The following is a 57,671-nucleotide window of genomic DNA, read 5'->3' as shown; positions in this document are numbered from 1 at the left end:
TGACTCGGGGCTTTTTTTTACAGCCGACAATCTTCACCGACGTGCCCCTCGACAGTGCGTTGTGGTGCGAAGAGATTTTCGGGCCGGTGCTGTGCGTACGCCGTTTCAGCTCCCAAGCGGAGGCGATCGCCCTGGCCAACGACAGCCGTTTCGGCTTGGTGGCCAGTGTGATCAGCCGTGATACGACGGCTGCCGAAGAGGTGGCCAACGCCTTGCAGGCAGGGCTGGTGTGGATCAACGCGCCCCAGGTGATTTTCCCCCAGGCAGCGTGGGGTGGTTACAAGCAGAGCAGCCTGGGCCGGGAGCTGGGGCCCTGGGGGCTGGCGGCGTTCCAGGAAATCAAGCATGTGGTACGGGCCGTCTGACGGCACGTTATCAGGTCACGCATGCCTCGAAAAAAGGCATGCGCCAGGGACATGGCTTCAATGAGTTTTTTTCGATAGTCAGGGATTTTGCACAACCTCAGGATGGCCGCAGGCGGCGGCGAAGCCCTTGCGATACGGGGCTTTGACCGGCGTCGAACGGTGCGGGCGCAGCGGTTCTTACCCACCTCATACTTAAAAGAACAAAGGGAGTCCTCCATGGGCGAGCATGATCTGAACAGACGTCAATTCATCAAGACCGCCAGTGTGGTTTCGGTCGCGGCGGCCGCCATGAGCGTGCCTTTCATCAGCGCCCGGGCCAGCGACACGCGGTTCGTCGGCAAGACCCTGCGCCTGCTGACCTGGTCCGATGACACCGGGTTGGCGGCGCTGCGCAATATCGCGGCGACGTTCGAGGCCAAGACGGGGGCCAAGGTCATCGCTGACCGCACCGGCAGCACATCGGAAATGGTTGCCAAGCTCAAGGCGGGTGGTGACCGGCCGCAGTACGACATCATCACCCTGGCCGGCGTCGGCGCCGAGGGCCTGGCCGCTGCCGGGCTGCTGGAAAAGCCCGACCTCAACCGCATTCCCAACCTGGTCGATGTGCCCGCTCAATACCGCACGGGGGCTGGCGGCCATGGCATTGGTTACCTGTTGTGGTGCAACAGCCTGGTCTACAGCACCCGTACCCTGAAACAGGCACCGGACAGCTACGCTGCGCTGTGGGATGCGGAGCTGGCACCGAACATCTTCCTGCCGCCGCCGAACTGGACCGAGGCCATGGACCTGATCATCATCGCCGCCAAGCTGGCCGGCGGTGACGAACACAACATCGAGCCCGGGTTCAAGAAACTCGCCGAGCTCAAGGATCGGGTGATGACCCTGGGGGAAAACCCCAATCAGATCGCCGAACTGTTCCGCACCGGTTCCCTGGACATGGGCGGGTTGTATGCGCCGGCGTTCTTCCCCAAGCAGATCCGCGACCCGGCCTACGGCCTGGGAGCGACGTTCGGCATGAAGGAAGGTTTCTACACCGACCTGATGCTCTCGGTCATGCCGAAAAACCGCCCCGGCGACACCGACCTGGCCTACGCCTTCATCGACCACTCCCTCGACCCGCTGGTGCAGGGCAAGATGGCCGAAGACATCTTCAACGGCCCGGTCAACGCCAAGGCCATCATTTCTAGCGAGGCGCGCAAGAGCCCCTACATCCTCACCCCGGAGCAAATTGCCGACAAGGCGATCATGCATGACAACGCCTTCCTGGCGACGGTGCATGACCAGTGGATTCGCCGGTACACGGAAATCTTTTCTTCCTGAACCTTCCCGAAGATGGAGATGTTGGCTGTGCTGCCGTCATCGCGAGCAGGCTCGCTCCCACAGGGAACTGGGTATCTGAAGATTTGTTTGTTCTGTCGTTTTCCACTGACGAGACCTTGCCATGGAACACCAAGCGTTAACCCACCCGCAAAGCGTTGCGCCAATGCGCTCACGGCGGAGTCTTTCGCCTACTGCTCGCGCGTGGTTTTTTCTCTCGCCGTCGATGCTGTTTCTCGGCGTGCTGATCGCCGCCAGCCTGTTGGTGCTGCGCATGAGCGTCGGCACCAAGGGCGCTGAGTGGAGTGGCTTCAGCCTCGCCAGCTATGGGCAGCTACTGGAACCGTATTACCTCAAGTCGTTGTTGCTGACCTTGCGTCTCGCATTGATCAGCGCGGTGATCGCCGTGCTGCTGGCAATCCCCGTGGCTTACACGATGTCGCGCCTGGCCTCGCCGTTGTTGCGGCGGGTGTTCCTGGCGGCGGTGCTGTTGCCGTTGTTGGTCAACCTGCTGCTGCAAAGTTATGGCTGGTTGGTGATCCTCGGTCCTGCCGGCATGCTCAATCAGGCGCTCATCGGCCTGGGCTTGATCAAGCGGCCGATCATGTTGCTGTACAACCAGAACGGCGTGTTGATGGGCCTGGTCCAGACGGCATTCCCACTGGCCGTGCTGCCCATCGCCAGTGCCATGCGTGGCGTGGCCCGCAGTTATGAAGAGGCCGCCGCCACCCTCGGCGCCAGCCGCTTCCAGGTGTTTCGCCAAGTGGTGCTGCCCATGAGCCTGCCAGGGATCATCACCGGCGCGACGCTGGTGTTTGCCTACAACGCCAGCAGCTTTGTCGTGCCGCTGCTGTTGGGTGGTCGACGAGTGCCGATGCTGGCGGTGATGGTCCACGACCAGATCGCTCCGCTGATGAACTGGCCGGCTGCGTCCGCCGCCGGGGTGGTGCTGATCGTCACCACGCTGCTGATCATGACCCTTTCCGAGTATTTCACCGGTCGTCGGCGGCGGATGCTGGAGGCCTCTCAATGAGCGTATCGAGTAATAAACGCCAGGCGTTGCTGCCCGGTGAAACCGGCCGTGTGGCAGGTCTGCTTTCAGCGTTCATCCTGCTGCTGGCGGTGCTGCCGATCCTGACCATGATCGTCATGTCCTTCAGCGGCGCGGCGAACCTGGACTTTCCACCGAGCAGCTACAGCCTGCAATGGTATCGGGCGGCCTGGCACACCTTTGTCTCGCCGGACGCCAGCGATGTGCTGAGCCTGGGCCAGGCAATGGGGACCAGCCTGTTGGTGGCCTGCCTGACAATGATCTTCGCCACGCTGATCGCGGTGCCGGCGGCCTACGCGCTGACCCGTTGCGAATTCCGTGGCAAGGCCGTGGCGCTGCAACTGATGTCGTTGCCACTGGTGTTTCCCATGGTGGTGCTGGGGTTGGCGCTGCTGCTGGTGTTCGACAGCTTGCCGTTCCAGATGACCACCTCGCGGCTGGTCATTGCCCACGTGATCCTCGCCTTGCCCTTCGTTGTGAAGAACTGCACCGCCGCCATGCTCGGCATCGGCAGTGAAGTCGAAGAGGCCGCGCGCATGCTCGGCGCGACGCCACGGCGAGCCATTGTCGATGTGGTGGTGCCGTTGATGAAGTCAGGGATTCTCGCCGGGATGCTGCTGGCGTTCATCGTCTCGTTCAACGAATTCACCGTGACCTATTTCCTCTACACCATCGATGTCATGACCGTGCCGATCTGGATGTACAGCCGCACCGTGTCATCGCTGGACCCCACCGTTTTTTCGTTTGCCGTGCTCATCGTGCTGATCGACTTCGTGCTGATCTGGGCGTTGGAGAAACTGGTGGGCGAGGGCGGCGTTTCCTTTTGATTTCGAGGTGAAGACATGACTGGACTGATACTGGAAAACGTCGAGAAACATTACGGTACGGCCTGCGCGGTCAGGGATGTGAACCTGCATCTGCCCGAGGGCAAACTGGTGTGTTTCCTTGGACCTTCGGGCTGTGGCAAAACCACGCTGCTGCGCATGATCGCCGGGCTGGAAAGCCTCAGCGGCGGCGAAATTCGCCTGGATGGTGAGGACATCGGCCACACCCCGGCGCACCTGCGCAACTTCGGCATGGTGTTTCAATCCCTGGCGTTGTTCCCCCACATGACCGTCGGCGAGAACATTGCCTACCCGTTGAAGCTGCGGGGCGTGGGCAAGGCCGAGCAACAGGCGCGAGTGGTGGAGTTGCTGGAACTGATCCAGCTCCAGGCGATGATCGACCGGCCCGTGGCAAAGCTGTCCGGCGGCCAGCGCCAGCGCGTGGCGATTGCGCGGGCGATTGCCGCCCGGCCGAAAATCCTCCTGTTGGACGAACCGTTGTCGGCCCTGGACGCGAAGCTGCGCGAGTCGATGCAAGTGGAAATCCGCCAACTGCAACAGCGGCTGAACATCACCACCATTCTGGTGACCCACGACCAGCGCGAAGCCATGACCATGGCCGACATTGTCGTGGTGCTGGGTGAGCATCGGGTGCAACAGGTCGGCACACCGATCGAGATCTACCGGCACCCGGCCAATGAATTCGTCGCCGACTTCATCGGTTCAGGCAACATTTTCCCGGCGACCACCCTGGGCAACGGGCGGGTCGGGCTGCCGGGCGGGGACACGCTGGAGGTGCCGGCCAGCCATAGCGTCATCGTGGGCGAGAAGATCAAGTTGCTGGTGCGTCCCGAAGACCTGCAACTGTCCTCGCCCCAGGCCACGGCGGGTAACCGGTTGCTGGGCAAGGTGACGTTCGTGCGGGACATCGGGGCGACCGTCGAGACCACAGTGGAGTGTTCCGGGGTTTCGTTCACGGCGCTGAATACGCCTTGCCAGGGCATGGACCTGGGCATCGGGCAGGCGGTGTCAGTGACCATACCGGCGCAGGCGTGTCGGTTGCTCAGTGCCTGAGGTCATGAGGTGAAGTGCTTGTGCCGGCCCCTTCGCGAGCAGGCTCGCTCCCACAGGGGATCTTCAGTGAACAAAAATTCTCTGTTCACAACCGATCAACTGTGGGGGCGAGCTTGTTCGCGATGGGGCCGGCCCATTCAACACAAACCCAGGGTCAAACAGTCATCCGCAACCGCGCCAGATCCCGCAACGGCGGCGCGCCAAACAACCGGCTGTATTCTCGGCTGAACTGCGAAGGGCTTTCATACCCCACCCGATACCCCGCCGCGGAGGCCTCCAGCCCTTCGGCCAACATCAGCCGGCGGGCTTCCTGCAGGCGCAGTTGCTTCTGGTATTGCAGCGGGCTCATGGCGGTCATCGCCTTGAAGCGGTGATGCAGGGTCGAGACGCTGAGGTTCACTTCCCGAGCCAGGTCATCGATGCGCAGCGGCTGCTCGAAATGGCCGTTGAGCCATTTGATCGCCTGGCTGATGCGGTGGCTCTGGCTGTTGGCGATGGCGATTTCATACAGTCGATAGCCCTGTGGGCTGCGCAGCAGGCGATAGAGGATTTCCCGGCGTACCAAGGGCGCGAGCATGGCGATGTCTTTCGGCGTATCCAGCAGCCGCGCCAGGCGCAGTACGGCGTCGAGCATCGGCGTGTCCAGGCGTTCGACATACAACCCGCGTCCGGCGGGGCGGGTCGGCACGCCCAACGGGCCGGCATCGGCGATCAATGCGGTGATTTCCGTCGGGTCGATGTCCAGGCGCAAGGCCAGGATTGGCTGCTCGGGTGAAACGTCGGCGATGCAACCACTGAGCGGCATCGAGACCGAGACCACCAGGTAATGGAGCGGGTCGTAGTTGAAGAACTCATCCGCCAAACGCACCTGTTTGCTGCCCTGGGCCATGATGCACAGCGCCGGTTGCGCCAGCACCGGGGCGAACTTATGCGGCTGGCTGTGCCGCGACAGGTTCAACGAGCCGATGGCCGTGGCGTAGCTGCCGTCTTCGCTGGTGTTGCGGTCGATGATCGACGCCAGTTCGGCGCGCTGTTGTTCCAGGTACGTGTCCAGCGGGACGTGGGCGTGATCGAGTGGCGACATGCCGGGATCCTCAGGCGATAGGGAGCGATGAACAAAGCTTATGTTTGTGCAAGGCGCAGCGGTAGCCACATCCTGTTGAAAGCTTGCCTGATCCTGCACGGCGCAATGGGCCATGACGGTGCAATGCTGCCGAAACTTGCTTGAAACCTTTTGTTTCAACTTCCCGGATTGCAACCGGATCGATGGCGGATTTTGTGCGGCCGATGCGCAGGATTGTGCAATGGGTCGGCAGGAATCGACTAACGACGCTGGCGTCATGACGCTTAACCTTTGATCCTGTCGCAGCCTGTTCCCCGGCTGCACAACGGATTACCTGGGAGGGTTGAACATGACTACACACATCCCCGTCAGCCACATGGCTTTTGTCCGGGCCCGCGGCGGTTGCTCCAAGCAGTTGGGTGCGCGTCTGAGCACGCTGATCGCGCCCTCGCGCCAGGCGCCCGGTTGCCTGCACTTTGCCTTGCAGCAATCGCAATGCGACGCTGATTTGTGGCTGGTCTCCGGGCTCTGGGTCAATCAGCCGTCGATGGACGCCTATTTCAACTCACCGGCCATGGCGATTTTCGCCGAGCTGGTACAGGACCTGGTGGTGAGCAGCCTGGATTTTCACACCTTCAGGGAAGTCTCCGCCGCCCAGGCGACCGAAGGGTGCCGGGCGCAGGTACACAAACTGGCCGGTTGAAGGTTTAATGACGGTCATTTTCCATCGCCAGGATGTGCAATATGGCACGTAAAGCCTTTGAAACTTTTGAAGCTGTTTCTGCTGTTGTTCCCAAGGACGGCGGGGGTTACCACGCCGCCATTGCCACCAAGGCCATCGGCGGCTCAGGTGCGCCGCGTTTCAACAAGGTGCTTGATAAACAGTCCTTCAAGACAGCCAACGAGGCCGACGATGCGGCCGCAAAAGAGCTGACCCGTCTCAAGGGCGTCGACGACGAGGGCGGGTTGATCTGGTAATCAGCCTTTCGGAGATGGCTTTTTGTGGCGAGGGAGCTTGCTCCCGCTGGGCTGCGCAGCGGTCCCTTTTTGGTGGGTGCTTCGCACCCAAGCGGGAGCAAGCTCCCTCGCCACAGGGGGGGCGCGCCGCTTCTACTTTGGGCGATGCATCTTGAACAACGCCTCAGGCCCCAACTGGAAATAATCCGCTGGCCCGCCACCGCGCAAGATTGGTTCGGCGGCAGCGGTGTCGTACACCCCATCCTTCAACAGCCACTTGGCGATGTGCACGGCGACCACTTCGCCGAGGATCAGCCAGCTCGGCACCAGCGCCTTGTCCGCCCGCTGCAATTGAATGATCTGCGTGACCTTGCATTCGAAGGACACCGGGCTTTCGGCGACGCGTGGCACCTGAATCACCCGTGACGGGGCAGCCGTCAAACCCGCCAGTTCGAACTCATTGACCTCTGGCGCGACCATCGCGCAGCTCTGGTTCATTTGCTCGGCCAGCGGGCGAGTGGCCAGGTTCCAGGCGAATTCGCCGGTCTGTTCGATGTTGTTCAGGCTGTCTTTGCGCCCGACGCTGGAGAACCCAATGATCGGTGGAATGTAGTTGAAGGCGTTGAAGAAGCTGTAGGGCGCCAGGTTCAGGCGGCCTTCGCCATCCTGGGACGAAATCCAGCCGATGGGCCGTGGGCCGACGATAGCATTGAACGGGTCGTGGGGCAGGCCGTGGCCGTTGGCGGGTTCGTAGAAATGGATGTCGTCGGGCATGGCTGGAGAAGGTCCTGCGATGGAGTTTCAAGGGATTCGAGGATAGTGCAGGGCTCCACTGCTTTTGTCAGCACCCCAGAACCCTTGTGGAGCGAGCTTTGAACTCAGACAAATCGTGCTCCGCTGTTATCGCTGTGCTGGTTTCACTTGCTCCATAAATAACTAAGCCCGGCCGAAGCCGGGCTGTGAGGGGGGGAGCGGATTAGCTGATGGCAGCAGTGTTGGTGCGATCGAAGCCATCTTCAGCGAGGGCGCCGTTGGTGCGGTCGAAACCATCTTCAGCGAGGGCGCCGTTGGTACGGTCGAAACCGTCGGCAGCGATTGCGCCATTGGTACGGTCAAAACCGTCGGCGGCGATTGCGCCATTGGTGCGATCGAAACCATCTTCAGCGATTGCGCCGTTGGTACGGTCAAAACCGTCGGCGGCGATTGCGCCATTGGTGCGGTCGAAGCCATCTTCAGCGACGGCGTTGCTGTTGGTACGGTCGAAACCATCGGCGGCGAGGGTGGCAGCGCCAGTGCGGTCGTAACCATCGGCGGCGATGGCCGAGCTGGTGCGGTCGAAACCGTCGGCAGCAAAAGTGTTGGCGGCCAGTACGGACAGGGTCAGGGCGATGATCAGTTTGGTTTTCATGGTCGTGCTCCAGAATGTTTGGCGTTAAGTGCCTTGGGTGTGGAGTTCATATTACGCTCGTTAATTTGATTAAAAAGCGCAAAAAAACGCTTAAAACAATCTATTAAATAGATAGATAGGCGGTTGCCACAGAACGGTCGATGGAACCATCACCGGCGTATCGAATGTGCGTTCTGTTGAGTGTGAGAATGGAGGACAGGCATTAACCAGAGATTAATGTCAGATAAATCTTTGGACAGGCAGAACGAAAAAAGGGGCGAACCTGGCAGGTTCGCCCCTTTCTGTTTGTACGACCGGAAGGTCAGTCAGTCACGATCCGCGAATGCTTGCGGGTGTCTTTCATGGTGATGTACACCAGCAGCGACACGGCGATGCAGGCCGTCACGTACCAGTAGTAGCCGGTTTCCATGCCGATGCTCTTGAACCACAGCGCGATGTATTCAGCCGTGCCGCCGAAAATCGACACGGTCAGCGCGTAGGGCAGGCCGACGCCCAGGGCGCGAATTTCGGTGGGGAACAGCTCGGCCTTCACCACGGCGTTGATCGAGGTGTAGCCGCTGACGATGATCAGCGCGGCCATGATCAGGAAGAACGCACCCCACCAGGTCTGGATGGTGTGCAAGGTGGTGAGGATCGGCACAGTGAACAGGGTGCCGAGGATGCCGAAGGCAATCAGGATCGGCCGGCGACCGATCTTGTCCGACAGCCCGCCGATCACCGGTTGCAGGCACATGAACAGGAACAGCGTGGCGGCGGAAATGGTGGTGGAGTCGGAAATGCTCATGCCGACGGTGTTCACCAGGTATTTCTGCATGTAGGTGGTGTAGGTGTAGAACGCCAGGGTGCCGCCCATGGTCAGGCCGACCACGGTCATCAGTTCCTTGGGATGGCGCATCAAGGTGCGCATCGCGCTTTCCTTGGCTTTTTCCTTCTTGGTGAACGACTCGGTTTCTTCCATGCCGCGACGCAGGTACAGCGCCACGACCGCACACAGCGCGCCGATGGCGAACGGGATGCGCCAGCCCCAGGCATACAGTTGTTCGGTGGTGAGGAACTGTTGCAGCACGATCAGCACGCCCAGGGCGATGAGCTGGCCGGAGATCAGGGTCACGTACTGGAAGCTGGAGAAGAAGCCGCGACGTTCCTTGGTCGCCATCTCGCTCAGGTAGGTCGCCGAGGTGCCGTACTCGCCACCCACCGACAGGCCTTGGAGCAGACGGGCAAACACCAGCAGGATCGGCGCACCGACGCCGATGGTTTCGTAACTCGGGCTCAAGGCGATGATCAGCGAACCGAAGCACATCAGGTACACCGAGGCCATCAACGCACGTTTGCGACCGGCACGGTCGGCGTACAGGCCCATCAACCACCCGCCGATCGGGCGCATCAGGAAGCCCACGGCGAAGATCGCGGCGGTGTTGAGCAGTTGGGCGGTGGTGTCGCCCTTGGGGAAGAAGACTTTGGCGAAGTACAACGAGAATGCGGCGTAGACGTACCAGTCATACCACTCGACCATGTTGCCGACCGAGCCGCTGAAGATCGATTTGATCCGGCTGGCGGTGGTTCTTTCACGGGCGGGCACGGCAGCCGACCCAATGGGCAGGGCGTTGGAGTTGTCCATTGAAGGATCCTTCGTTTAATTGTTTTTGTGGAGCGCGTGGGAACGCAGCCTGACAGGGCTATAGCAGGAGCTGTGCCAGGAGGCAGAGGGCCGGTCTAGAGGGGTTTATGGTGTGAGGTGAGCGGAAATCCGCTCATTGTGGTTCGGGGTATGGGCGGGAATCCGCTTATGCAGGGAAAGATTTGCCGTCTGTACTGGCCTCATCGCGAGCAGGCTCGCTCCCACATTTTTGTCCGGTGTGCACATACCCCTGTGGGAGTGGGCTCGCTCGCGAAAGCGGTGTGTCAGCCAATTCAATATTCGACTGACCTGACGCCTTCGCGAGCAGGCTCGCTCCCACATTGTCCGGCGCGTACACATGCCCCTGTGGGAGCGAGCTTGCTCGCGATGGCGCCAGTACAGCCACCACAAAATATCGCTTCTACAAAAACATCTCCCGACTCAACCCATGCCGCTGCATCTTTTCATTGAAGGTGCGGCGTGGCAGTTGCAATTCCTCGAGCACCGCTTTCACATCACCTCTGTGCCGAGTCAGGGCGGCGCGCAGGCATTGGGCTTCGAAGGCCTCCTGCTGAGCGGCGAGGGACTGGCCGGGTTCGCTGTCCAAGGCCTGCGGTTGATCCAGGCCCAGCACCTGGCGTTCGGCGACGTTGGCCAATTCACGCACGTTGCCCGGCCAGTCGTGGCTGAGCAGATGGCTCAACTGCGGGCCGCTCAGGGGCGCGGCGGGGCGGCCCAGGCGTTCGGCGGCGTTGTGAGTGAAGTGTTCGAACAGCAAAGGAATGTCTTCGCGCCGTTCTCGCAGCGGCGGCAGGCGCAGCTCGGCGATGTTCAGGCGATAGGCCAGGTCTTCGCGAAAACGCCCGGCCCGGGCTTCGTCCAGCAAGTCGGGCTTGGTGGCGGCGATGATGCGCAGGTCGACGTTGATGCTCTGGTTGGAACCCAGGCGTTCGAGTTTCTTTTCCTGCAGAACGCGCAGCAGCTTGGCCTGCTGGGCCAACGGCATGCTTTCGATTTCATCGAGAAACAGCGTGCCGCCGTCGGCGTATTCGAGCTTGCCGATGCGCTTGCCCTGGGCACCGGTGAAGGCGCCGCTTTCATGGCCGAACAGCTCGGCCTCGAACAGTGGTTCGGGAATCGCCGCGCAATTCAACGCCACGAAAGGCTTGCTGGCCCTCGGACCGAAGTCGTGCAGGCAGCGGGCAACCAGTTCCTTGCCGCTGCCGGTTTCGCCGCGGATCAACACGTTGACCGGCAAGGCCGCCAGGTCCAGCACCTGGCGCCGGAGGTTTTGCAGGGCTCGGGAAACTCCCAGCAGCGTGCCATCGAGGCGGGCCCGGGCGTCGGCCTGTTCATGCAGACGACGGTTTTCCAGGACCAGGCTGCGTTTGTCCAGGGCCCGGCGCAGGCTGCCGAGCAGGGCGTCGGGGCTGAAGGGTTTTTCCAGGAAATCGTAGGCACCGTCGCGCATGGCCTCCACGGCCATGGGCACGTCGCCGTGGCCGGTCAACAGGATCACCGGCAGGTCCGGATCGCGGCGGCGCACTTCGGCCAGCAGCTCCAGGCCGCTGAGGCCGGGCATGCGCACGTCGCTGAGAATGACCCCGGGGAAATGTTCCGGTAACCGGGCCAGGCATTCGTCGGCGCGGCTGAACAATTGCACCTGGAACCCCGACAGGCTCAACCATTGCTCGACGGCACTGCGAATGCTGCCTTCGTCATCCACGACCATGACTGAATCAAGCATGCAGTTGGGCCTCCTGATCGATGGGCAAGGTCACGCAGAATACCGCGCCGTTTTCATGGTTGTCCGCTGTCAGCCGCCCGCCGGACTCATGGATGATCGCAAATGAAACCGCCAGCCCCAGGCCCAGGCCATCGCCCACGGCCTTGGTGGTGAAGAAGGGGTCGAATACCTGGGCCAGGTGTTCTTCGGCGATCCCGGTGCCGCTGTCGCTGACGCTCAGGCGCCACAATTGTTCATCGGCCTCCAGGCGCACTTCCAGGCGCTTGACGGGTTGGCCGGTCATGGCATCGAGGGCGTTGCGCAGCAGGTTGATCAACACCTGTTCGAGGCGGATCGCATCGCCGCGAACCCACGCCGGACGGGTCAGATACAGCACGGTGCTGACGTTTTCGTCGCGCAGGCGCGCCTCCAGCAGTTGCAACGCCTGGTCCACCACCGCCGTAAGGTCGAGGCGTTCGCGCAGGCCGCTCGGGCTTTTGCGGGCGAACGTTTTCAGGTGGCCGGTGAGGGCGGCCATGCGGGTCAGCATGTCGTCTACCGGTTTGAGCGCCTTGTAGGCTTCATCGACGCGGCCGTGATCCAGCAGCAGGCGAAGGGTCGCCAGTTGCATGCGCTGGGCGGTCAGCGGCTGGTTGATTTCATGGGCCAGCGCCGCCGACATCTGCCCCAGGGCCGCAAGCTTGGCCGACTGCACCAGGCCGTCCTGGGCGGTGCGCAGTTCGCGGGTGCGTTCGTCCACCAGTCGTTCGAGTTCCTGGCGGCTGCGCTGGCGCAGTTTCGCCAGGCGCCAACGCTGGTTGAGAAACAGCAGCAAAAACACCAGCGCCAGCCACAGCCCGGCGGCGGCGAGCCCGGCGTTGCGCAGGTCTTCGAGGGCGACCTGGGGGCGGCGCAGCAAATGCAGGGTCCAGCCTTCGCCGGTCAATGGCAGGGATTCCCAGAGATAGTCCGTCGTGCCCTCGGGGGCTTCGACCCGGGCCAGATGGCTGTTGTCGTCAAAGCGTCGCAGCGGATCGAAGGCCAAGGGTTGCAGCGGTTGTTTGTCGTATTGGCGCGTGGCCTTGAGTTCGGCGCGGTCGCTGTCGGACAACGGTTGCAAGTGGCGATAACGCCAGCCTGGCCGGTTGGCAATGAAAATGATCCCTCGCGCATCGCTGACCAGCAGCGTGTCGTTGCCTTGGCGCCATTCGCGCTCCAGTTCCGGGAACTCCAGTTTCACCACCATGGCGCCGAGGAACTCGCCGCTGTCGCCGGTCACGGCACTGGACAGGAAATAGCCCGGAATGCCACTGGTCACGCCCACTGCATAAAACCGCCCGGTACCTTGGGTGCGGGTCTGGAGAAAGTAGGGGCGAAAGCCATAGTTGTGACCGACGTAGCTGCTGGGCAACCGCCAGTTGCTGGCAGCGATTGCCAGGCCGGTGTGGTCGAGCAACTCCAGTGTCGAGGACTGCGCGGCGCCGTTGATCTTCTCCAGCTTGCGGTTCAGGGTGTCCTGTTGCGCTGGGTTGACCGGCCCCTTGAGGGCGTCACGCAACTCCGGGTCCAGCGCCAGTACGGCGGGCAAGGCGCGATAGCGTTCGATCAAGGTGTGAAGGGAATTGGCATAGAGCGTCAGTTGCTGGCTCGCGCGGCTGGCGTCTTCGTCCAGGGCCGCGCGTTCGGCGTGGTGTACGGCCAGGGTGGCTGCGAGGGCGGCGCCAGCGAGGATTAGCAAGGTGTACAAACACAGACGCAAGGGGCGAGGCATTGCGGACATGTAAAAGGCGTCACAGCAGGACAGAGACGGGCACAATAGCACGCCGTTGCCGACCGCGATGTCTCTTCGTGTCGAGTCATTCGAGCACGCTTGTCGACTTTTTCAATCGCGCGAGAATGCTTCCAGACTCACTCGGACATCATTTTGGCCGGCCTTTTTCATCTGCGCCCGGTACGCCGTTGGCGTCGCAGATACTGATTGTCCGTCGTGCCCATTTCTCTATAAGCGGCGAGGCCGCGTTGGGCTTGCGCGATGTTGGCAAGGGTGGCCTGGGTTTTATAACGCAAGGCTGACCGTCTGATTGGCGTAAGCATCTCTGCCGGGGTCATGAAATTGACATTGGGAAGCAGGTTGCGCGGGTAAATGACGTCGGTGCCCAATTCATCGAAAGCGGCTTCCATCAAGGTTGAACGTTGTTCGATAGCGCTTTTCCAGTCGGCAAGCATCGTTTCGATTTTGGTGATCTTGACTGGAGTGAGGCGATGCTTGATATCCTCGGCTTCTTGGGCGCGAGAGCCCATATTCATTGCGCCAGCGAGGATCGGTATCCACGTCGTCATCACCCTGGTCATCAAGAAAGACGGGTTGAAGATTGAGTTTAGCGCTGGATGGATCAGCTCGCTTTTCACATCCCGCCAATTGTGGATGGGCTTGGCGGGGGGTGGGTAACCAAGCTTGCGGTCAATCGCTTCGACAGAGAGTTGCGAGGTCTGGGGGATGAGCGGACCCATCAATCCGAGCGGGGAGATGACCGGATCTGCCAAACTTTCGAATAGATCCCCGCCACCGTTGCCGCCGATCAATCCGCCCGGTGTTGCGTAGGGCGCTATGACTGGCGTTTCACCCAACACCAAGTCGACTTGTCCTCCGCCGATAACACCACTCTCGAAGCCGAGTACACCTTTGACCACCTCTCCGAGCAGATTCCCCGCCAGGTTTTTCAAGGCGCTTTTCTGTTGGATGATGGTGTGAAGTTGTCCGAGTAGCTGGCGGGATTGTTTATTGAGCTCCGAGATGACGTCCGAATAAAACGTGATGACGGCTTCTGCCTTGTGTTGCCCGTCAGGGTCCACATAACGCAGCGGATTGTTCTCCACGAAGGCGTACCTGTTCTGCCCGTCCACATGACCCGCCGGGTCCGCGCTGATCCAGCGCAGCAGCCACGGCGCGTAATAACGTGCGCCATAGTAATAAAGCCCGCTGGCGTCCATTTCCTTGCCTGAATACCGCACCGTCTTGTAGCTGACCTCTATCGCCGAACGCGCCGCCATCCACGCCGTCGCCCCGAATGGGTAATAGCCCTCGTGACTGATCAGTTGTGCATGTTGATCCAGCTCCATCAGGCTTGAGCCCAAGTGGTCGTTCAGACCGTAGCGCAATTGATCGCCGTCGATGCCTGCCGGTTTTCCTGCCACCCAATGCAAGCAACGGACACTGACGGGGCCAGTGTCGAGGGTAATGACATGCAATTGCTCGCCGTTGTCCCGGGTGCGTACCTCAAGTCCCGGCAGATAATGCACGGCCTGGAAGTGGCTGTTCGTGGGGGTGTGGATGTCATGGCGCTTGTAGACTCGCAGGCCCTGGCTGTAGCGGTACTGTTCTGTATCGTTGGGGCCACGGGCGCGGTCGACCAGAGTGACCGATTCCGGTTGGTCGCGAGCGTTCCACTGCAAGTCTTGTCCAGGCAGCAACGCCTGGAGATTGCCATGGCGGTCGAACAGTGTGTCGAACGACGGAACGGGATCGCCGGGCGTCCATCGTACCCCTCGGTTGCTGCCAGGATCGATGTACATCTGTCGGGTATGGCTGGCGCCTGCGCGCACATGTTGGAGTTTGGTCAGGTTGCCGCCATGGTCATATTCGTAAGTCTGCAGGTAGTTGAGCCGGTGGTTGGGGTCGGTTGGCTGGGGCAGTCCGGGCGTGTCCGAGGGCGGGCCATCGTCATAGCCGCTGGCGCTGAGCAACCGATAGAGCGAGTCGTAGCTGAAGGCTCGGTGGCCATCGACTCGCTGATTGGCGAAATGGGTGGGTGTAAAGGCGTGATCCAGAATTCGGGTGACATTGCCCATCGGGTCATGGACATATTCGAAGTCCTGCAGCGCGGGGGCCTGGCCTTTTTTTGCGCATTGTCTGACCAGGCTGGCATTGGCCGGATCATAGGTCCAATAGCTGACAACGCCATTGCCAGCGTGTTGCTCGATAATCTGTCCGGCGGCGTTGTACCTCGCATTGTGCAGCACCGGCTGCCAGTCGTTTTGGCTCTTGAGTCGCAGGCGAACCTGCGTGAGCTGTCCGGCCACGTCATAGTGCGATTGTCGTTGGTGTTCGCCGGCATCGGTCTGTTCCAGCACCGCGCCTGAAGGACCGAAGATCCAGCGGCTGTTAAAGACCCTGCCATCATGAAACGTACGCGTTTCCTCAAGTGCTTGGCCGAGCAGGCCGTAGCTTTCCCGAGACAACACCCCCGACGCGTCGGCCAGCGCCAGCAATTGTCCTCGCAAGTTGTGGCTGGCGTCGGCCGAGGCGTCGGCGTAAATGAACGTTTCAATCTCGACCTGGTGCTGTTCCTCAACGGTCAACGGCCGCAGCTGCGGGTCATAGGCAATCTGCCAGTGACTGCCACGCTCATCCCATCGTTGCAGCGTCTCCCCTGCCGGCCCCGGCAACACCAGGCGCCATCCGGCATCGACGCTGTCGGTGCGCAGCGCATCATCGGCGAGTGTGTAGCAGGTGGCCTGGTTGGGGAGTGTGGCGTGGTCGCAAAGGCGAGGATCCCGCTGTTCGACAAGCTGCCCAACGACGTTGTGACGTAGACGGGAGATCAATGCTGTCGTTGAGTCGCAGGCCTGATCGCGCAAATAAACCGTTTGCCGGACCGGCAGACCGCGGCCATCGACGGCAACGATGCTAGGCGTGCGGAAATGGATGGCGCTCATCGATCGACGGCCTCCAGTCGGTATGATTGAGATGAACCACGGGAGCTGGACCACTGTAGCAATGACAAGGCGCAACAGAACCTGTCAGGTCTGACAGGGAGCATCAGGTGTTTTGTCCGGTAACAGGTTTCCCCTGGCACCGGTGAGGGCTGTTCGCTTAGCGTTGAGGTTTATTGGTCACGGATGACTTGATGACATGCCCACGCTAGAACCCTCGGTGGCGACAGCACCGAACCCGGACTTGCTGCCCAATTCTCACGAACGAATCGCCCACGCAGTGCCCCGCTGGTTGGTGGGGCTTGGCTCCCAGCAGCGCGCTGCGCTGCTACAAGCCGCAGGTCCGATACCGACGGGGTCAGCCCAGGCCAGCGCGGCGGATCGGGATCACCTGAAAAGCGCCGTGCAAGCCAGTTGGCAATCCCATGGAAAACTGGAACAGCTGCTCGCCAGGCTCCAGCCGATCGAAACCTTCGCCGAACCGCTGCTGGCCGCTGCGCTGAAAAAACGCTTCAACCTCACGTTGGACGTCAGGCAAACCTGTCTCAGGCTCTATATCCCCGAAGGAGTGTCCGTCGCCTACAGGACCCGAACGCTTTCGCTATTGGACGCCGCCCTGCAGAACTTCGAGGCGAAGGAGGCACGTCCCGGTTTTTTTGACGAAGCATCCTGCTTCATTACCCGCCCCTCGGCGAGTGGGCAGTTCGATATCCTGGCGGTGGGCAACACGCTGACTTTACCGGCGTTCGTTGCGCTGTGCCGTGAGCTGGACATAGGCGGACGTTATCAAACCTATCTGAAAAACAATCTGCTCGAAGAACCTGTCGCCGGTGCGGTGGTGCAGGAGTGTTTCCATAATGACGACAAGGACGCCTTCCGGGCGGCTGCGGCGTTGGGGCGGATCAAAGGCGACTTGGGTCCGCAGGCTCGCCAGGCATTGCAGGCATTCATCGCGGGCAAGCCCTGCATGGATTATCGTGGCAGGCCGTACTATTGCCATGCGCTCGTCCTGTTCGACGTTTCCTTGACCGACATCCTGATGATCGCCCCCGCTCTGGAACAGAGCCGGCAGAACTCGCCAGTCCTGGTGTATATCCCCCACGATCCGGAGCATCCTTTCAAGCAATACAGCTCCACGGCCGCGTTCGCGGCAGCATTGGCCGCTCGATTGCGTTCGGATCGGTTCCAGCAATTCTTCAGTCGCTTTGTTCCTGTCGCCGACCGGGGACGTTTTTCTGCCGCACTGAATGAACAACTATCCAAGGCCCGGCGTGATCTTGTACAAACCCCCAGGCTGCGAATGAGTAGCGAAAGGGTCAGGGGCGACATCTGGGATTGGAGCTACGAACAACGGCTCAATCGGATCATCAGGGATGCCCGTGCGGTGGCCGTGCCCACCGGCGACGAAGACTTCAAGTCCCGTTGGGCGCGTTGGGACAGTTTCATGGGCGTGGCCACGACCGTGCTGGAAATGGCTGCTTTTGCGGCGGCTTCTTTTGTGCCGGTACTGGGCGAAGCGCTACTGGCCTACACCGTTTATCAATTGCTCGATGAAACCTTCGAAGGCATCGTCGACTGGTCGCACGGCCAGCGTGCTGAAGCTGCCGCGCATTTGCTCGGAGTGGCTGAAAACATTGCGCTCATGGGGCTGTTCGTGGCGGGAGGCAAGGTGGTGGGGGCTGTGCGGTCTACCCGGCCTTCGCCGTTTGTCGAGCAAATGAAGGTGGTTCGCAGCCGCGATGGGAACTCGCGTCTGTGGCACCCGGATCTCACGCCCTATCAACAACCGCTGGTCCTCGATGAGGGCGCGCGTCCCCAGGCCAATGGCCTCTTTCTTCATCAGGGACAGGAGGTGTTGCTACTCGACGGTCAGCCGTTTGTGGTCGAGCAGGCCGCGAATTCGGGGCCGTATCGAATTCAACATCCTACGCGGCCGGATGCGTATGCCCCCAGGCTCGCCCACAACGAGGTCGGCGCCTGGGTCCACGAGGCTGAACGTCCGCTGAGCTGGCAAGGGGCAAAACTGATGCGGCGCCTGGGGCACAGCGTCGAAGCTTTTTCGGACGAAACCCTGGAGCAGATCCGCATCGTCAGCGGGGTCGAAGAATCGAGCTTGCGCCAACTGTACGTTGAACACGCCCGGCCTCCAGTGTTGTTGGCCGAAACCATCAAGCGCTTCCGTGCCGAGCAAGGCAGTCCAGTAGCCATCGAACCGGTGGTCGGCGAGGCGGGCGGTGCTGGCGCTCAGGTTTTGCACGGTGAGTTTCCCCAGATGCCCCGCGCCGTGGTGGACGAGCTGTTGATCGACGTCACCGAGGTGGAGCGCCGGCAGATGAGCGAGCGCGGGTACTTGCCATTGCGCCTGCGTCAGTCTGCGCGCCGGGCAATGGATGAATGGCGAATTGTCCAGGCCTACGAAGCGTTGTATCTACCCACGAAGGGCAACCCTGATACGTGGCGGTTGGCGTTGCACAGCCTGGAGCAACTGCCGGGATGGCCGACAGACGTGCGTATCGAAATTCGCGACGGGGCACTGGAGGGACCGCTGCTCGACAGCGTCGGGCCGTCGTCATCGTCCGTGCGCAAGGTTCTCGTGCCGGTGGAAGAGGCGACGCCTCGGCTGTTTGGCGAGCAAGCCAATTCGGTGGACAGCGCCGATGATTTCTACACCGACGTCCTGCATGCCCTGACCGAGGCCGAGCTTCGAATGCTGGGCTACAACCTGGGTGACGGGCCTTTGCTGAGGCGGGCTGTCCAGAGAGCGCCACTGGACAGGGCGACGTTTCGCAAGATCCTGCTGGGCGCAACCAGGGCGGTGGAGGACCCGCCGATTGTCGAGCGTCTGCTCGGGGAACAGCCGGGCTATGGGCGGATCGATGAGCGGCTGCTTGGCGCTGGGGACGGGTTGAACCTGGAGGGGCGGTTCCAGGTGCTGTACCCCGATGCGTCGGAGCAGGCCTTTTCCAAATTCGTCGGCTCATTTCCTTCCGAGGCAATGGCCTTGGAAAATCTCAGGACCCGAGAGATTGAATTCGAAGGGTTGAGCAGGGCACTGGAGGATTGGGTCGCCATCGAGCGGGGCGATACGCTGCCAATCAATCAGCGCTACCACAAGAGAAAACTGGCATCGACCCTCAAGCAATGTTGGCGAGCAGGTTTGGACCCGTCGCCCGAGGGCTACGCACTGGATCTGGATCATCACTGGTCGCACGATTTTCTCGATTATTTCCCAACGTTGGAGGTGAGTTTCGCTCATGTGAGCTCGCTTCAATGGCGCCAGGGAGCGCTTCGTGTCGATATGGGGCCGTTCCTCGATTATTTTCCTGATTTGAAGGCGCTGGATCTGAGCCACAACAATCTCGTAACGGCTCCCCGACTCAATTATGCCGATCTGCAACGGCTGGACCTCGCCGACAACCGGTTGAACCTCACCGCCGAAAACGTGGCTGAAATAGCGGGGCTTGGTCGCCTGGAAGTGTTGCGGCTGAGTAATAACCCAACCTTGACTCTGCCTCCCGACATCAGCCTCATGCCGGAGCTCAGTGTGCTGGACTTGCAGAACACCGGCATTGCCGACTGGCCGCCAGGCTTGTTTTCCACAGCGCGGCCGCCTGCCTTCGAACTGAATCTGATGGACAACCCCATTAGCCGTATACCGCAAGTGACGCCCGGCTCCGAGCAAGCCCGGTTGATCGCACGCACCCGTTTGAGCCGGGACCAACTGCCGGATGATTGTCTAAGGCAATTCCAGGATTACATGCGTTCGGTCGGCTATGACCCGGCGCGCAGTTATCCGCCCAAGGGCGAGTTGACCAGCCAGCATTGGCTCGAAGATGTCGACGCTGAGCAGCGCGTGGCTCGGCAACGGACGTGGGATGAGCTTGAGCGTGAAGCCGGTGCCCAGGGTTTTTTCGAGGTGCTGGAGCAATTGACGGAGGCTGCTGATTACGTCGAGGCGACTTATCGTCCCCAGTTGGTGGAGCGAGTCTGGAGAATGCTCGACGCGATGTCCGAAGACGCGACATTGCGCGAGGAGCTGTTTCGCATGGCAATCAACCCGGATTCCTGTGCCGATGCCGGGGCCCAGCTGTTCAACGAAATGGGGGTCAAGGTCCTGGTCCATGAAGCGTATCGGGAGGGCGACGCCGGGAAGGTCGAAGCCAAGTTGCTGGCGCTGGCCAAGGGCAAGTCCCGGTTGGATCAAGTCAACGAAATTGCCCGCGCCACGATCCAGAGTCGCTTGCAGGCGGGCGAGACTTTTATCGCCTTGGATGAGGATGGCGAGCTCACCGGGACCATTGATGAGGTGGAAGTCTACCTGGCGTTCCAGACCGGTTTGGCCGAGCGGCTTGAGTTGCCATGGCAATCCAAGGGGATGTTGTTCCAGGCGCTGGCGGATGTGGACGAAGCGGCGCTGAGCCAGGCCTATCAGTCTGTCCTGGCGCTGGAAACAGGCGATGGATTGGTGAATCAGATGATCGGGCAAAGGTTTTGGCGACGGTATTTGAAAAAGCGTTACCCACAAGCGTTTCTTCAGAACTCGATTAAGTACGCTGAACAGGCTGAGGCATTGCTTGATGCTCAGCTGACGGGTGCTATCTCTAAGGAACAGTATGAGCAAGGCATGATAGAGCTGGGATACGGTCGCACGGAGTTGCTGCGACGGTTGAGCCGGCAGTTGCTCGAAATACCTGGGCGGTGAATGATTCCAGCCGTGGGTGGCATCAGTCTGGGTAGGCTTTCACCATACGCTTCCATTCGTCATGGGATATAAGCGTCCTTCCGGTAATGATGTTGAATCCGGGGGCTCCATGATCGCTGTCCAGCAGGATGTTGGTGCAATTGAAACAGGCCGGAAAATCTTCAACGACATTGGCACCTTGCAGCTTCTGTGTGGCGAGGGTGACAAATTGAAGATTTTCCTTAACGTTCGGGAATAACCTGATCAAGTTGCCCTGGATGACCTCCGCGTGATACCCGGGAATGCCGGCACTTTGCGGGGTCAGAGCATTGCTCTGCTCGATATGAGGAATGACCAGTTCTCTCACCATATCGGGCAGGGATGCTTCATATTCAATACCGCTGATACCGACTGGGGTCACACTGCCTCCCCTATGGATTTTTATATCGGGGTCCCTGACAGCTTCGATATAGCGTTCACCCAGATGGGTCGCGAATTCGCTCGGGTCGACCGCCAGTATTCCTGACATGAGTAAGTAGGGCTCCCGTACGGTGGGATGTCGAGGCTTATGGACAGTGATTCCTGGAACCTCCTCAACGTTCTTTGGTTGGGGAATATTGTATACATTTGTGATCATGATCGAGGCGCTGGGGTCGCCGTTGTCAAACAGCACGCCAGCATGTGCAGTCAGTTTGTTTTTTGCAGCCGTGGTAAATCTTGCGTAGGGGAATTCTCTATAAAATTCTTCCCGCGCTTGCTTGACTTCGTGCGGCTTTCCCTTTTGCGGTGGTAGGGGGTTTTTCCCCGCCCCTGTCAGCATGCGTTCCGTCTCTTGGCTAAAGGCTTGATAAAATTTTTCCTTGCCCAACCCGAAAGCATCCACAAGCCCGATCGGGTTATTCCCCACCATCGCATACACATTCAACCCATCCACCGGCCCCCCCGGGTCCGGGTTGATCCAGCGCATCATCCACGGTGCGTAATAACGGAACCCGTAGTAATAAAGCCCACTGGCATCGCGCTCCTTGCCGGAGTAACGAACGGTCTTGTAACTGGCCTGCACCTGGGAGTCCGCCGCCCACCACGCCGTGCCACCGAAGGGGTAGTAACCTTCGAGGCTGATGAGCCGGGCGTCCTGGTCCAGTTCCATCACCAACGAACCCAGATGATCTTCAAGGCTGTAGCGCAGCTGGCCTTGCTCTATTTCGCTCGGCCGGCCTTTGGCCCAGTACAGTCCGCGCACGTTGAACGCCGGGCCTTGCAAGGTGCAGACGTGCAATTCTTCGCTGTTGCCCAGGGTGCGGATTTCCAGGCCCGGCAAGTAACGCACGTCGCGCACGTGGCTGACGGAAGCGGCCTGGGCGATGTGCCGCTTGCGCATGCGGATGCCCTGGCCGTTGTAGCTGTAGTGCTCGGCATCGTCTTCGCCGTCGTGGCGTTGGACTTGGGTCACCTTGTGCAACTGATTGCGCCAGTTCCAGGTCAGGTGTTGTCCGGAGGCGGGCAGGCTCAGTGGGTTGCCGCCGGCATCGAAGTCCAAGTCGTCGCCGGGGGCGGCTTCGCCCTTGTGCCATTGCAGGCAGCGATTGCTCGACGGGTCCAGTGTCAGGCGTAGCGTATGCCCTTGGCCTGGGGGGGCGCTGTTGTGAACCAATTTTTCCAGATTACCGCCGTGGTCATACTCGTAATGTTGAGTGTATGGGGTTCGCAAGGACAGGTCGGAGGGCGGGACAAGCCCTGGCAACCCCGGTTGCGTACCCGCTCCGGGGATCTCCAATCCCGTGGCGCTTTCCAGGCGATACAGGCTGTCATAGACGAAGGTACGAATGTCTTCGCTGCGCTGGTTGGCGTGGTAACGCACGACATGGGTGTGATCGGCGATAGACGTGACATGGCCCATGGGATCGTAGAGGTAGGTCAAGTGCTGCAGGGCATCGCTGCCATTCATGGCTTTGAGCTCAGTCAGGCGTCCGTTGGCCGGGTCATAGGCAAGACGGGTCTTGATGCCATTGCCGGCGGTGCACGCCTGTAGCTGACCCGCGGCAGAGTATTGGAACTCATGGGCGATCAGCTCGTCCGTCGGGCTGCCTGCCCATTGCAAATGCACGCGCTTGGGCTGTCCGGCGACATCGAGTTCAATGCGTCGGCTGTGTCCCCTGGCATCGGTCTGGCCCAGGGTGTCACCCAAGGCGTCGTAGTGCCAACGGGTGTCGTAGCGGGCAGGCTCCAGCAAACGCTCGCGCTCCGCTTCATCGTCCGGCCAGTCGGGCATCTCCAGCGTGTCGAGGAAACGTTGTCCGTGATCCAGGGGCAACCCTGCCATTGAATAATCGTCAACGGTGACCAGCCCGGCCGTGTCGTAATGCTCCACCCATTGACCGCAGCGATTGTGCAGGGCGTCTTCGGGCGAAGGGCTGCCGTAGCGCAGGCGACCGACCGTGGCCCAAGCCTGGCCCTGGCCGCGCTCGCGGATCAGCGTGGGCCGCAATTGCGAGTCGTATTCGGTCTGTTGCTCGCTACCGCGGGCATCCCAACTGTGCAAGCGCTCGCCGGCCAGGCCGGACAATTCGCAGCGCAACCCGGCATCGACGTTTTCAGTACGCAGCGGTGTGCCGGACAGGCTGTAGAGGCTGTGCAGGCTGACGGTTGGCGTGCCGTGAAAGCGCGGATCCCATTGATCGATAATGCGCCCGAGGAGGTCATACGCCTGGGCCGTGACCAGCCTTTGGGTTTCGTCGCTTGTTGAACCGCGCAGATAGTCCACCCGACGGACAGGTCCGCCTCGTCCATTGAACACCGCCACGACGGGAGTCTTGCCATGAATCTGCCGACTCACTGGGCAGGCCCCGTATCGGTGTCGTTGTAATCGTGGTCGCACTGGTACCACGGATGATAGACATGCCAGGCTTCATGGCCCTTGGCATTGACGACCTTGACCAGCCGCCCGGGCGGATCGTAGAACTGTTGATCATGGTAGCCATGCTCGCGTAGCGAGGCATCGTTGACGTAATGCCAGTCATCGGCGAAATAAGGACGGTAGACCCGCGTTACCAAGCCTTTGTTGTTGTACTCGACCCGTTCACTGACGCGCCAGCGCGGGTCGGCATCCTGCTGGATCGGCCGCCCATCGTCGCCCAATCTCAGCGAGCCGTCCTCGGCCACGGCATAGGCTTGCCCAGGCTCGACCAATTGCTTGCTTTGCAGCGGGCGACCAAAACCGTCGACGGCGCTGATGGCGATGCGGATCTGTCGCAGTTCATCATCCGGGTAGCGATCGGCGCTCAACATGACGCTGTGGGCCGGCTCCCGGGGCGTGGCCTGGACGAGCGCCCGGAGCAGTGCCTCGCCAACGGTATGCGTTTGAAGTCGGGCCAGACGAACGCGCGCCGACGCGCGAATATGGCCGCTGGGCAGTATGTAGCGGGCGTCGATCCACTCGTCGCGCTGCACCGGCAGCACCAGCGCCAGGTCAAGAGTACCCATCCAGCTCAGTTCCTCGACACGCACGGCGCTGGCCATGTTTGCCAAGGTGGTCGCAGGGTATTCGATGGCGTGAGCCGGTGACAAATCGTCGGGAGGTGTATAGGTGTCAATGGCATCGAAGCCTGCCGGAGCAGCGTTTTCGGTGCCATGGAAGGTGACGCCCAAAGGCACTCCGGCCGGGCCGTAGAGCGCTTCCTGGAGGTTGTCGTTGGCGTCGATGATTTTTTGCGGCAGCAACGAATGGTAGTGGTATTCGACATGGGTCGCGCACCCATCCGGTAGCGTCACGACGGCGGGCATCAGGTGATAGTCGTCGTATTCGACCGTTGTAACGCCATGACTCTGTGTTTCCTGCAACGCTCTGATATGGAAGAAGCCTTCGAGCGGCAGGTAGGTGGCGAAACCGACCCTCTTGGACCATAGGTTTTGCAGGGCATCCTGTTCCGTATCCTCGGGCAGGAACAACTTCATCGGCTCGAAGCCAATCTCAGCCAGTGCTTCGCGGATGTCGAACTGCCCAGGTACCGCGTCGTAGGCGTCCAGCGCCTGTTTGTCGAACTCGGCCACTTCCAGCGGACCGCGCAGGGCCTGGAACAGGATGTCGTCCGCATCATCGCGCAGGTAGGTTTGTTCCTCCAGGGCGATCAGCACCCGGGCGGCCGTCCATTGTTCCGAATCCTGATGGTCGAGGAAGCATTCATAACTGATCTGCTGCGGATTCAGCCCCTCGGGGAGTTGGCCTTTGGACCGTTGCAGCCCGTTGGTCCGAGCGCGCCAGGGCAGGCCCAGCCGCTGGCGTTGCCCGCTATCGTCCACCAGGTGCAGATACTCGGCCCGACTTTCGATGATGTGGAAAACCTGTTGCTGATCGTCATGGGCGTCACGCCACCAATTGATCTCGTCTTCATCTTCGAAGGGCGGTGGGCTTGCGGCGGTCAGACGCCGGGCATAATGGACGATGAAACCGTGCGCCAACTGGCCGTAGCGGTTCCAACCCAGGTTGACGGTGTGCTGGGCCTGCGGGTCGTTGATAAAACCATCGTATTGATGAGTGGCCGTTTCCAGCGCCAACACCAACAGGCTCTTCTGGTTGTCGTGGGGGTAGCGCAGTAAATAACGCTGCCGGGCCACCGTGTAGGGCTTGGTCATGTCTGTCGATACGCCGTTGTGGGTCTCGCTGCGCAGTACATGACCGCTCAAGGCGTAGGCCATATCCCGGGCGGTGTCCGGGTCGGGAACGATGATTTGGTCGACTTCGTCTTGTTCGTGGAACTGGGTTAGCAGCGTGGGTCCCAGGGGCGGCGCGTCTTGGTCGGCGTCGAAGCAATCCCTGAGCGGCGGGTCGACGGTACGGCCGGTATGGAACCAGGTCTTGGCCAGCACCGGTGCGGTGAAGCCGCTGTTCCGGTCTTCTGAAGGCAACTCGCTGTCGAGCTGATACAACCGGCCAAAGCCCCTGAACTCACGGTGATAGCTGTCGTAGTCACCTTCGTAATAGGTAAAGCGCTGGGTCAGGCAATTGCCGGTGATTTCGTCCATCTGTTGTTGGCGGGCCACCAGCGGCAAGGCCATGGGCAGGTAGCAATCCAGCGCTTCGTCCTTCGTCACGCGCTGTGCTTTTTCATCCAGCCAGAACTGCGCGCTGCTGCGATACGTCAGCGTGCTGCTGCAACCCATGTTGTTGTTCGTAGCGCTGAGCATATAGGGACGTGCCGCGACGAAGTCGTAGCGCCAATGCCGGGGTTTCATATCCGGCGTGTGATGGGGCACGCTCAGGATCAGGCTGGCGCAACCCAAGCCTTGCAGATCGGCCAATGTGACTTGGCAGAGGTTGTCATAGCGCAAACCGTCGGGCCAGGACACCTGCAAAGGTGTTTGCTCCAGGCCATTGCCGCCGTGGTTGAAATAGATCTCGAAACAATCGCTTCGCAGGTAGATCAGTGACGGTGCTCCAGAGCCATCCACATCGGCGATTCGCACCCGCTCGGTATTGAATTCCTCGTATTTGAAGGGCAGGGGGCTCATGACAAAACCCGCACCGAAATGCCCATGGCCCAGGTTTGGCCAACACTTGATTTCATCGAAGCGAATGCGGACCAGTTCGGTGCTGTCGCTACCCAACATATTGCCCAACAGCACCAGCTCGCTGCGTACGCCGCTGAACAATGGCAGGGTGCTGTCCGGTTCATGGGGTACGTCCACGCCAGCGGCGAACCCTTCTTCGCGCAGGTTCGCATAGAGGCGTACGCTGTTGGGGCCGATCATCGCCAACGAGTGCAATCCATCGCCGGCCAGATCGCCCAACTGCGCGGCGGGATGCAGGAACTCTACGGGGAAATGCTTGAAGTCCGTGAAGGCCGACCAACTGCGGTCCGGGTTGAGCGTGTAGAAGCCGATCGTGCCGGGCTGGGCGATGACCCAATTGAGGCGACCACTGCCGGTCAGGTCGGTGAGTAATTGCATGACCGTCGAGTTTTCGGCGGCGACGGGAATGCTTGGCAGAAACGTCCAGGGGCCATAACCGATTGCTTCACTGTCACCGGTGGTCGCGCGCTCGGGCTCGCGGTAATACCAGCCGTTGCTGTAGCGGCACAAGAAACCTGGAACACCTTCGCCATACAGGTCGACGCACTGATAACGCCGACCGTGTTCCAGGGCCGGCATGGTTTCCAAGGCAAAAAACGCCTTGGGTGCAACGTCAGGCGCAAAGTCGCTGTATTGAAGTTCCACCGGCGGCGAATACTTGACCCGACCCTCGGCATCCCAGTCTTGATAGTGGACGGCGGTCAACAGGCTGTAGTCCAGCGCCGTCGAGGTGTACTCCAGCAACAGTCGCCGCACCAGCGCCGGTTCGGCGTCGGCAGGGAAACGGTGGAACATCAGCACCTGATGACACAGGCGCCGGGTGCCGATTTCGAAACCGTATCGGTAGCTGTGGAACGGGTCGCTGCGCAGTTGCCAGGCGTCTTCGTCGACGGGCGTCCAGGTGGGTTTTTCCTCCAGTTCGAGGGGGCGTTGGCCGTAGTCGAACAGCAGATGGAAGTGCCACGGCAAGGTCGCCGGGTCCGGTCCTTCGAAACAGTAGAAGGTTTCGCTGGCGGTGACGTTGCCGTAGCACACACGGCGCAGGTAGCGTTGGGCGCGGTAGTCATGAGGGCCGTCGGACACCGCCGGATCCGCCGCATACTCATAATAGATGTGCTCGCCCAGCGGACTGACTTCTTCCAACAACAGCCACTCGGCGATGCGTGTCGGTGGCTCGGGCTCAGGTTCAGGTTCGGGCTCAACAATGCGTGATGCTTCGCTTTTCCCGTAGCAATACAAGTGCCCGTTGCTGCCCTGTACTCGCCAGAACGGGAGGTCGTCGATGGGTGTCCAGAGTTCATAAATGTCGAAGGTGCTTTCAACCCTGGGGTAGTAGCGCACCGTCGCGAAAGTTCGGTCGCCGACTTTACGGCTGGTCTGTGCGTCCAGATCAGGCCAGCGCTCCACCCCGTCGGGGCCAACCATGACATCCTCTTCGTTGTAGAGCGGCACGCCATTACTGGTCCTGCGCCGAATGCTGGGAAGCGACAACTGCATGCCGATGCCGAACGTGCCGTTGCCGCTCTGGCTGCTGTATTGCAGAACCAGGGGCGGCGTCAGGTGACGGGCGCTCGACATGGGCAACGGCAATTCAAAGGAAGCGGCGCCTCGCGTGCCTACCGGGCCGAGGCTGTTGCCGATCGTAGCGATTGACGTGCTGCCGGCGATGGTGGGCGTGATGATCTGGAGGGGCGCTTGCTCTGCCATGGACGTACATCCCTTTAAGCCTCGCCAGGATTGATCCCCGGCCAGGGGAGGATGCCAAGGGTGAGCAGGGGTGTAACCTGTCAGATCTGACAGGTCGGTGGGTTTGCCCGATGAATGGTTGTGCGCACCACCTTTGCGGGAGTGAGCAAGCTCGCTCCCACAGGGTTTTGCTGCGATAAAAAAGGCCGGTGAGCTTGTCGCCCACCGGCCTTCTTCACTGCGCTGAGTGCGTGTTACTGCACTTCCACCGCCAGGCTCTCGCTGATCTTCTTCTGCCAGATGGCAGGACCGGTGATGTGCACCGACTCGCCCTGGCTATCGACCGCAACGGTCACCGGCATGTCCTTGACCTCGAACTCGTAGATCGCTTCCATGCCCAGTTCGGCGAACGCCAGGACCTTGGACTTCTTGATCGCCTGGGCCACCAGGTAAGCGGCACCGCCGACGGCCATCAGGTAGACGGCCTTGTTGTCCTTGATCGCTTCGATGGCGGTCGGGCCGCGCTCGGATTTGCCGATCATGCCCAACAGGCCGGTCTGCTCGAGGATCTGGCGGGTGAACTTGTCCATCCGCGTGGCGGTGGTCGGACCGGCCGGGCCGACCACTTCGTCGCCGACCGGATCGACCGGGCCGACGTAATAGATGAAGCGGCCCTTGAGGTCCACCGGCAGGGTTTCACCCTTGTTCAGCATCTCGACCATGCGCTTGTGCGCCGCGTCGCGACCGGTGAGCATCTTGCCGTTGAGCAGCACGGTTTCGCCCGGTTTCCAGCTCTGCACGTCTTCCGGGGTCAAGGTGTCGAGGTTGACGCGACGGGCCGACGGGCCGGCTTCCCAGACGATTTCCGGGTAGGCGTCCAACGGTGGCGCTTCCAGCGACGCCGGGCCGGTGCCGTCCAGCACGAAGTGGGCGTGACGGGTGGCGGCGCAGTTGGGGATCATGCACACCGGCAGCGAGGCGGCGTGGGTCGGGTAGTCCATGATCTTCACGTCGAGCACGGTGGTCAGGCCACCCAGGCCCTGGGCGCCGATGCCCAGTTGGTTGACCTTCTCGAACAGCTCCAGGCGCATCTCTTCGATACGGTTCTGCGGGCCGCGGGCCTTGAGCTCGTGGATGTCGATGGACTCCATCAAGACTTCCTTGGCCATGACCGCGGCTTTCTCGGCGGTGCCGCCGATGCCGATGCCAAGCATGCCCGGTGGGCACCAGCCGGCGCCCATGGTCGGAACGGTTTTCAGTACCCAGTCGACGATGGAGTCGGACGGGTTGAGCATGGCCATCTTCGACTTGTTCTCGGAACCGCCGCCCTTGGCCGCCACGTCCACTTCCACGGTGTTGCCCGGGACGATGGAGTAGTGGATGACCGCCGGGGTGTTGTCCTTGGTGTTTTTGCGCGCGCCCGCCGGGTCGGCGAGGATCGATGCACGCAGGACGTTTTCCGGCAGGTTGTAGGCGCGACGCACGCCCTCGTTGATCATGTCGTCCAGGCTCATGGTCGCGCCATCCCAACGCACGTCCATGCCCACGCGCACGAACACGGTCACGATGCCGGTGTCCTGGCAGATCGGCCGATGGCCGGTGGCGCACATGCGCGAGTTGATCAGGATCTGCGCCATGGAGTCACGGGCCGCCGGCGATTCTTCGCGCAGGTAGGCTTCGTGCATCGCCTGGATGAAATCCACGGGGTGGTAATAGGAAATGAACTGCAGGGCGTCCGCAACGCTCTGTATCAGGTCATCTTGCTTGATCACGGTCATGAGTCGCGCTCCTCTCTAAAGACGGGAACATTCAATAAGGTGCCGGCCGCTTGGGTGCATCGGTCGACGGGCGGCACCTCTACAAGGCACGCCGGGCATGCTGGCGCGACGCTAAAAAGGCGCGGCAGTATATCGCAGGCAGCCACCCTGTGGGAGCGAGCTTGCTCGCGATAGCGACGGATTGAACAGGTGGGAGGTGAACGCCCGTGGCGAGGGAGCTTGCTCCCGCTGGAGCGCGAAGCGGTCCCGTTTCTGGTGGGCGCTTCGCACCCAAGCGGGAGCAAGCTCCCTCGCCACAGGTAAACGTTCGCCAGGGACATCAGACAACTGCGTCATTTTGGGCCATTGCTTTGACGCCATTTTTCTGCTCCAGAATTGAATGGTCATTTGTCCTACACGCCACTAAAGTGGCGTCTGGCCTGTAGCGTAGGACGCCTCCTGTCAGTTTCCTTTCCCATGGTGAGTCAACGATTGACCCATAACGCCATTCAACGTCTTTTGCTGAAACGCTTCGCTTTGGCGGCCGCGACGTACGCGCTGGCACTGGTTTTGTTGTGGCTGGCATTTTTCAGTGGGCATTACCTGGACTCGTTGCGCGGTGTCATCATCGGCAGCGTGTTGGTCGTGCTGTGCCAGGCCGGGCTGTTCGCGCTGTTTATCACCGACCGCAACCTGCGCTTCGCCGATCCCAGCCTTACCGAAGTCCAGGTGTTGATCGGCCTGGGCTGGCAGACGTGGATGATGGCGCACCTGGACCAGGCCCGGGGCGTGTTCCTGGTGTTCTATGTGCTGATCCTGCTGTTCGGGCTGTTCCACCTGTCGCGCCGGGCCTTTGTGCGCTGCGCGTCGCTGGTGTTCATCAGCTTCACGGCCATTACCCTCTGGGACGGTTATTTCTTCAGGCTTCCCGATCCCACCTTGGCCGGTTTGCAGGTGGCCGTGCTGTTTCTCGTGCTGGTGTGGCTGGTGTTTTACGCCCGCTACGTCCAGACCTCGCGCCAGCGCATGCGCCAGCGGCGGTTTGCCTTGCAGGCGCACCAGGACACCCTGCGCGGGATGATGCGCCAGCTCGAAGACCTGGTGGCCACCGATGAGCTGACCGGGCTGTTCAATCGCCGACACTTCCTGCGCCTGGCCTCCCGCGAACTCAATACCCTCAGGCCCGGCATCGCCCATGGCCTGGCCCTGATCGACCTCGACCATTTCAAGCGCATCAACGATCTGCACGGCCACGCCGCTGGCGACCAGGTGCTGCAAGCGTTCGCCGCGGTCGCCACGGCGTGCCTGCGCGAAGGCGATGTACTGGCCCGTTATGGCGGCGAGGAATTCGTCATGTTGTTGCCCGCTTGCGACCCCCAGCGTTTGACGGCCTGTTGCGAGCGGCTGCGGCTGGCGTTCACCGAGGTCGAGCTGATCGGCCTGCAGGTCGGCCCCCTCAGTTTGTCGGCGGGCATGACGATGCTGGGCATGGACGATGACCTGGACAATGCGTTGCAGCGTGCCGACCAGGCCCTGTACCGTGCCAAGCGAGACGGCCGCAATCGTTGCGCCGCCGCGTGGGAGAACGTCGATGCCTGAACTGACAGTCGCCGGTCGGCACTGGACAGTGGCGGCGGGCAGTAACCTGCTGGACGCTTTGAACGGCGCCGGTGTGGCGGTGCCCTACAGTTGCCGCGCCGGGAGCTGCCACGCCTGCCTGGTGCAATGCGTGGGGGGCGATGTGCGCGACAGCCGCCCAGACGCCTTGAGCCCGGCGCAGCGTGACCAGGGGTGGCGGCTGGCCTGCCAATGCCAGGTGGTCGAGGATGTGCAGATCCACACCTTCGACCCGCAACGCGACGGCCAGGCCGCTCACGTGGCAGCGGTGGATTGGCTGGGCGGCGAGGTGCTGCGTTTGCGCGTTACCCCTGAGCGGGCGCTGCGCTATCGCGCCGGGCAGCATCTGGTGCTGTGGGCCGGTGAGGTGGCCCGGCCGTATTCCCTGGCGAGCCTGCCCGAAGAAGACCGTTTCCTGGAGTTCCACCTCGATTGCCGCGAGCCCGGCCAATTCATCGAGGCGGCCCGGCAGATGAAGGCCGGCGACCCGATCCGCCTGGGCGAACTGCGTGGCGGTGCCCTGCATTACGACCCTGACTGGCACGAGAGGCCGCTGTGGCTGCTCGCCGCCGGCACGGGGTTGGCGCCATTGTTCGGCCTCCTGCGCGAAGCCTTGCGCCAGCATCACCAAGGCGCGATTCGCCTTATTCACGTGGCCCATGATGCGGCCGGGCATTACCTGGCCAAACCCCTGGCAGCGCTGGCGGCCAAGCATCAAAACCTCTCGGTGGAGCTGCTGACCACGGCCGAGGCGCCGTCTGCCTTGGCGCAACTGCGGCTTGTTTCCCGGCAAACCCAAGCCTTACTCTGCGGCCATCCCGACCGGGTCGAGGCCTTTGCCAAGCGTTTGTACCTGGCCGGCTTGCCGCGCAATCAACTGCTGGCCGACGTTTTCCTGCCCCGTGGTTGAGCGCTGATGTCCAGACGCGAGACCGACCATGACCGAAACCCTGTTGCTCGACCGTGAGCGCGGCCTGCTGACCGTGCGCATGAACCGCCCGGACAAGAAAAACGCCCTGACCCGGGCGATGTACAGTCAATTGGCCCAAGCCTTGGTGATGGCCGACAGCGACCCGCAGGTTCGCGCGGTGCTGCTCACCGGCTCCAGCGATTGCTTCACCGCCGGTAACGACATCATCGACTTCCTCGAACAGCCGCCGAACGACCTCGACAACCCGGTATTCCAGTTCATGCTCAGCCTGCTCGATTGCCGCAAACCGGTGATCGCCGCCGTGGCCGGGCCGGCGGTGGGCATCGGCACCACGTTGTTGCTGCATTGCGACCTGGTCTACGTCAGCCGGGACGCGCGGCTGCGCATGCCGTTCGTCAACCTGGGGCTGTGCCCGGAGTTTGGCTCCAGCCTGATCCTGCCACGGCTGCTGGGCCAGGCCAGGGCTGCGCAATTGCTGCTGCTGGGCGAGGGCTTCGGTGGTGAACAGGCGGTCGCCTGGGGCATCGCCACCGAGGCGCTGGACAGCGGTGAAGCGGCCTTGGCCAAGGCTCGGGAAGTGGCGTTGCGCTTCGAATCGCTGCCGCCTGATGCCGTGCGCATCAGCAAGCAACTGATGAAAGCGCCGGACCGGGAACAACTGCGCAAAGTGATCGAAGAAGAGGGCACGCTGTTCACCCAGCGCCTGCGCTCGCCCGAGGCGGTAGCGGCGTTGTCGGGGTTTATCAACAGGCGTTGAGTTTTGTAGCGTCTGGCCCGGCGCCATCGCGAGCAAGCTCGCTCCCACAGGGAGGTTGTGTTGAACACATTATTCATGAACACCACAGACCTACTGTGGGAGCGAGCTTGCTCGCGATGGCGGCAGTTCAGGCAGCACATGTTTCAGCAGGCAAAAACCAAAAAGCCCCACCATTCACATGGCAGGGCTTTGGTTTTTCAGCGCTCGGTCACTCAGACCATCGGGTCGCCCACATGCAGGATCTTCATCCCGTTGGTGCCGCCGATGGTGTGGTAGCTGTCACCCTTGGTCAGGATGACCCAGTCACCGGTCTGCACCACGCCGCGCTTGACCAGTTCATCCACCGCCGCCTGGCTGACTTCGCCCGGTTGCAGGGCGGCCGGGTCGAACGGCACGGTGTAGACGCCACGGAACATCGACGCCCGAGCCTGGGTTTCGCGGTGCGGGGAGAACGCGTAGATCGGCACCGAGGAGCGGATGCGCGACATGATCAGCGGCGTGTAGCCACTTTCGGTCAGGGCGATGATCGCCTTCACGCCCGGGAAGTGGTTGGCGGTATACATCGTCGCCAGGGCGATGCTCTCGTCGCAACGCTCGAAGGTCTTGCCGATGCGGTGGCTGGAGGTCTTGCTGGTCGGGTGCTTCTCAGCGCCGATGCAAATACGCGCCATGGCTTGCACCGCTTCGAGCGGGTAGAGGCCGGCGGCGCTTTCGGCCGAGAGCATCACGGCGTCGGTGTAGTCGAGCACGGCGTTGGCTACGTCGGACACTTCGGCGCGGGTCGGCATCGGGTTCTGGATCATCGACTCCATCATCTGGGTCGCAACGATCACCGCTTTGTTGTGGCGGCGCGCGTGCAGAATGATCTTTTTCTGGATACCCACCAGCTCGGCGTCGCCGATTTCCACACCGAGGTCGCCACGGGCCACCATCACGGCGTCGGACGCCTTGATCAGGCCATCGAGGGTTTCGTCGTCGGCCACGGCTTCGGCGCGTTCGATCTTGGCCACCAGCCAGGCGGTACCGCCGGCTTCGTCGCGCAGTTGACGGGCGTATTCCATGTCCGCCGCGTCACGCGGGAAGGACACGGCCAGGTAGTCGACTTCCATTTCCGCGGCCAGCTTGATGTCGGCCTTGTCTTTCTCGGTCAGGGCCGGTGCCGTCAGGCCACCGCCGCGACGGTTGATGCCTTTGTGGTCCGACAGCGGGCCGCCGATGGTCACGACGCAGTTCAGTTCGGTGGCGGTGGCGGTCTCGACACGCATCACCACGCGACCGTCGTCGAGCAGCAGCTCGTCGCCCACGCCGCAGTCCTTGACCAGGTCCGGGTAGTCGATGCCGACCACTTGCTGGTTGCCTTCGGTCAGCGGATGGCTGGTGGAGAAGGTGAAGGTGTCACCGATCTTCAGCTCGATGCGCTTGTTGGCGAATTTGGCGATACGGATCTTCGGGCCTTGCAGGTCACCCAACAGGGCAACGAAGCGGCCGTGCTTGGCGGCGAGGTCGCGCACCAGCTTGGCACGAGCCTTGTGCTCGTCGGGGGTACCGTGGGAGAAATTCAGACGGGCAACGTCCAGGCCAGCCAGAATCAGCTGTTCGAGAACTTCCGGCGAATTACTGGCCGGGCCAAGGGTAGCGACGATTTTGGTGCGACGGACGGACATGCAAGACTCCTCAAGTTCAAGCGCCAGCGAAGGCTACTATGCTCTTTGGGTGTAGTCATTGTTCATATGCACTACTTTTTCGTTTGTTTTTCGAAATGAACATTCCTGAAAATTTTTGCGCCTTTTAACTACTAAAGCCGAACATTGCTCTTGTGGCGAGGGAGCTTGCTCCCGCTGGGCTGCGCAGCAGCCCCAAAAACAGGGCCGCTCCGCGCCCCAGCGGGAGCAAGCTCCCTCGCCACACAGGTGTTCACCATGGCGAGCGCTTTCAGGCTGAAGATTTTCCCATCCAGGTCGATACAGAGCTCAAGACAGGAGAACCTCCCATGCGATTCGTGCTTTTTGTTGCCCTGGCCCTGAGCGTCACGGGCTGCACCCGTTGGTCGATGAACCACCACATGAACCTGGCCTACAAGGCCTATGACCGTGGCAATTGCGAGCAGGTCATGCTCGAACTGTCCCAAGTCGACCGCGCGAGCCGTGCCCGCCGCTATATGCAGCCGGAAGTCTCGATGCTGCGCGGCCAGTGCCTGGAACGGCAAAAGCTGTTTGTCGATGCGGCGCAGACCTACCAGTTCATCATCACCCAATACCCTAACAGCGAATACGCGTTCCGCGCGCGTGCCCGGCTCGAAACCTTGCAGAGCCTGGGCCATTACCCTACCCGTAGCGCCTCGGCGATCCGTCCTACTGCGTCTTGACCCCCTCCCAGCGGCCAGGCGTCATCCCTGGCCGCCACCCTCTACCCGTCTTGTTTATGAAAATTGATTCATGGGGCTGGTCGTCACCCCACCTTGGGCTATATTTGTACAAGTCGTAGTTAGAGCTAGATCTCTATTTTCTAGAAGCACCTGAGACCGGCAGAAACAGGCTCAAGACGATTGACCGCGTCTGGCACCGGGATTGGGGAGAGCGGGCTCGCTTGGGTTCGTTCCGAAGTGATCGGCAGGCCCGGTATGTGGCCGCAAAAAAAGCGATACAAGACATGTACAGGGAACGCCGAATTGAACGGCATCAATTGCCGTATTTCCTCAAAGTGTTCAACGCCGTCAACGACAGACCCATCGGTTTCCTGGGCAATGTTTCCGAGCATGGACTGATGCTGATCAGCCATCTGCCGTTGATGGTCGGTGCGGATTTCGACCTGCACCTGAAAGTCCCTGCCGACGAAGGGCCGCAACAGAACATCAAGTTGAAAGCCCGGTGTCTGTGGTGCCATGAAGACGTGACGCCACAACATTTCGATGCCGGTTTCAGCCTGCTGGTGGCCTCACCGGACTACGGTCAACTGGTGAGCGCGTTGCGGCAGTATTTCTGTTTTTATCCGTTGCCCGCGTCGGCCTGAGCATTTAGGGGGCAATTACTTTGTGGGAGCGAGCTTGCTCGCGATAGCGGTGGATCAGCTTGCAGCAATGCTGAATGTACCGCCGCCATCGCGAGCAAGCTCGCTCCCACAGGGCTGTCATTTATCCCGGTAGTTCTACAGGTCATTCGGCTTTTTTAGCGCTGAACCCTCGCTTCGTTATCCAGCAGCCTTTCCAGCAACAACACCCCCATCTCGCCCATCTGGTGAATCGCCAGGGCCAGGTTGCGCGGGGCGCCTTCCAAGTCTTCCGATAAATCCAGGATCAACGTGCTCACCGAGCAGAAGGTTTCGTAGGTGTGCGCGAGCATGCCTTCGGGGTCGGCGTCGGGGGCGACGATGAAGTAGTCCGGTTGTTTGTCAGGCTTCTTGTCGGGCTGGCCGTGGTTGGGCTTGAGGTAGTAGTCGAGGGCTCGTTGGGCAGCCTCGTCGAGCTTTTCGGCGTCGAGGGTTTCGTGGGGGGATAGCGGGTCGGTATGCGGAGGGTTAGGTGTGGCTTTGAACATGGTGATCTTCCTTAAATGATGCCTTGACCCCTTCGCGACTAAACGGAGGGGTGGCGGCTGTACGCAGGTTAGTCGACCGGGGAAGCATCACCAAAAACCGGCGCGCCGAAGCGCCCTGCGCACAGCCACCATCAAGAGCAGGAATAGGGAGACCTGACTGATGGAGACGCAATGCATCTTGGTGATGTACCCCGGGCGACTAAACCCGATCACTGAGTTGTCAGCGACACGAATCAAGTTACGGGGCAAGGCCAAGGTGCACAAGCCGGCGGATTCTGGCGGAGTTGTAGTCCGTTGCGCAAGGCGTTGTAGTCAGCCGGTCGCTTCCTACAGATGCCGCCGCTGGTCGGGACTGTCAGAGCTGACAGGTGTTTGAACAGCCCGTCATGTCTCTTACTAGGGCCCCCAAGCCCGCTTTGCGATCGCTACCCAGTATGCAGCTGCGACCGATCAGCTTCGTGCTCACCCTGGAAGAAGACACCCTTTGATCGAGCCCCACGGTGTTCTGCCGTGGAGCACCGCCACCCCGCAGACAGGAGACGGCTATGGCTACGCAAGACATCACCCGGGTCACCGCCCTGCGCCGCGACGCGTTGGTCGAATGCGCACTGGGGATCAAGGAAATCGAAGATCGAGAGCAGAACAAAGGGTTTCCGTTGATTAAAACCGCCGACGATTTGTTGGAGTGGCTGCGCACCGATCCCCAGGATAACCATCAGGTCAAGACGTCCTGGGTCGCCGAGGCCGTCAGTTGTTTCCAGCAATACATCCACGCGGTCTACCAGAAACTCGAACCGGGCTACACCCAGAGGGAGTTCGACCCCAAGGACTTGAAGGATTGGGACATTGCCAGTCAGTACCCGTTGTGGGCCGCCAGCCAGTTGCTCAAGTGCATGCCCGAAGACTACATCACCCCGTATGCGCGCATCCGCAAGACCAGCCTGTTCAAAGACCTTGAAAACAACCTCAACCAGACCCGGCTGACCACCGATTCGGTGCAACAGGGCATCCAGCAGTATCTGCGGGGCTTTGAAGAAGTGTGCAACCTGGAAGTGCTCACCGGCTATGTCGATGGGCCTGATACCCGCAGTGCCGACTACTACCTGGTCGGCAAGGAGCGGATTGCGCCCTATCGCTATTTCTGGCGCAAGGCTGATGTGCAGCTGAATGCGGAAAGCGATGCCATCAACCCGGCCGCCTGGAGCGAGTGGAAACCCGTCGATATTCCCGCCGACGTGCGCGTGCTCGACAGCCGCCTGGTCTTTTGGGGCGGGCGCTTGTGCCTGGTCTGGGCCGAATGGCTCGAAGCGTTTGTCGATGGCGAGGGCGTGATGCAAAAGCCCTACGAGATCGAGTTGAAGGTGGCCTTTATCACGCTGAGTGGGCAGTGGTCGCCGCCGGTACGCTTGAACCTGACACAGTTGGACTACGACGTGGGTGACAACTGCCGGCTGGTGGCGGTGATGCTGCGCGACGACGTCGACCCGCTCTATCCCAAGGGGCGGTTGGTGGTGCACTTGACCAATGAAACAGGACCGCTTATTGGCACCCGGACCAACCCGGTGGAGATCTACGAAACCCGTGATGCGCTGTTTCGCAAGGTGGACGATGCAAAGCCGATCATGGATCACCTGGCGATGGTCCGCTTCGGCGATCCTTTGACCTTGCAGCAACGGATTGCGCCGTCGGACTTTTCCAGCATGACCGAAACGGTTTCGTCGGGGGCGAAACCCCTGGTGGAAAAATTCACCCTCAAGGTGGTGACCAAGCAGAGCGGCAGCAACCAGCTACTGTATGTACAAGCGCATTGCGCCCAATTGACACCGGGTGTGGCTGGCGAACTGAAGAACTTCACCCTGGAACTTGTCGACGCCTCAGGCGATGACCTGCCGACAGTCACCAGGCCAGGGTCCGACAACGGCGGGTGGTCATTCGAATGGATACACTATACCCGCCCCAACCTCGCTGGCATGACCGCCACGTTGACCCTCACAGGTGAGGGCCTGGGCACCAAGACGTTCGTAATCGTGCTCAAGGGTGTTCCTCCTGAGATCACTCTTCCCCAATTGCACAAAACCAACCCGCGCGGGGCCCAGTTTCTGCAACTCAACGACCCTGGGTTGACGAAGCTCCAATTCGTGCGCCTGAACACGCTGATCGGCGCTGAACTGGTGACACGCTCCAACGTTTCGATTGACGCCGTGCTCGACTGGGACACCCAGTTTCCCGATGAGCCGGAGCTGCCTGGCAATAACGATGAGCCCAACGGGCCGTTCAGCGGGGCCAACGGGCTGTTTTTCTGGGAGCTGTTTTTCCATTTGCCCCACCTGGTGGCGACGCGGCTCAAGGACGAAGACCGTTTCGTCGAAGCCCAACAATGGCTGCACTTCATCTTCGACCCCCAGGCACCCGCCGACCCGGGAACCCGCCTGGCGGCCCCCAAGCCCCCGTACTGGCGCTGCCGGCCCTTGAACGTGAACAGCACGGATGACGGCGGGGTAGGGTGTGAAGCCGATAACCCCACCGATCCGGATGCGATCGCCTACTCGACGCCCCGGCACTACCAGATGCTGATTTACCTCGACTATGTGGCCAACCTTCTGGCATGGGGCGACTGGTTGTACCGCCAGTTGACCCGCGACAGCCTGGCGGCGGCCAAGCTGCAATACCTGCGCGCCAAAAACCTCATGGGCGAATCACCGGACACGAAGATCCTGAGCCAATGGACGCCGACCAAGCTGGAAGACCTGGTCACGAAGTTGGAGGAAGGTGCAGCGCTCAAGGCGTTCGAAAGAACGCTGCAATTGGACTCGGGATGGCTGCCGGTCAAGAGCCGGTTTTTTGAAGACCCCGGCGTCATCGGCACCGAGCCTTTCCGCTTGCCGGTGAGCCAGCGGGTGTTGCAGCTCTATGAGCTGCCGGCTCAACGCCTGTACAACCTGCGCCATAACCTGACCATCGATGGCAAACCCTTATCGGTGGAATTGTTCAGCACGATCAACCCGGCCGATTTGCTCAATCACCTGGCGGCCGGTGGCGCGGGCCCGGTTCGGCCCATGGGCGGGCCTTTGCGCATTGCCGCGTTTCGCTGGCGCGTGCTGTTCGATGCCGCGCTGCGGGCCACGCAATACCTGCAAGAGTGCGGCAATCAGGTGATCCGTCTGCTGGAACAACAGGACCGCAGCGAGCAGGAGCTGTTGCAGCAACGTCACTTGACCGAGTTGGGCGCTTTCACCAAGGCCATGCAGGAGGAAAATCTCGCGCAGGCGAAGGAAAGCCTGGCGGCGCTCAACAGCAGCCGGGCAATCACCGAACAGCGCCGTGCGCACTACGCAAAACTGCACATGGAGAACATTTCCGGTGCCGAATACAAGGTCATGGCGGACCTGGACGTCGCGCAAGTGCTGTCGTCACTCACCACCGGCTTCGAGATGGCCGCTGCTGCCATCGACACCCTTCCCAACGTATTCGGCCTGGCCAACGGCGGGCACCAGGTGGGCAACATTCCCCGCGCCGTTGGCTTGGGTTTTCAGATCGCGGCAGAGGTCGTTCGCGGCAATGCCGAGAAAGATGCCACGTCCGAAAGCTATCGTCGGCGGCGTGAAGATTGGGAACTGGCACGAGACCAGGCCGCGGCGGAGTTGGTGATGATCGATGACAGCATCAGGGCCCAGGTCCATGCGGTTGCCACTGCCGAGGCGGGCTTGAAACAGGTAGTCAGAATGAATGCCCAAACCCAGGCGCTCTACGATTTTCTGCTCACCCGCGCCACGCACGTCGAGCTGTACCGCTGGTACGTGGGGCAGTGCAAGACCTTGCATTACCAGGCTTACGACCAAGTCGTCAGTTTGTGCCTCAGTGCCCAGAGCGCCTTGCAGGTGGAAAGCGCCGAGTTCGATCTCAACCACATACGCACCAATGCCTGGCTGGACAACTACTACGGCCTGACGGCCGGCGATGCCCTGCGGCTCGATCTGTTGCGCATGGAGGCCGATTATCTGCTGCGCTATGAGCGACGTCTGGAAATGATCAAGACCGTGTCGTTGCGCCAGTTGTTCAATGAAAACAGTGAAGTGGCCGGCAAGATGGACTGGGAAGAGGCATTGGAGAGCTTGCAAGACTCCGGCGAGTTGGCGTTCGAGCTGTCCCAGCGCTTGTTCGACCGTGACTATCACAATCATTACTGCCGGCAGATCAGCGCCGTGGATGTGACGCTGCCGACGCTGCTCGGCCCCTTCGAGAACCTCTGTGCGACGCTGACGCAGGTCGGCAGCGTCACGGCCATCAAGGACTCGCTCCAGTCGTTGGAATATCTCTATAGCGATAACCCGACGTCAGCCCCACCGGATGTATTGGTGAATATCAGCAGCGGCGAGCACATCGCCATTTCCGTTGGGGTGGAGGATTTCGGCACGGTCGCGTTGAAACCCGACGAGGGTTTGCGCAACCCGTTTGAGAATACCGGCGCCGTGTCCCGCTGGACGTTGGCCTTTCCCTGGCATAAGACACCTCGCCAGAAAAAGCAACTGCTGGCCTTGACCGACATCATCCTGAAGGTCCGGTACACCGCCAAGGTGGGCAGCCCGGCGTTCTCCAGGGAGGTTCAATCCTTTTTCAACCAACCCGAACCGAATGCACGTGGGGTGGAAAAATGAAAAAAATGAACAGGGAGCCTGTCAACACCCGGACCAACATCCTTCCCAACGGACATTTCGTCAACTACGACCACTGGCAGATTGTGGGACCGCCAAACAGCAGCGTGATCGGTAGCGACTCATGGCAAGGGAACACCATCAATTACATGTCCGTTTACAAAGGTTCGGGGATTACCCAGCAAGTGTCGCCGCCTGCGCCGCAGTCGGCGGGCGCGCGTTACCGCTTGAGTTTCCTGTACGACAATCGCGGCGATGAACCTGGCACGTTCAGCCTGCGTCGACGTGGAACCGACGACAGCCTGGAAATCGCCCTGCCACCACGGGGCAACGCTGCGGCGGATGCTGATACCAGGGCGTTGACCTTGACGCCTGTCACGGCGTTAATCGACTTCGACGTGGAGGAAGAGGACCTTTTTGAATTCGTCATCATGAGCCCCAGCGTGGCGACATCCAGCAAAAACGTTATCGTCGCCCTGATCGATTTTCACCTTGAACTCGACCCGTTGGTCCTGGCGCGGTTCGTCAACGACGGCCAGGCCTTTATCCCGGCCGACCAGCCCACGCTTTACCTGTGTCACGGCGCGACCGGCGACAAGCGCCATCAGTTGTCCTTTCAACCGGCCCCGGACAGCCCCTGGGCCGGCACCGAAGCGTTGTTATGGAGCCAGGACAATCCGCTGGAGGCCGTGGTCATTTCGCCCGAGTGGGGTGAGAACCAACGGATCGAAGGCACCTGGCAGGTGGATTGCCCGCGACCGGTGGACAACGACACCCAGTTGTTCAACCTGTCCATCTACAGCAAGTACCACGCCGACACGTACCCGATCGCGGTCTCGCTGGGGCATCATCGGCTGGTCGTCGAAAGTATCCAGGACCCGGCTTACCAACCGGTGATCGAGTACGGGCAGACGGTCCGGATGGGGGTGCGGGTGACGTCCTATTACCTGGACCTGCCGATGCACGGCCTGGAGGTGAGCTGGATGCTGGGCGAGGATGTGCTTTCGGTTAGCGAGACCGATGAGGGCGGCGAGGCCTGGTTCGACTTCGCACCGGCCACCGAGGGTACGCTGGCGGTAAAAGCCAGCGTCGAGAGTCTCTTCTTTGCCCAGGGCAGCGCGCTTCATACGTTCAGTGTGAAGGCCCACGCCACGGACCCGTTGAAGGCCGTGCGCATCAAGTTCCCCAACATGGACGCTGCCCTCTGGGGGGAGCAAACCGGTTTTCCCGAGCGCGGCGCGACGTACCCGGTGGAGGTCCTGTTTGCCACCGACAGCCCTCTGCGCAACCTCGATGTCTGGTTGGAATGGGAAGGCAAGGCCCCTGAAGAGTTGGGGGTGACGGTCCAACCCGCCTTGTTGACGCCGGTGCCGGTCACCGGTAACGCATTAACCTGGCGGCTGGTTTGCGACGACAGCAACGGCATTGACGAATTCGGGTTGCGCTTGGGCTGCGCCGCGCTGCAGCGGCCCACGGTCAGTAACGCCATGTCGCTGGCCCGCCACAGCCTCAAGATCGGTGACGTGCGCGAAGCCAACCGGGTGCCGGTGGTGGATGAACATGACTACGTCTGGTGCATGTTGCGGGTGACGAGCCTGGGGGATCAGCCGATTGCCGGGGTGCCGGTCGAGTGGGATACCTCACAAGGGCTGCAGCGAACCTGGACCGGCACACATGGCTGGGCCAGTGTGATCGACCGGCCGACCGCCCACGGCGACTACACCCTCGCGGCGCGGGTCAATCCCCGTGAAGGCGGGCAGGAGCTGGGGCACGCATTCGCCATCCAGACCCTGGCGACCAGTGCCTGGAAAACCGCCAGCTTCACCCTCGATGGCGTCGCCATCGATCGGGTCGGGGCGGGGGCGGTGTGCCTCATGGGGCAGAATTCGGTCTTTCACCTGGCGGTGGCGTCCGGTAGCCCCTTGATCGGTAAAGAGGTGTTTCTGCGTTGGCAGGACCCGGCCAGTACGCGTTCTATCGAGATCGCCAATCTGGAAACGCCGAGGGTCATCACCGCTGCCGGGCTGGATTGGCCGGTCCAGGCGTTAGTGGCCGAGGCGGGCGGGGTGTTTGACCTGCAGGTGGTTTCGACGGGCATGGAGCCTCTCGACCTGGCATTTCGGGCGCTGCCCCAGGACCTGTCCAGCGAGCTCACGCTGGTGTTCGACCAGGTACCCAAAAACTGGGAGGCTGGGGCGCAGTTGTACCCATGCCTCGGCGCGGCCCACGACCTGACGCTCCTGCCGGTGGGCGACCCGGGCGGCTTGCATGGGTTGTTGTTCGAGACCACCGTGGCACCGGACCTGCCGTCGGGGTGGGAGATGACCCCGCCCTTGACCGCGCCTGCACCCATGACCGCCGGGGGCGTTCGCTACCGTTGCGACTTCAGCGGTGCGAGCCAGACCGCGCAGCGAAGCTGGGGCGCCCGGGTGCTGGGCGTCGAGGCGTTTACCCAACCCCCGACGTTCGAACTGAAACTGGCCCATAACAAAGTGCGGGTCGCAACCGCCTTCGAGGTGGCGACCGACCCGGTGCTGAGCAAGGGCGAAAGTGCCCGGCTGGCCCTGCGCTTTGTGTCGGCGTTCACGAACCAGCCGGCCAACGAAGTGAGCGTGGCCTGGGACGATGGCCAAACCTCCCGGAGCGGGGCAGACGGTATCGCCCAGCGCGCCTACCAGCCGGCGGCAGCGGGAAACCACCCAGTCCAGGCGCTGGTCAGCAATCCTTATGATGGGACTGAGGTTGAGCAGGGCTTCGATGTGTTCGCGCATCAGGAAGATCCCTGGCTCGACCTCAACGTCAACATCGGTTTAGGGGACGGACGGCCCTGGGGCGAGCAAACCTTCTTCCCGCGTAGGGCGGACAGGCTTGACCTGACTCTTTCCGTTTTGGAAGACAGCCCCTTGCTCGGCCAGGACCTGACGCTGGGGTTCAGCGGCGCGCATGAACTGGATACGGGCTTATCGTTCGGGCCGGTCGGGTTAGGGAGGCCACGGACGTTGACCGCTGACGGTCTGCTGGTCAGCCTTTTGGCAGAGGACCGGACCGACGCCGCGTTTTATTTGCAACTGGCGGCCTCGCGGCTGTTGGCGCGCTCACCGCTGAATGCGTTTTCCCTGGGCAGCCATGTGCCGGTGGATATCGTGGCGACGACGAACGAGGCGCGTCAGGTTGTCGACTGGGGTGAAGTGTTGTTCTTTGAAGTCACCTTGGTCAATGCGGTGACCGGCCAGCCTGCGCGCAATGTGCCGGTGTCCTGGACGAGCACCGACGAAGCCATGGAGCCTGTAACGACAACCACTGATTTCTATGGCATCGCACGCTTCAGTTTCATCGCGACGGTTGCTGGGCCGGGCACGGTGAGGGCCCGCGCCGTTGGCGGGATCGAGGTCGTGGCGTTTGATTACCTCGTGCATGAGGCGTGTGTGATTGAAAGCCTGACCAGTCCTGACCTTGAGGGGGTACCGGGAGACGAAATCAGCGCCGAGGCAACAGTGCTCGGCGCGGCGACCGGTGCGCCGGTTGCAGGGGTGAAGGTGCATTGGTTTTTCAAAGGCGTGATGCTGGAACCGTCGGTTTCCGATGCGCAGGGCAAGGCGTCGATTACCTTTGAGTTGCCGTCGAGGATCGGGCGCTACACGTTGAGTGCATCCGTGCGCGGAGAGTTTGGGTGGGATTCGGATTGGTTACAGGCGAAGGTGTTGGGGACTGAGGATAGCTGGGTGCAGGAATTTACGCTTTGGCTGAATGAGCGCCCAATCTTTGATGAAAGTGGCTACATCAGGGAGATTTACCTATCTGCTGGTACCACCAATATTCTGGAGCTGAGAGTCAAAAAAGACAGCAGTTTGATTAACGAGACCGAGGTTCATCTTGAGGGGAACCCTGGTGTATCCCTTGGGTTGGTCTTTGATCCTGCATTTTATGTGCGGCGACCGGTGACGGCAGCCCCCATGCGCTGGACCATCGTGACCCAACCCGGTGCTCATGGCAGTTTTGTTTTGGAATTGCTTAGCCCCGAGCTGCCGAAACTGACGTTGCCGTCCAGGGTGGATGTTTAACGGTGAGGTGCGATTCTCTACAAATTCCCGGCCTTCTTCCACCCCAGGTACAACGTCACCAGCTCGGCCCCCAACTCCCCGGGCCGGGCTTGCAATACCGCCATTCCATGGGCACCCAATCGCTCATGCAGCGTCGCCCGTGCATTCAAATAGTCCACCGTCCCGCAATAGGCCAACGCCTCGGGCAAGGTCTGCACCGGCGTTTGCCGCAGGCGGTCGAGCGCTTCTTCCCGCAGGCTCGCCACCAGCACCCGATGCTGCTGGCCGAGGCGTTTGACGGCGGTCAGCAGTTCCTCATCGTCGTCGTCCCGCAGGTTGGTCACCAGCACCACCAGGGCCCGGCGTTTCTGCCGGGCCAGCAGTTGGGTGACGGCGGCCTGGTAATCGGCGGGGTGCTGGCTGCTGTCGAGGTCGTACACGGTGTTGAGCAACACATTGAGCTGCCCCGTGCCTTTGACTGGCGCGAGGTAGCGCGACTGTTCACTGGCGAAGGTACTCAGGCCCACGGCATCGCCTTGGCGCAGCGCGGTGTAGCTGAGCAGCAGGCAGGCGTTCAGGGCGTGATCGAAATGCGCCAGCTCGCCGTCCTGGCTGCGCATGCGCCGGCCGCAGTCGAGCATGAAAATGATCTGCTGGTCGCGCTCGTCTTCGTATTCACGGGCAATCGGCGTGCGATGGCGGGCGGTGGCTTTCCAGTCGATCTGGCGCAGGCTGTCGCCTTCGCGGAATTCGCGCAGTTGATGGAATTCCTGCCCCTGGCCGCGGCGTTGACGCTGGCGGATGCCAAGCTGGCTGAGCCAATTGTCCACCGCCAGCAACTGGCCGTCGTAGAGCCTGGCGAAGTCCGGGTAGACGCGGGTGTGGTCGACGGCCTCCAGCAGGCGTTTGTCGGTCCACAGACCCAACGGGCTTGGCAGGTTGGTTTCGCATCGGGCGAAGGTGAAGTGACCGCGCTTGAGCGGGCGCAGGCGGTAGCCGACCTGGCTGCGCTGGCCGGGTTGCAGTTCGACCGACAGCGGCAGGTTCTCGAAGTCCAGGCCATCGGGTACGTGGTCGAAAAGCTGCACGTGCAACGGCTGGGCAAAGTCATGGCTGATGTCCAACCGGACGTCACCCCAACGGCCCAAGGCCAGGCTCCCGGGCATCTGCCGTTGCACCCGGGGCGAAGGCAGGCGCCGGACGCGCACGGCATCGATTAGCGCCAGGGCCAGCAAGGCCAGCAGCAAGCCCCAGTTGATCGACAACAGCGCCGATGGCACCGTGATGCCCAATGCTCGCAGCGCGCCGAGCACGATACTCACGGTCAGCAGCACGGCGAGCCAGGTCAGCAGCAGGCGTGAGGGTTTCATCGGTGCATGCCCTTGCAGGGGATGTTTGCCTTGGCAAAGAAATTTGCTGCAGTGAGGTTTCCTGTGGCGAGGGAGCTTGCTCCCGCTGGACGCGCAGCGTCCCCTGGCGGTGTGTCAGATAGAACCTGAGGGCTGCTTCGCAGCCCAGCGGGAGCAAGCTCCCTCGCCACAAAAAGCATGCCTGCCACAAAGGATATTCCTGGCACAAAAAGTATTCCTGGCACAAAAAGCACGCTTGGCACAGACGCCCTCATCACAACCGCGGCGCCGGCACTTGATCGAGCAGTTGTCCCAGCACCTGGTCCACCGACAACCCTTCGATGTCCAGTTCCGGCGCCAGTCGAACACGATGGCGCAGTACGGCCAGGGCGCAGCCCTTGATGTCGTCCGGCACCACGAAGTCGCCGCCGCGCAACAAGGCCCGGGCCCGGGCGCAACGTACCAGGGCAATCGAGGCGCGAGGCCCGGCGCCGAGGGTCAAGCCCGGCCAACTGCGGGTGGTGCGGGCCAGGCGCACGGCGTAGTCGAGCACCTGGTCGTCCATCGGCAGGTCGCTGGCGATGCGTTGCAACGCTTGCACGTCCTTGGCCTGCAACACCGTGCGCAGCGGTTGCACATCGAGCATGTCGGCGCGGGTCGAACGGCTGACCTGGCGGACCATCTCCAGCTCCTGGTCGGCATCCGGGTAGTCCATGCGTACCTTGAGCATGAACCGATCAAGCTCGGCTTCCGGCAGCGGGTAGGTGCCTTCCTGTTCGATGGGGTTCTGTGTCGCCAGGACCATGAACGGCTGGGCGATGGGCAGGGCGCGGCCTTCGAGGGTGACCTGACGCTCCTGCATGGCTTCGAGCAGCGCGGCCTGGGTCTTGGCCGGTGCGCGATTGATCTCGTCGGCCAGCAGCAGGTGGGTGAACACCGGGCCCTTGCGCAGCTTGAACTGCTCGGTCTGCAAGTCGTACACCGCGTGCCCGGTGACGTCGCTGGGCATCAGGTCCGGGGTGAACTGGATGCGCGCGAATTCGCCGTTGAAACAGCGTGCCAAGGCCCGCACCAGCAAGGTCTTGCCCAGCCCGGGAACACCTTCGAGCAGCACGTGGCCGCCGGCGATCAGTGCCGTGAGCACATCGTCGATCACGCTGGTCTGGCCGACCACCGCTTTACGCAGCTCGGTGCGGATGGCCTGGGCCAACTGACTGGCACGCTGGCGCTGTTGGGCGGCGTGGGCCTGGCCGTCGGTTGGTTCGTTCTGTTCAGTCATAAGGCATTCCTGAGGGTTTGCAAATGGGCGACCTGGCGGCAGAACTCGGCGCTGGACATCCTCTGTTTCGGCCGTGGGCTCAAGGCCTGGCTGATAGCTCGCGTGGGTTGCCGGGTCAGGCGGGCGAGTACCTGCCATTGTTCGGCGACGGCCAGTTGTTCGAAGCCTGGGTGAAGATGGCGTGCCCGGCGCAGCAGGTCTTGTTGCAAGGCGTGCAGCAGGTGTTGTTGGCCGTTGTGGCGCAGGTGGAAACCGGCGCTGGCCTGCACATGTTCTTCCAACTGGCGTCGTGCCTGGGAGGCCGGTGCTTGCAGCGGGCCATGACGCACCGCTGAACGCCAGAACCACAGGGCAATCAAGGCCAGCAGTGCCACCAATGCCTGGGGGAAATAGCGCAGCAGCAGGGTCAGCAGGTCGTCGTGGTCGGTGTTGAACAGCAGCGTGACGTCCGTGTCGGCGCTCAAGTACCAGAGCAGCCAGGCGTTGTCGAACTGGTCGATGGCGTCGTTCTTCCACAGCTCGGCATCGGTGATCACGGTGATCGAGCCGAGGCCGAGGGTCAATTGCATCATGTGGGTCGACGATGCGCTGTTGGCCCAGGCCTGGGCCAGGTCATGCGGGTCTTCGAGGTGGAAGTCAGTGTCGAAGCCGACATACGCCGGCGCCTCTTCGTCTTCCAGGTAGAGCTTGGTCAGTTCCGGGTAACGGTCCTTGATCAGTTCGGGCGCCGGCTCCTTGAGGTCCTTGCTCAAAGATTGGCGCAGGCGCACGCGATCGAGCAACAGGTCGCCGCTGCTGCCGGTGCTGTCGTCCCACAAGGCTTCGGCCACGAAGAGCAAGCGCCCGCCGGCCCGGGTCCAGTTCATCAACTGCTCGACTTCCCGGGGCGTCATGTGGGTTCGTTCGCCCAGCAACAGCAGGCTGTGCTGGCGAGGCTCCAGGGTGGGCAGCACCTCCAGGCTGTTGGCGTGCTCGACGTTGATCCCCCGCTGGCGCAGGAACAGTTCGGCGGCCAGGTAAGGGTTGGCCTGGGCTTGCGGGGAGGGGCCGTGTTCGACGACCTCCTCATAGGGCACGGCCTTGTTGGAGAGATAGAAACCGAATGCGCACACCAGCGCGGCCAGCACGGCGCCGATCAGCCACCCCGCGTGCCGGCTCATCGAGACGCTCCCGGACCGAACAGCCCGCGCCAGCCGTCACACAGTTCTTGTTGCAGGTGGGTCGGCGGTGGGCGATGCCCGTAGGCAATGTTCTGCCAATGCAAGGTCAGGACTTTGCTGAAGCCCAGCAGGTTGTCCTGCTTGAGCTGTTCGACGCGCTGCAGCACCTGGCCTTCGGTGTCGGACGGTTTCAAGGGGATCTTGAAGTCATGATACAAGCGGCTGAGCAGTGCCCGGTACAGCAGGCCCAGGGCTTCACGGGGTTGCGTGGCCCACAGTTGTTCGACGCTGGCGGCGATGTCGGTCGGCAGGCTTTCCTCACGAATATCCAGGCCGAACATGCGTGCCGGCGCCGCTCGTTCAATGGGCAGGCGTGGCGTCGGCCGGCGATTGACCAGGGCCTTGAGCCGTTCCCGGTAGTGCCAGGCCAGCCAGACGATCGCACCTATCAGGCAGGCCCACAGCGCGATCTGGATCAGCGCCGCGGCGATGTCGAAGCGTTGGCTGCCGAGCCATTTGAACAATGCTTTGAGCCAGTTCGGTTTGGCTTCGGTCTCGTCGGCGGACTCAGCGGTTTCTTCGCCGAAACGATAACGGGTAACGGTCTCGGGGTTCTTGAACGGCGGGGCGTCAAGGATCGCCTCGATGCCGTCCCGGGCGGCTTCGCTGGTGAGGGGCTGGTTAAGCAGCCGCGGACTGTCGGGGGCGTTGTTGTCCTCAGCGGCGAACGCCGGGGGTGCCAATGGCAGCATCACCAAGGCCAGCAGCAGCAACACCGGGGCCACGCCACTCAGGCGTTGGCGCAGGCGCCGGAACACCAGTTCGATGTCCCACGCCTCGAGGATCGTGCGCCGGTTCAGGTAGAGGCTGAAGCCACAGGCGACGTACACCGGCTCCCATAAGATCAGCAGCAGCGGGTAGAGGAAGTTGACCAGGTGTTCGAACCACAACCAGTCGTGCTCGGCCGCGGACACCAGCGTCTCCCAATCCCATTGCAGTTCGACTTGTTGCGGCACGAACAGGTAGAACAGGGCCATCAGGCCGAACCACAGGGCGGTTTCCAGGTGCATGCCGATGATGGTCAACCATTGCGAAGCGCCGCGGTTGCGTTGCAGCAATACCCGTATGCGTTGCTGCCGCGCCTCGCCGGCGAGCCCTTCGAGTTGCACCACGGGCATCAGGAAGCTGCGGCTCAGGCTGAGCCGGCGCCAGGTCAGGCTGGCCAGCAATTGGGGCTTGAGCAGCGCAGGCCATTGGCGCAAGGCCTGCCTCAAGGTGGGGGTTTCGCCAAACAGCGCCTTGGACAGGATGTACAAGGGCAGACGGTCAAAGGCCGGCTTCAACCACCAGAACAGCATCACCACCAGGGACGGTGAATCCCACAGTAGCAAGGTCAGCAACAGGTACGCCGGCAGCGTGATGATCGCCCAACTGGTCATCAACAGGCGTCGATGCTGTTGGCTCATCAATACACCCAGGTCCATGGCTTCCCAGGTGGTGCGGGGGCGGATAACGACGGTGGCGTCACTCAGGCGCATGGCGAACCCGTCCGGCAAGCGACAGATAGCTGATCACCAACAGCCACAACAACGCGCCCACCGTGTATTTGGTGGCGGGCGTCACGGCGCTGGAAGACCAGTAGGCCTCGATGAACGCGGCAATCAGTAGAAACAGCATCACGCCGCCGATCATCAGCACGCTTTTACCGGCGGCGAGCCGCAAGGCTTCACCCCGGGTGAGGCGTCCCGGCGCGATCAAGGCCCAGCCCAATTGCAGGCCCGCGGCGCCGGCCAGGGCGATGGCGGTGAGTTCGAAGGCGCCGTGGCCGATCACGAATGACCAGAACGTTCCCCCGGAACCGATCTGGGTTAGGTGTCCGGCTACCGCGCCGATGGTCAGGCCATTGAAAAGCAGGAAAAACGCGCTGCCCAGCCCGAACATCAAGCCACTGGCAAACGTCTGAAAGGCAATGCCGATGTTGTGCATGATGTAGTAGCCGAACATGACCCAGTCCTCGCTGGCGGCCCGTTCGACCGAGCGGCCCAGGTGCCCGGAGGCCGGGTCATACATGCTGCGGATCTGGCTGATTTCGTCGGCGCCCAATACGCTGTAGACCAGTTCCGGGAACAGATAGACCAGCAACCCGATGCCGACCAGGCTGCCAAGGAACATCACGCTGGCGGCCAGTACGAAGCGCCATTGTTCACGCACCAGTCGAGGGAAACCGACCAGGATAAAGGCCGAGAGGCTGGCGGATGGCCGGCTGCGATCCCGATAGAGCTGCTGGTGACCGCGCAGCGCCAGTTGTTGCAGGTTGTCGACCAACAAGCTGCTGTAGCCCCGGGCCTGGGCCAGTGCCAGGTGATGGCAGAGCCGTCGATAGGCGGCGGGGAAGTCACCACTCTGGGGCACGTTGCGGCTGCGCTCCAATTGATCGAGTTGCCGGGACAGGTGCTCCCATTCGCCTTGGTGGCGGCTTTCGAACAGGCTTTGCTTCATGTCGGCCCCAACAGGCCACGGGCGATGCCATTGAGTTCGGCGGTGGCGTTCGGCACCTGGACGTTCAGTGGCACGGCCAGGATGGCCGCCAGCTCATCGACCCGCGCCTGGGAAAGTTCTGCCTGGCGTTCGGCGAAACCCAGCACGGCGCGTTGCTCCTGCAGGGTCAGGGTGAAAGGCGTGCGTGTCGGCGAGGCCATGGGGAGGGCGGGGCGTTTGACCGGCTGTTCGCGATACACCACCAACGTGCCGGCCGCGAGGTCGCCCAGGCGCTTGAAAGCCGGATGTTGCAGGCAGCAGATGGCCCCGAAGGTATAGCCGAAGGGCAGCATGTCGACAAAACGCAGGAGGTTGCGGATCAGCGACGCCGACCAGCCGATGGGCCGGCCATCGTCCTGCACCACCCGCAGCCCCATGATCTGTTTGCCGGGCGAGCGCCCCTGGTTCAGCACCTCGAACAGCACCATGTACCACCAACTGACGACAAACAGCAGGATGGAACCCAGGCCGAGCCCCAGCTCGCCAAAAAAGGCCAGGACCAGGAAGAAAAACCCCAGGACCAACCCACGTATGCCCAGGTCGATGGTGAAGGCGATGGCACGCGGCATCAACCCCGCCGGGCGCAGCGGCAGGTCGATGCCTTCCGGCGTTTCAACCTGATAGCGCGTGTCCAGGGGCGCGGGCAGCGTCGCGTTCCTTTGCAGTGCTGGTGTCTCGAGCATGGGCAACCTGTGATGGGCCAGACCGAATGTGCAATCTCGGCCCAGATGCTAGCAGTCTTCGCGCGGGCAAACGATAGAACAGTGTGGGGCATTCATGGTTTGCAACAGGATTGAGAGGGCGAACACTGTCTGTACCTCCATGCCGGGATTGCACTCGCAGGCACCGCAGATCAACTGTGGGAGCGAGCTTGCTCGCGATGACGGCAGCCCATTCAACATTTAGGCAAGCTGACCCACCGCCATCGCGAGCAAGCTCGCTCCCACAGGGGGCATGTGGTGGACCTGTGTGTCGGCATTCAAAAGTTACAGCACTGCTGGCCGCAGGCCCGTTCAAGCGCCTAGACTTCGCCAATCTTCAGTTTCAGGAACAGCCCGTGACTTCCATCTTCTGGTACGACTACGAAACCACCGGCATCAATCCGCGTTGCGACCGGCCCTTGCAGGTGGCGGGTATCCGTACCGATTTCGAGCTCAATGAAATCGATGAACCGGTGAACCTGTATTGCCGGCCCAGCGATGACATCCTGCCGCACCCGGCGGCCTGTGCGATTACCGGCATCACCCCGTCGTGCCTGGCCGAAAAAGGCTTGAGCGAAGCCGATTTCATGACCCGTGTCCACGGCCAACTGGCTGCGCCCGGTACCTGTGGCGCCGGCTACAACACGCTGCGCTTCGACGATGAAATGACCCGCTACAGCCTCTATCGGAATTTCTTCGACCCGTACGCGCGGGAGTGGCAAGGCGGTAACAGTCGCTGGGATTTGATCGACCTGGTGCGGGCGGCCTATGCGCTGCGTCCGCAAGGCATCGTCTGGCCGCAGGAAGATGGGCGCGTCACCCTCAAGCTCGAGCGCCTGACCGCCGCTAATGGCATCGACCATGGCCAGGCCCACGATGCACTGTCGGACGTGCGCGCAACCATTGCCCTGGCCCGCCTGATCCGTCAGAAACAGCCTCGGCTTTACGACTGGCTGTTTCAGTTACGCAGTAAACAGAAAGTAATGGATCAGATCCGCCTGCTGCAGCCGATGGTGCATATTTCCGGCCGCTTCTCAGCGGCTCGAAACTACATCGGCGTGGTCCTGCCGCTGGCCTGGCACCCGAAAAACCGCAACGCCCTGATTGTCTGCGACTTGCACCTGGATCCCCAGGGCCTGTTGGACCACGATGCCGAAAGCCTGCGCCAGCGTTTGTATACTCGCCGTGAAGAACTGCTCGAGGGTGAGCTGCCGGTGCCACTCAAGCTTATCCATATCAACAAGTGCCCGGTGGTCGCGCCGTTGTCGGTGCTGCGTGTCGAGGACCAGCAGCGACTGGAACTGGACATGGAGGGCTATCAACAACGGGCGTTGCGGCTAACTGACGCACAGAAAGTTTGGCAGGATAAACTTCAGGCTATTTATGGCCGTGAGGATTTCAGCGCCAGCGAGGATCCCGAACAACAGTTATACACGGGCTTCTTGGGGGATCGTGATCGGCGTTTATGTGAACAAGTCCGCCTGGCGGACCCGGCGCAATTGGCTCAAGAGCACTGGCCTTTCGATGATGAGCGTCTGCCGGAACTATTGTTCCGATATCGCGCACGCAACTTTCCAGACACCTTGAATGCCGAAGAGCAGGGACGCTGGAAAATTTTCTGTCAACAACGTCTGTCCGCCCCGGAGTGGGGCGCGCCTAATACCTTGAAAAGTTTTGACGAGGCGATGGCAGAGTGGATGGTCCTGTCTACGCCAATGCAGCAACAAGTACTTGTCGAGTGGCAAGGCTACAGCCAGCAATTGCGTAAACGTTTAAGCCCTGAGCCGCAATGAATTGAAAAAGATGTCGGGCATAAAAAACGCCAGTGATCACTGGCGTTTTTTTTGTTCGCAAAGAAGCTTGCGCAGCGCTGAGGCTTAGCCCAGCAGGGTTGCCCAGCCTTCAACCACGTCACCGCCCCACTTGGCTTTCCACTCTTTCAGAGTCTTGTGGTTGCCACCTTTGGTTTCGATGACTTCGCCATTGTGCGGGTTCTTGTATTGCTTAACTTTGCGAGCGCGTTTGGTGCCGGTAGTTTTGACGGCGCCACGTGGGGCTTTGCTCGACTTGGCTTCTGGATCCAGCAGGGCAATGATGTCACGCAGCGACTTGGAGTATTCGCCCATCAGCGTGCGCAGTTTGCCTTCGAATTCCAGCTCGGTTTGCAGTTTGTCGTCTTGCGACAGGTTTTTCAGGCGAGCTTGCAGTTCTTTGATGGCTTCTTCTGTGGCGCGGTATTCATTGATCAAGGACATGGGGACTACCTTATGTAGGACGCGGGTGACAAGGAGACAGTGCGGCAATAGTAATCAGACAGTTTCATCAAGTAAACATTTAACCGGTGTTTTATTTAATTAATTAGTGCTGCGCCACAAAAATGCCAGTTGCAGTTAAATGCCGTGACAGTGTCTTCACATCTATTCACACATATAGCCTGCCTTGCCAGGCCTCGCCGGCCATGGCCTGGAGCAGGCGCCGTTGATCCGGTGTGTCATCGATACTGCAGTTTTGCCGCGCAATGGCTAGAATGGCCGCCTTTGCGAAGTTCTGGAGTTTCCCTAATGCGCACTTTTCGTCTGGTGATTGCTTGCCCGGACCGCGTCGGCATCGTTGCTAAAGTCAGTAACTTTCTGGCGTCCCATAACGGCTGGATCACCGAAGCGAGCCATCATTCGGACAATCAAAGCGGTTGGTTTTTCATGCGTCACGAGATTCGCGCCGACTCGCTGCCTTTCGGTATCGAAGCCTTTCGTGAAGCGTTCGCACCCATCGCCGAGGAGTTCTCGATGGACTGGCGTATCACCGACACCGCGCAGAAAAAGCGCGTGGTGCTGATGGCCAGCCGTGAGTCCCATTGCCTGGCAGACCTGTTGCACCGCTGGCACAGCGATGAACTCGATTGCGACATCGCCTGTGTGATTTCCAACCATGACGACTTGCGCAGCATGGTGGAATGGCACGGCATTCCGTATTACCACGTACCGGTCAACCCGCAGGACAAGCAGCCGGCATTCGCCGAAGTGTCGCGACTGGTCAAGCAGCACGATGCCGAGGTGGTGGTGCTGGCCCGCTACATGCAGATCCTGCCGCCGGCCTTGTGCAGCGAATACGCGCATAAGGTCATCAACATCCACCACAGCTTCCTTCCGTCGTTCGTCGGTGCCAAGCCGTACCACCAGGCGTCGATGCGCGGTGTGAAACTGATTGGCGCCACCTGCCATTACGTGACCGAAGAGCTGGATGCCGGCCCGATCATCGAGCAGGATGTGGTGCGCGTCAGCCATAGCGACAGCATCGAAGACATGGTGCGGTTCGGCCGTGACGTGGAGAAGATGGTGTTGGCCCGTGGCCTGCGTTATCACCTGGAAGACCGGGTGCTGGTGCACGGCAACAAGACCGTGGTCTTCTGACTGGGCCCTTGTAGGAGCTGCCGAAGGCTGCGATCTTTTGATTTTGATCTTTCGCTCGAGACTCAAGTGGTAGGGGAAAGATCGCAGCCTCGCTTCGCTCGTCAGCTCCTACAGGCGCATTCGAGCGGGAGCAATGATTCATACCTCTCAAGGAGCAGCGCTGCGCCATGACCGATCCATTGGACAAAGCCACCTCCAAGGCCCCAGCCACCCTGGGTGAGGGCTGCCTCAGCCGCTATGACCCGGACGCGTTGAGCCCGGAGGATGGCACCGAGTTTCCCGATGCCGCGCAACTGTGGGAGCAACTGCATCCCCAGGACGAGCCCGAACGGAAGCGGTGACCGCTCAGGCCTGCCTGAGCCGGATCAGCTTCTTGATCAATGGTCGCCCGACCATCAGGAAGAACACCGGCCCGCCGGCCACCAGGTAGAAGTAATAGGTCACCGCCCGCCAGATCAGGATCGCCGCCGCTGCGGTGGATTTGCCCACCATGGGGGCCAACAGCGCCGCCGAGGTCAATTCGGCTGCCCCGGCGCCGCCCGGCAACAGGCTGAACTGCCCTGCGCTCAAGGAGAGCATCTGGATCAGGAAACTCCAGGCCCACTGCAAGTCCGCCCCCAGCCCCTTCAATGCCAGGTACAACACGCTGTAGCGCAGCGCCCAATGCAGGCAGGTCAGGCCGAAGACCTGGAACAGTGTCTGTCGTGGCAGTTTCAAGGTGTCGGTGAAGGCCGACAGGAAGTTCAGGATCTTGCGGGCCCAGCGCCGGCGAGTGGTGCTCTTTACGCGCAGGTGCCGCAGCACTCGCGCGCCCAGCAGAATCAGCCGACGGTGATAACGGGCCACCAGCACACAGCCGAACAGCCCGCTAAACAACGAAATCGCGCTCAACGCCAGCATCCACTCCATGCGCTGGCTGAGGTTCTGGAACAGTGCGTAGAACAGGATGCCCACCAAGGCGCAGAGGAAGAACAGCAGGTCGCTCAGTTGGTCCATGGCAAACACCGCACTGCCATGGGCCGGGCGCACACCGTTGCGCGCCAGCAGGGCCATCAGCGTCAGTGGGCCGCCGCTGCCGCCGGGCGTCGCGCACATGGCGAACTCGGTGGACATCACCACCCCCATGCTTTTCCAGCGGCCGATGCGCCCGCGGTATTCACCCAGTAACAGGCGCAGGCGCACGGAGTTCAAGCCCCAGCACAGGACGATCATGCCGAGCATGGCCAGCAGCAGTGACAGGGGAAAGCGCTGCACCCGCGACCACATTTCTCCGCCCCCGACCAGCAGCGGCACCAACAGCGCCGTGAGCAGGGCGGCGCCCAGCCAGATCAACCGTTTCATGCGGCGCTGCGGGCCCGCAGCCCCTGGGTCGCCAGCCAACCGACCTTGGTCATCGGCACGCGACCGTCGTTGAGCAGGCGTTCGAGGGTGCGCAGCCAATAGTCACAGGAAAACCCATGGCGCATGTCCACCGGGTGCAGGCCCAGGCGAATCACCGGGGCCCGGCGCCAGCGCTGTTCACGCTGGTCGCTGATGACTTTCGACAGGCCGCGACGCCAGGCACTGCGGGCGCTCCAGACCAGCCCCGGCGCGTCGATGGCGGTGAAGTCGGGCAGGCGATAAAGGTGTTGGGTATCGCTGGTGTAGCTCAGCGGCAACTGGCGCAAGGCCTGGCGCGTGCCTTCGCTCATCAGCCAGGCCGGGGCGACAAAACCTTCCAGCGGCCAGTGGTAACGCTCAAAGGTGTCGATCCCGGCGCGTAGGCGGGCGAGGGCGGCGGCCTCGGACAGGTTGTAGAACTCGCCCTCATGGGTATAGACCCGGCGCATGAACCAATCCTTGGGGTGGCGGCCGAGAGGGCCGTCGTCGCAGTGGTAGTAGCCATGCAGTACC

At 61.5% G+C, this 57,671-nt stretch carries 39 protein-coding genes (2 of these 39 running past the window's edge); 18 read left to right on the top strand and 21 right to left on the bottom strand.

What is annotated here, in order from left to right:
• The 5 genes from AD659_RS21040 to AD659_RS21020 form a co-directional block, all read left to right on the top strand.
• A protein-coding gene (locus AD659_RS21040) for an aldehyde dehydrogenase family protein (protein ID WP_053124722.1) crosses the window boundary here: on the top strand, positions 1-365 show its 3' end. Its footprint begins 1,084 nt before the window's first position; only the last 365 of its 1,449 coding nucleotides appear in the window; the start codon falls outside the window, past its left edge; the stop codon is at positions 363-365.
• 216 nt (positions 366-581) lie between these two features.
• Entirely contained in the window at positions 582-1,685 is a 1,104-nt protein-coding gene (locus AD659_RS21035; RefSeq protein WP_053124720.1) for an ABC transporter substrate-binding protein, read from the top strand.
• 121 nt (positions 1,686-1,806) lie between these two features.
• Entirely contained in the window at positions 1,807-2,715 is a 909-nt protein-coding gene (locus AD659_RS21030) for an ABC transporter permease (RefSeq protein WP_053124718.1), read from the top strand.
• Complete coding sequence (locus AD659_RS21025) at positions 2,712-3,560, top strand: ABC transporter permease (protein WP_053124716.1); 849 nt, start codon at positions 2,712-2,714, stop codon at positions 3,558-3,560. The genes AD659_RS21030 and AD659_RS21025 overlap by 4 nt, the downstream gene beginning before the upstream one ends.
• A gap of 15 nt (positions 3,561-3,575) precedes the next feature.
• Positions 3,576-4,631: an ABC transporter ATP-binding protein gene (locus AD659_RS21020; protein WP_053124714.1), complete on the top strand. Its 1,056-nt coding sequence runs from the start codon at positions 3,576-3,578 to the stop codon at positions 4,629-4,631.
• 154 nt (positions 4,632-4,785) lie between these two features.
• Here the strand turns inward: AD659_RS21020 and AD659_RS21015 are convergent, their stop codons facing one another.
• On the bottom strand, positions 4,786-5,715 hold the full coding sequence (locus tag AD659_RS21015) for an AraC family transcriptional regulator (protein ID WP_053124712.1): 930 nt from the start codon (positions 5,713-5,715) through the stop codon (positions 4,786-4,788).
• A gap of 328 nt (positions 5,716-6,043) precedes the next feature.
• Here AD659_RS21015 and AD659_RS21010 point away from each other — a divergent pair, with 328 nt between their 5' ends.
• Positions 6,044-6,397: a putative quinol monooxygenase gene (locus AD659_RS21010; protein WP_053124710.1), complete on the top strand. Its 354-nt coding sequence runs from the start codon at positions 6,044-6,046 to the stop codon at positions 6,395-6,397.
• A 41-nt stretch (positions 6,398-6,438) separates the two neighbouring features.
• Complete coding sequence (locus AD659_RS21005) at positions 6,439-6,672, top strand: hypothetical protein (RefSeq protein WP_053124708.1); 234 nt, start codon at positions 6,439-6,441, stop codon at positions 6,670-6,672.
• A 132-nt stretch (positions 6,673-6,804) separates the two neighbouring features.
• Here the strand turns inward: AD659_RS21005 and AD659_RS21000 are convergent, their stop codons facing one another.
• The 6 genes from AD659_RS21000 to AD659_RS20975 all read right to left on the bottom strand — a co-directional run bounded on the left by AD659_RS21000 (position 6,805) and on the right by AD659_RS20975 (position 16,122).
• On the bottom strand, positions 6,805-7,425 hold the full coding sequence (locus AD659_RS21000; protein WP_053124706.1) for a flavin reductase family protein: 621 nt from the start codon (positions 7,423-7,425) through the stop codon (positions 6,805-6,807).
• Positions 7,426-7,627: 202 nt separating this feature from the next.
• Positions 7,628-8,059 carry a hypothetical protein gene (locus tag AD659_RS20995; RefSeq protein WP_053124704.1) on the bottom strand — a complete coding sequence of 144 codons (432 nt, stop codon included), beginning with the start codon at positions 8,057-8,059 and terminating at the stop codon, positions 7,628-7,630.
• 301 nt (positions 8,060-8,360) lie between these two features.
• Positions 8,361-9,680 (bottom strand): MFS transporter, encoded by a 1,320-nt coding sequence (locus tag AD659_RS20990; RefSeq protein WP_014339957.1) that lies wholly within the window; start codon positions 9,678-9,680, stop codon positions 8,361-8,363.
• A gap of 421 nt (positions 9,681-10,101) precedes the next feature.
• Positions 10,102-11,427: a sigma-54-dependent transcriptional regulator gene (locus AD659_RS20985; RefSeq protein WP_053124702.1), complete on the bottom strand. Its 1,326-nt coding sequence runs from the start codon at positions 11,425-11,427 to the stop codon at positions 10,102-10,104.
• Positions 11,420-13,186, bottom strand: coding sequence for a sensor histidine kinase (locus AD659_RS20980; RefSeq protein WP_053124701.1), 1,767 nt, complete (start codon positions 13,184-13,186; stop codon positions 11,420-11,422). Before AD659_RS20980 ends, AD659_RS20985 begins: the two co-directional genes overlap by 8 nt.
• A 158-nt stretch (positions 13,187-13,344) precedes the next feature.
• On the bottom strand, positions 13,345-16,122 hold the full coding sequence (locus AD659_RS20975; protein ID WP_053124699.1) for an RHS repeat domain-containing protein: 2,778 nt from the start codon (positions 16,120-16,122) through the stop codon (positions 13,345-13,347).
• Between the two features lie 196 nt (positions 16,123-16,318).
• Between AD659_RS20975 and AD659_RS20965 the strand changes: the two genes are divergently transcribed.
• Positions 16,319-20,821 carry an NEL-type E3 ubiquitin ligase domain-containing protein gene (locus tag AD659_RS20965; protein WP_153043908.1) on the top strand — a complete coding sequence of 1,501 codons (4,503 nt, stop codon included), beginning with the start codon at positions 16,319-16,321 and terminating at the stop codon, positions 20,819-20,821.
• A gap of 22 nt (positions 20,822-20,843) precedes the next feature.
• Here AD659_RS20965 and AD659_RS20960 read toward each other — a convergent pair whose 3' ends face one another.
• From AD659_RS20960 to AD659_RS20950, 3 genes are all read right to left on the bottom strand, one after another.
• Positions 20,844-23,636: an RHS repeat domain-containing protein gene (locus AD659_RS20960; RefSeq protein ID WP_153043907.1), complete on the bottom strand. Its 2,793-nt coding sequence runs from the start codon at positions 23,634-23,636 to the stop codon at positions 20,844-20,846.
• Positions 23,633-28,075 carry a SpvB/TcaC N-terminal domain-containing protein gene (locus AD659_RS20955; RefSeq protein WP_053124692.1) on the bottom strand — a complete coding sequence of 1,481 codons (4,443 nt, stop codon included), beginning with the start codon at positions 28,073-28,075 and terminating at the stop codon, positions 23,633-23,635. Before AD659_RS20955 ends, AD659_RS20960 begins: the two co-directional genes overlap by 4 nt.
• A gap of 233 nt (positions 28,076-28,308) precedes the next feature.
• Positions 28,309-29,832: a fumarate hydratase gene (locus AD659_RS20950; RefSeq protein ID WP_053124690.1), complete on the bottom strand. Its 1,524-nt coding sequence runs from the start codon at positions 29,830-29,832 to the stop codon at positions 28,309-28,311.
• Positions 29,833-30,303: 471 nt separating this feature from the next.
• Between AD659_RS20950 and AD659_RS20945 the strand changes: the two genes are divergently transcribed.
• From AD659_RS20945 to AD659_RS20935, 3 genes are read left to right on the top strand one after another with little or no spacing between them, the layout of a single operon-like run.
• Complete coding sequence (locus AD659_RS20945) at positions 30,304-31,410, top strand: GGDEF domain-containing protein (RefSeq protein ID WP_053124887.1); 1,107 nt, start codon at positions 30,304-30,306, stop codon at positions 31,408-31,410.
• On the top strand, positions 31,403-32,338 hold the full coding sequence (locus AD659_RS20940; protein ID WP_053124688.1) for an iron-sulfur-binding ferredoxin reductase: 936 nt from the start codon (positions 31,403-31,405) through the stop codon (positions 32,336-32,338). Before AD659_RS20945 ends, AD659_RS20940 begins: the two co-directional genes overlap by 8 nt.
• A gap of 28 nt (positions 32,339-32,366) precedes the next feature.
• On the top strand, positions 32,367-33,116 hold the full coding sequence (locus AD659_RS20935; RefSeq protein WP_053124686.1) for an enoyl-CoA hydratase-related protein: 750 nt from the start codon (positions 32,367-32,369) through the stop codon (positions 33,114-33,116).
• A gap of 212 nt (positions 33,117-33,328) precedes the next feature.
• On the opposite strand, the gene pyk is transcribed toward AD659_RS20935, so the two are convergent.
• Positions 33,329-34,780 (bottom strand): pyruvate kinase, encoded by a 1,452-nt coding sequence (gene pyk, locus AD659_RS20930; protein ID WP_053124684.1) that lies wholly within the window; start codon positions 34,778-34,780, stop codon positions 33,329-33,331.
• 326 nt (positions 34,781-35,106) lie between these two features.
• On the opposite strand from pyk, the gene AD659_RS20925 reads away from it, so the two are divergent.
• Both AD659_RS20925 and AD659_RS20920 read left to right on the top strand, forming a co-directional pair.
• Entirely contained in the window at positions 35,107-35,481 is a 375-nt protein-coding gene (locus tag AD659_RS20925) for a tetratricopeptide repeat protein (RefSeq protein ID WP_053124682.1), read from the top strand.
• 284 nt (positions 35,482-35,765) lie between these two features.
• Complete coding sequence (locus AD659_RS20920) at positions 35,766-36,125, top strand: PilZ domain-containing protein (RefSeq protein ID WP_053124680.1); 360 nt, start codon at positions 35,766-35,768, stop codon at positions 36,123-36,125.
• Positions 36,126-36,280: 155 nt separating this feature from the next.
• Here the strand turns inward: AD659_RS20920 and AD659_RS20915 are convergent, their stop codons facing one another.
• On the bottom strand, positions 36,281-36,649 hold the full coding sequence (locus tag AD659_RS20915; RefSeq protein ID WP_053124678.1) for a DUF6124 family protein: 369 nt from the start codon (positions 36,647-36,649) through the stop codon (positions 36,281-36,283).
• Between the two features lie 545 nt (positions 36,650-37,194).
• On the opposite strand from AD659_RS20915, the gene AD659_RS20910 reads away from it, so the two are divergent.
• Entirely contained in the window at positions 37,195-41,304 is a 4,110-nt protein-coding gene (locus tag AD659_RS20910; protein WP_053124676.1) for a Tc toxin subunit A-related protein, read from the top strand.
• Positions 41,305-41,309: 5 nt separating this feature from the next.
• Complete coding sequence (locus AD659_RS20905) at positions 41,310-45,362, top strand: Ig-like domain-containing protein (protein ID WP_053124674.1); 4,053 nt, start codon at positions 41,310-41,312, stop codon at positions 45,360-45,362.
• Between the two features lie 17 nt (positions 45,363-45,379).
• Here the strand turns inward: AD659_RS20905 and AD659_RS20900 are convergent, their stop codons facing one another.
• The 6 genes from AD659_RS20900 to AD659_RS20875 all read right to left on the bottom strand — a co-directional run bounded on the left by AD659_RS20900 (position 45,380) and on the right by AD659_RS20875 (position 52,350).
• Complete coding sequence (locus AD659_RS20900) at positions 45,380-46,711, bottom strand: DUF58 domain-containing protein (RefSeq protein ID WP_053124672.1); 1,332 nt, start codon at positions 46,709-46,711, stop codon at positions 45,380-45,382.
• Between the two features lie 253 nt (positions 46,712-46,964).
• Complete coding sequence (locus AD659_RS20895; protein WP_053124670.1) at positions 46,965-47,969, bottom strand: AAA family ATPase; 1,005 nt, start codon at positions 47,967-47,969, stop codon at positions 46,965-46,967.
• Positions 47,966-49,129: a DUF4350 domain-containing protein gene (locus tag AD659_RS20890; protein WP_053124668.1), complete on the bottom strand. Its 1,164-nt coding sequence runs from the start codon at positions 49,127-49,129 to the stop codon at positions 47,966-47,968. Before AD659_RS20890 ends, AD659_RS20895 begins: the two co-directional genes overlap by 4 nt.
• Positions 49,126-50,667, bottom strand: coding sequence for a DUF4129 domain-containing protein (locus tag AD659_RS20885; RefSeq protein WP_053124666.1), 1,542 nt, complete (start codon positions 50,665-50,667; stop codon positions 49,126-49,128). Before AD659_RS20885 ends, AD659_RS20890 begins: the two co-directional genes overlap by 4 nt.
• Positions 50,654-51,628 carry a stage II sporulation protein M gene (locus AD659_RS20880; RefSeq protein ID WP_053124663.1) on the bottom strand — a complete coding sequence of 325 codons (975 nt, stop codon included), beginning with the start codon at positions 51,626-51,628 and terminating at the stop codon, positions 50,654-50,656. The genes AD659_RS20885 and AD659_RS20880 overlap by 14 nt, the downstream gene beginning before the upstream one ends.
• Positions 51,625-52,350: an RDD family protein gene (locus AD659_RS20875; RefSeq protein ID WP_053124661.1), complete on the bottom strand. Its 726-nt coding sequence runs from the start codon at positions 52,348-52,350 to the stop codon at positions 51,625-51,627. Before AD659_RS20875 ends, AD659_RS20880 begins: the two co-directional genes overlap by 4 nt.
• 374 nt (positions 52,351-52,724) lie before the next feature.
• On the opposite strand from AD659_RS20875, the gene sbcB reads away from it, so the two are divergent.
• Positions 52,725-54,161: an exodeoxyribonuclease I gene (gene sbcB, locus AD659_RS20870; RefSeq protein WP_053124659.1), complete on the top strand. Its 1,437-nt coding sequence runs from the start codon at positions 52,725-52,727 to the stop codon at positions 54,159-54,161.
• Positions 54,162-54,245: 84 nt separating this feature from the next.
• Here sbcB and mvaT read toward each other — a convergent pair whose 3' ends face one another.
• Positions 54,246-54,623 carry a histone-like nucleoid-structuring protein MvaT gene (mvaT, locus tag AD659_RS20865; protein WP_003205091.1) on the bottom strand — a complete coding sequence of 126 codons (378 nt, stop codon included), beginning with the start codon at positions 54,621-54,623 and terminating at the stop codon, positions 54,246-54,248.
• Positions 54,624-54,929: 306 nt separating this feature from the next.
• Between mvaT and purU the strand changes: the two genes are divergently transcribed.
• Positions 54,930-55,778, top strand: coding sequence for a formyltetrahydrofolate deformylase (gene purU, locus AD659_RS20860; protein ID WP_003178545.1), 849 nt, complete (start codon positions 54,930-54,932; stop codon positions 55,776-55,778).
• Between the two features lie 167 nt (positions 55,779-55,945).
• A complete protein-coding gene (locus AD659_RS30025) occupies positions 55,946-56,119 on the top strand; it encodes a hypothetical protein (RefSeq protein WP_167352840.1) in 174 nt (57 codons plus the stop codon).
• 4 nt (positions 56,120-56,123) lie between these two features.
• Here the strand turns inward: AD659_RS30025 and gpgF are convergent, their stop codons facing one another.
• The gene (gene gpgF / locus AD659_RS20855; RefSeq protein WP_053124656.1) at positions 56,124-57,119 is read right to left on the bottom strand and encodes a glucosaminyl phosphatidylglycerol flippase; all 996 of its coding nucleotides are present in this window, start codon (positions 57,117-57,119) and stop codon (positions 56,124-56,126) included.
• A protein-coding gene (gene gpgD, locus AD659_RS20850) for an N-acetylglucosaminyl phosphatidylglycerol deacetylase (protein ID WP_053124654.1) crosses the window boundary here: on the bottom strand, positions 57,116-57,671 show its 3' portion. Its footprint extends 212 nt past the window's final position; the window shows 556 of its 768 coding nt (coding positions 213-768); its start codon lies off the right edge, out of view — the gene reads right to left on this strand; its stop codon occupies positions 57,116-57,118. Before gpgD ends, gpgF begins: the two co-directional genes overlap by 4 nt.

The sequence above is a fragment of the Pseudomonas thivervalensis genome, assembly GCF_001269655.1.
Taxonomy (GTDB): Bacteria; Pseudomonadota; Gammaproteobacteria; order Pseudomonadales; family Pseudomonadaceae; genus Aquipseudomonas; species Aquipseudomonas thivervalensis.
The sequence above is the reverse complement of the archived record's forward strand: the minus strand, read 5'-3'. Positions and strand labels throughout refer to the sequence as shown.

Excerpts from the sequence above, each read along its gene's own strand:
- AD659_RS21035 (WP_053124720.1), top strand. The coding sequence starts at position 582 with ATGGGCGAGCATGATCTGAACAGACGTCAATTCATCAAGACCGCCAGT.
- AD659_RS21030 (WP_053124718.1), top strand. The coding sequence starts at position 1,807 with ATGGAACACCAAGCGTTAACCCACCCGCAAAGCGTTGCGCCAATGCGC.
- AD659_RS21025 (WP_053124716.1), top strand. The coding sequence starts at position 2,712 with ATGAGCGTATCGAGTAATAAACGCCAGGCGTTGCTGCCCGGTGAAACC.
- AD659_RS21020 (WP_053124714.1), top strand. The coding sequence starts at position 3,576 with ATGACTGGACTGATACTGGAAAACGTCGAGAAACATTACGGTACGGCC.
- AD659_RS21015 (WP_053124712.1), bottom strand. The coding sequence starts at position 5,715 with ATGTCGCCACTCGATCACGCCCACGTCCCGCTGGACACGTACCTGGAA.
- AD659_RS21010 (WP_053124710.1), top strand. The coding sequence starts at position 6,044 with ATGACTACACACATCCCCGTCAGCCACATGGCTTTTGTCCGGGCCCGC.
- AD659_RS21005 (WP_053124708.1), top strand. The coding sequence starts at position 6,439 with ATGGCACGTAAAGCCTTTGAAACTTTTGAAGCTGTTTCTGCTGTTGTT.
- AD659_RS21000 (WP_053124706.1), bottom strand. The coding sequence starts at position 7,425 with ATGCCCGACGACATCCATTTCTACGAACCCGCCAACGGCCACGGCCTG.
- AD659_RS20995 (WP_053124704.1), bottom strand. The coding sequence starts at position 8,059 with ATGAAAACCAAACTGATCATCGCCCTGACCCTGTCCGTACTGGCCGCC.
- AD659_RS20990 (WP_014339957.1), bottom strand. The coding sequence starts at position 9,680 with ATGGACAACTCCAACGCCCTGCCCATTGGGTCGGCTGCCGTGCCCGCC.
- AD659_RS20985 (WP_053124702.1), bottom strand. The coding sequence starts at position 11,427 with ATGCTTGATTCAGTCATGGTCGTGGATGACGAAGGCAGCATTCGCAGT.
- AD659_RS20980 (WP_053124701.1), bottom strand. The coding sequence starts at position 13,186 with ATGTCCGCAATGCCTCGCCCCTTGCGTCTGTGTTTGTACACCTTGCTA.
- AD659_RS20975 (WP_053124699.1), bottom strand. The coding sequence starts at position 16,122 with ATGAGCGCCATCCATTTCCGCACGCCTAGCATCGTTGCCGTCGATGGC.
- AD659_RS20965 (WP_153043908.1), top strand. The coding sequence starts at position 16,319 with ATGCCCACGCTAGAACCCTCGGTGGCGACAGCACCGAACCCGGACTTG.
- AD659_RS20955 (WP_053124692.1), bottom strand. The coding sequence starts at position 28,075 with ATGGCAGAGCAAGCGCCCCTCCAGATCATCACGCCCACCATCGCCGGC.
- AD659_RS20950 (WP_053124690.1), bottom strand. The coding sequence starts at position 29,832 with ATGACCGTGATCAAGCAAGATGACCTGATACAGAGCGTTGCGGACGCC.
- AD659_RS20940 (WP_053124688.1), top strand. The coding sequence starts at position 31,403 with ATGCCTGAACTGACAGTCGCCGGTCGGCACTGGACAGTGGCGGCGGGC.
- AD659_RS20935 (WP_053124686.1), top strand. The coding sequence starts at position 32,367 with ATGACCGAAACCCTGTTGCTCGACCGTGAGCGCGGCCTGCTGACCGTG.
- pyk (WP_053124684.1), bottom strand. The coding sequence starts at position 34,780 with ATGTCCGTCCGTCGCACCAAAATCGTCGCTACCCTTGGCCCGGCCAGT.
- AD659_RS20925 (WP_053124682.1), top strand. The coding sequence starts at position 35,107 with ATGCGATTCGTGCTTTTTGTTGCCCTGGCCCTGAGCGTCACGGGCTGC.
- AD659_RS20920 (WP_053124680.1), top strand. The coding sequence starts at position 35,766 with ATGTACAGGGAACGCCGAATTGAACGGCATCAATTGCCGTATTTCCTC.
- AD659_RS20915 (WP_053124678.1), bottom strand. The coding sequence starts at position 36,649 with ATGTTCAAAGCCACACCTAACCCTCCGCATACCGACCCGCTATCCCCC.
- AD659_RS20910 (WP_053124676.1), top strand. The coding sequence starts at position 37,195 with ATGGCTACGCAAGACATCACCCGGGTCACCGCCCTGCGCCGCGACGCG.
- AD659_RS20905 (WP_053124674.1), top strand. The coding sequence starts at position 41,310 with ATGAACAGGGAGCCTGTCAACACCCGGACCAACATCCTTCCCAACGGA.
- AD659_RS20900 (WP_053124672.1), bottom strand. The coding sequence starts at position 46,711 with ATGAAACCCTCACGCCTGCTGCTGACCTGGCTCGCCGTGCTGCTGACC.
- AD659_RS20895 (WP_053124670.1), bottom strand. The coding sequence starts at position 47,969 with ATGACTGAACAGAACGAACCAACCGACGGCCAGGCCCACGCCGCCCAA.
- AD659_RS20890 (WP_053124668.1), bottom strand. The coding sequence starts at position 49,129 with ATGAGCCGGCACGCGGGGTGGCTGATCGGCGCCGTGCTGGCCGCGCTG.
- AD659_RS20885 (WP_053124666.1), bottom strand. The coding sequence starts at position 50,667 with ATGCGCCTGAGTGACGCCACCGTCGTTATCCGCCCCCGCACCACCTGG.
- AD659_RS20880 (WP_053124663.1), bottom strand. The coding sequence starts at position 51,628 with ATGAAGCAAAGCCTGTTCGAAAGCCGCCACCAAGGCGAATGGGAGCAC.
- AD659_RS20875 (WP_053124661.1), bottom strand. The coding sequence starts at position 52,350 with ATGCTCGAGACACCAGCACTGCAAAGGAACGCGACGCTGCCCGCGCCC.
- mvaT (WP_003205091.1), bottom strand. The coding sequence starts at position 54,623 with ATGTCCTTGATCAATGAATACCGCGCCACAGAAGAAGCCATCAAAGAA.
- purU (WP_003178545.1), top strand. The coding sequence starts at position 54,930 with ATGCGCACTTTTCGTCTGGTGATTGCTTGCCCGGACCGCGTCGGCATC.
- AD659_RS30025 (WP_167352840.1), top strand. The coding sequence starts at position 55,946 with ATGACCGATCCATTGGACAAAGCCACCTCCAAGGCCCCAGCCACCCTG.
- gpgF (WP_053124656.1), bottom strand. The coding sequence starts at position 57,119 with ATGAAACGGTTGATCTGGCTGGGCGCCGCCCTGCTCACGGCGCTGTTG.